Origin of the sequence: Pectobacterium colocasium (assembly GCF_020181655.1) — a bacterium.
GTDB lineage: Bacteria > Pseudomonadota > Gammaproteobacteria > Enterobacterales > Enterobacteriaceae > Pectobacterium > Pectobacterium colocasium.
Genome location: NZ_CP084032.1, coordinates 4,721,580 through 4,778,908, shown reverse-complemented (window position 1 = coordinate 4,778,908; position 57,329 = coordinate 4,721,580). Strand labels below are relative to the sequence as shown.

The window sequence follows — 57,329 nt, the reverse complement described above, 5'->3', positions numbered from 1 at the left end:
CTTTGGTTTCCGCCAGATTGTGAGCATAGCCACAGATATAGCCGCGCTGATAATCGTAGCAGTAAGGGTGGATGTCGTTGGTAGATTTTGGACTGGCGGCTTTCAGCCCGGCGAGGACGCCCTCTGTCAGGATAGTTGTCACCCCCATCGAAAATACTAATGACAAGATGGGAACAGAGCGTGAAACGAATTTCACCAGAACGTAAATCAGCCGCACTGGCTAAATTGCTACCGCCCTACAACATGACCGTCACCGCAGTTGCACAGATGGAAGGGATATCGGAAGCTACTCTCTATTACTGGCGTAACAAGGCGAAAGCAGAGGGAATACCGGTGCCGGGTGCAGACAGAACTACAGACCAATGGTCAGCCGAAGCCCGGCTGGCTGTGATTATCGAAACAGCCACACTCAGCGAAACAGAACTCGCGCAATACTGCCGTAAAAAAGGGCTTTACCCGGAACAGATTAGTCAGTGGAAACAAGGCTTTTTGCAGGTGTCTTCGCCCAATGACAAAGCAGCGCTCAAACAAAGCCAGAAAGAAGTTAAACAACTAAAACGCGAACTGGTTCGTAAGGAAAAGGCGCTGGCGGAGGCGGCAGCGATACTGGTGCTGCGAAAGCAGTTGCGGGATTTTTACGGGGAAACCGACGAGGACGACTGACGCCCGGAACAGAGCGGCAGGCACTTATCGGTTATGTGCGGGAAGCGATGGCGTCAGGAGCCCGGCTGTCAATAGCGCTGACGGAAGTGGGGTTAAGTGAACGGACGTGGCGACGCTGGCAAACGTCGTGGGAGGACAGGCGCGTCAGCGCGGCCAGACCCTCCCCGGCGAACCAGTTAAGTGAGCAGGAAGAGCAACAGATACTGGCAATGTGCCATCAGCCAGACTACGCCAGCCTTCCCCCGTCACAAATCGTACCGGCGTTGGCGGATAAGGGGATTTATCTGGCAAGCGAGTCAACCTTTTACCGGGTACTGCGTCGTCATGGAGAGGTGCATCGCCGGGGACGACAACGGGCGGCTCAGAAGGTCACCCCGGCTACGAGTTGGCAGGCCAGCGGGCCGAATGAGGTGTGGACATGGGACATTACATGGGTTCCGTCAACCGTAAAGGAGCGCTGGTTTTACCTGTATCTGGTGGAAGACCTCTACAGCCGAAAAATCGTGGGATATGAAGTGCATGAAACTGAAAGTGGTGAGCAGGCGGCAGCCCTGATACAACGCACGGTCCTCCGGGAAGGATGCTGGCAATCCCCGCCGGTACTGCATGCGGACAATGGTGCGGCGATGAAGTCACAGACGTTGCAAATGAAGCTACATGAGCTGGCAATAAGGCCATCTCACAGCCGCCCAGGAGTCAGTAACGACAACGCGTATGTGGAGTCGCTGTTCAGGACACTGAAATATATCCCGCAGTGGCCGTCATCGGGGTTCGATACATTGGATGAGGCACGTGAATGGGTAGAAGATTTTACGCAGTGGTATAACGAAACGCACAGACATAGCGGCATCAGGTATGTGACGCCGGGTCAGCGACATCGTGGAGAAGACGGTGTGTTGCTGAAAAATCGGGATGAGGTGTACAAAAAGGCAAAATCGCAACGGCCTGAACGCTGGTCTGGCAGAACACGGAACTGGCATCAGGTAGGGAAGGTAATGCTGAATCCAGAACGGGAAAAACAGGCAGCCTAAATCAACCGGGGGTGCCAACTATCTTGACACTTACCGGTGCGAAAATCGGGCAATCTGCGTTCATTAACCCTGGGATAGGGTTGTCTGGGTTAAGGACAAGTGCTCCGATTGAAGGTTTTACCGCTTTTTCCACCACCCCTCGTAACTAATCGACCTTCACTGGGATCATGGTCCCAGAGTCATCTAATTACAGGTCACTTGACGTAACCGTCAATCACGATAGAATAGATAATGTAACAGCTGACGCATGGAAAAACGCCGACGCCATGCAGACCACCATAAGGTGGACCGATGAGGAGAACGCTGAACATGGGATTTATTCACATTTAATTGTGGAGAGTCGTTCAGGGTGGCGTACCTCCGGCTGTTACAGCATCATTTTTTGATTGCTTTAATTTTGGCCTCAGTTGCGTGATACGCAGTTACTGGGGCCAAATCATTTTCAGAGACCTGCAAAATCGCCATCCCGAAGTATTTCTGAGCTGGTATCGTCGACAACCTCTCATTAGCGTTAAGAATTACGCCCTGCATATTCCGATCCTTATTCATCGCCACTTCACTACGAGTGCAGAATGACGCAGAAAGGATATCCGCCACTTGGATCCAGTTAAGTCCGTCTTTTGCTCGTGATGTGATTATATGTTTGATTTGTTGGGGATAAATCGTAATCCCCGGGCAAGTCTGGCGTGGCCAACCTTCCTTTTTACATATCACGTTGAGCTGATTCAACTGGCGCTTTGTCAGTATATAAGTGAAGAGAGGAGCACGCCATTCATCATTAGGCACTTGCTGAGCAGAACTGATGATACCATCCACCCACTGTGTGTAGAAACGGATCGCATCTCTTAGCGCATCATCACCAATTGCCATAAAAACCCTCGGAAAGAAATGAAGGGAATGTTTATCCCCGCATGTACCTAGCACAGGTAGTTCACCCAAGCGAAAGCAAGCATCCAACATGCTGGATGCTATAGGTCTCCCTTATGAGCTACTGTGTAGAAAGCCGCGTTATTGATATTTTTACCTTGAAAATCAATAACAAGATCCCCATTCTCGGCATCTGCCCAGTGCTTACGAACGGCAGAACGGAATCTTCGACCCAGAGATTTCCTGGTTGATGGACTTAATTTGGTCCACTGGGCACCAAATGTCTTTAAATACAACTCATTAACTTTGAAGTTCTGGCTAGGTTTTATATTTCCGAAAGCAAAATTCATCATGTCGGAGATGGCATTATTAACTTCAATATCACTTAACTCTATGATTTTCAGGTCTAAAAATTCTTTTCGTAGGGCGGATAAAATGACCTCATCTATCTCAGTGCCATGCTCATCAGCACGATCAAGAATCTCACGTAGGAGATTCTTTTCGAGGGATATTTTCGCAAATAACATGTTATTATCCTTTTGTTCTTTTTTTAAATTTGTCTTATATTTTCCATTCTTAATGATAAGATGTAAATTGTTTTTTTTGTGATAACATCAAAAAAGAATTGTCAGCCTCCAGCGTCTTCAAGTTTCAGGTAACGTGGTTTTTCGATCGAGTGAACTCCAAACCTCTATATACTATCGCCCTGCCTCCTGAATGGGCGAGGGGGCCGCGCCTGATGGGCACTCTGGGAATACGGAATGGTTAACAAGGAATAACAGCATGATGCACCCGCAAGACGCTTCTCCGGCAATTGGTATCGATCTGGGCACGACAAACAGCCTGATTAGCGTTTGGCAAAATGGCGAGGCACGCCTGATACCGAATGCGTTGAATGACAGCTTTACTCCCTCGGCCGTCAGCATTGATGACGACGGCAGTATTCTGGTCGGCAAACCTGCAATTTCCCGTTTGACGACGCACCCGCAGGTGTCGGCGTCGCTCTTTAAGCGCTACATGGGGAGCAAGAAAACCTTCCGGCTCGGGGATAAAACGTTCTCTCCCGCCGAACTGTCGGCCATGGTGTTGAAATCACTCAAAGCTGATGCGGAAAGTTACCTTGGGCACCCCATCAAGGACGTGGTGATCTCCGTGCCAGCCTATTTCAGCGATGAACAGCGTAAGCAGACGCGTTTTGCAGCGGAACTGGCAGAGCTGAATGCGGTTCGCTTAATCAATGAACCCACCGCAGCCTCGATGGCCTATGGCTTACACACGCAGGAACTGGGACGTACGCTGGTCTTCGACTTAGGCGGCGGCACTTTCGACGTCAGCGTGCTGGAATATGCGTTTCCGCTGATCGAGGTACATAGCTCGGCGGGCGACAACTATCTGGGTGGAGAAGATTTCACGCAGGCGATGGTGAAAACCTGTCTGAAAGCGTGGAAACTTGAGGATTCGGCGATTCCCGCAACGGATCTGGCACGCCTTTACAGTCATGCGGAAGCGCTGAAATGTCAGCCCGGTTTTCCTTCCTCGTCAAATGAACTCGTGTGGCACTGGCGTGAGGAAGACTGGCGCATTGTGCTGGATGATGAAGAAATCGAAGCGGCCTGGCTGCCGCTGATGAACCGCATTCGTGCGCCGATAGAGCAGGCGTTGCACGATGCTCGCTTGAAGCCTGAGCAGTTAGACCATGTGGTACTGGTCGGCGGCGCATCGAAGATGTCGATTATCCAGAAGCTGGTGGTCAGACTCTTTGGCAAATTGCCCTATCAGCATCTGGACGCAGATACCGTTGTCGCCAAAGGGGCGGCGGTGCAGGCCGCCTGTCGGCTACGCGAGCAGGATATTGACGAAGTGATCCTGACGGATGTTTGCCCGTACACCCTCGGGATTAAGACCGCCAACGATAAGCAAAATGGCCTGTTTTCCCCAATACTGGAGCGCAACACGGTGGTGCCGACCTCGCGGGTAGAGACGTTTTCCACGGGGTCACCCGGACAAGACAACATCTGCATCGCGATCTATCAGGGGGAAAGCCCTTACGTCGATAACAACGTGTTTATCGATGAATTCACTATGCCGATAAAAGCGAAATCGTATAAGCAATCTGTTGAGGTGCGTTTCAGCTATGACATCAATGGGCTGCTGGAAGTGGATGTTAACTTGCCGGACAGCGGCGATAATTTTACGAAAGTGATCGATCGCAGTCCGACGGGGTTGAGTGCCGAGCAACAGCAGAAAAGTCATCAGAAACTACAAGCGCTGAAGATTCACCCCAGAGATAATCTGGTGAACCGTAATCTGCTGGCTCGGCTGGAAAAAGCCTGGGCGCAGACGCGTCTGGAAGAGCGGGAGCAGATCGGCTTCTGGCTGCGCGATTTTGAACAGGTGCTGGCGGGGCAATATGCACCAGCCATTGACGAAACACGGCAGCGTATTGAGCAGTATCTGGATGAGGTCTCTCGTTGACGTTTAGGCGGCACGTGCTGTGCCGCCCAAATTATTTTCGTTAGGTTGATGTGCTCGTGGCGTCGGTTTTCTTACCCGTTGGTGGCGCGCCGAATTGGTTCCAGCGGTTAATGCTTGGTGCCAACAGGGGGAGCAACAGAAATATTGGTATCAGGATGCTAAAGACACTCATCACCCACGGCGTACTGGAACCGATATCGTTATAGCGTCGACGTGCCGCAATCAGCAGATTGAGCACGATGAGCACCATCAACAGCCCTTCAATATACGGCGGCGGCGACCCGATCCAGTCGCTCGCGCGATAGAGAAAATAACTTCCCAACCCGCCCTGCATTAGAAAACCGAGACGGCCAATGCGAGCGTTCGTGCGCCAGAACTGCCACCAGTAGCTCTTTTTAGCCTGTGATGCTTTGAACAGGCGTTCGCGCCGATCGGCGCATTGCAGCAGGATTTTTGCGACCAACCTCAGCGTGACGTCTTCGTGTGGGTAGGACACATGCTCGGCTAAAAAACCCTGATCGCTGTTATCGAACAAGAATGAGTCATCATTTGCACAGCTCTGAATCAGCTTGCCGATGAGGGTGACCCGTTTGTCATCGGAGAACTGTTTTAGCTGTTTTTCCAGTTCGTCCGACCCTTCGGTAAAGGCGGTGCGGATCGCGTCTTCCTGTTCCATTTCCACAGGAATCGCGGCCAACTGTTCAAGGTGCTGCTCAGCCTGCCCTTCTTCTCCCACAAGAGCGTAAAACGCGTGGAAAAAAATCTGGTAGATAATCGGCGATTTCGCCAGCTCCGCCTGCCAATGTTCATCGGTAAGATAAAAATGGCTCGCCGCAGACTCGCTGTAAATCTCACCGTTGCTGAGATACTCTTCGATAGAAACGGGGAAATTCATCCAGCAGTGATAGTGCAGTGGGTCGGTGAGATCGAGCTGTCTTTTAAAGGGGGTCACTGCATCGCCATTGCGGCATTCCGCCTTGCGGAAGAGTCGGGAGAGTGAGTGCGCAGGGTGGGTTAACGTCAGCTCTGGCAGCACTGACTGGCGCGGTAAACCCAGACAAGACGTTGGATCGGTCATCATTAAGGCGATCAGCATCGCCTGTCTCAGCTCGTCTCTGGCGCTGAGATCTTGCGGCTTCTCCACTCCTTGCGGCACCAGAGACGCATCGCACGCGTAGCGTGCGGACAGCTCGACCAGACAATCATTGATCGGGTCGATTTCCTCCGTATGTATGCCGCTATTATACAGCTTGTTCAACTGACTCAGTGACAGCGGACGCCATTGCCGCAGCCAGGTTTGCGCTTGCAGCCAGGCGGAGGATTTCTGGTTGGTGAACGCGCTGGGCAACGCCTCTTCTGACGGCGAATACAGCCACTCCGTGAAAGCATGAATCGCGCCGGAGGTTTCCAGCCAGGATAAACGCTGTGTCGCCTGAAACTGCAATCCTTGTAAGATCAACGCATACAGTGGCTCGTCAGGCAACGGCTGCGCCAGGATGTCCTGCAACAGGCGCTCATTCCCCACGGTTAACATGCTGGCGTGCCAATACAGCCGATCTTCAATCGTGTCCCCGCTATGCAGCAGCAGGTGCTGATAGAGGTTCTGGAGATCCTGTTTTCCCAGCTTCCACAGAGCGTAACTTTCCGCCATAGGCGACAGCGGCAGCTTAAGCGCTTCTCCCCAGCGTATCAGCATCTGGGTGTTGTGCTGCGACGTGAAGAAACGCTGACGTGGATCGTCTAGCGCTAATCCCGTTAAATCTGGCGCTGGCGTAGTGTTGAACGACTGAATCAATAAAGGAAGCGTATTCGGCTGATGTTGTTTACACCAGTCGATCAGCCATTGCTCCGCCTGTGCATGGTGCGTGTGCTGATAAAGCGTCAGCCATAGCGTGAAGGCTTGCTCGTCATTGCCGGTAAGTGAACACAGCGTGGCACTGAGCGCGAGCCATTCCGCATCGTGCGGGGCGGCGTCTAACTGTTGCAGGCAGTAATCACGCAGTATGGCGTTAGGGACGCCTGCGTGGCTGTGCCAGCGCGCGAGTTTTTGCATCAGTGCCGGGCTATCAGGCCAATAAATCGCGCTCGGATTGCGTAGTAACGTGCCCTGCATAAACGCCGGACGATTCCAGTACGTTCCGTTAGCCTGCTGGAAATAGAAGCTGGTTTCCAGCTGTGCGGGTAGACTCAGGTGCGACAACAGGGAAAAATCGAAGAGATCGTTGTAGTCGAGCGAGTCGAGGAAGTGACGAACATCGTCGACGCCATCGCCTGACAGTTCTCCCTGCCGTTGCTTCCAGCGCAGGCGTTCTGCCAGCGTGCGGACACAGCGGGTGGAGAGACAAGATTCGTGCATCAGGCGCTGAAGCAGCGGCCAGCGAATGCGATCGATCACCTCAAAAGCATGCTGATTCAGCAACTGAATGTAGCGTTCCCAATACAGGGGGACGAAGCGCTCGGCTGGATTGTTTAAGAGCCGATCAAATGCCGCGACCAGCGTATCTGCCTCGGGATCGGCATGCTCGGCGGCTGGAGAGGCGTCGTGTGATTCGGCGGTGGCACGTTCTTCATCACCCGACGGTATGGGATTCTTCGCCAGCTTGCAGGCGGTATCGTACGCCTCGCGTAGCTGCTTAAAGCCCTCAGGGTCGGTTTCCGGATGAAACTGCGGTATTTTTTGACGATAAGCCTGACGGATAACATCCAGATCCTGCGTCGGCTCAATGCCTAATCGCTGCCAGCATTGTGTGTCCATTATATTTCCGCTTCTGGTAAGGACTCGGGCTTATCCATTTCTATCGGATCAACATCCCAGTCGAGGTCATGAATCGGGCAGTCCGGGTGGGTATAGAGCGTGCCGATTTGGTCAATGTAGTCGGGATTCTGGCTAGCGTTGCTGAAAATGTAGCGCTGGCATTCCGGGTCTTCCTCATCCGAGGAAAGCCAGTAGGTGCGGCCGATTAAGAACGCGGCGTAATAATTCTCCCAACTGCGGTAATAGTAACGCGCCCTGTCGGCCAGCCGGGTGTGAATCCACAGGTTCTCTTTTTCGCTAATCCAGCCGTTGAGTAATCCGACGCGGCTCAGAAAACTCATGCGACCCAGATCCCAGGCACGGATCCCGCCTTCACCGCACAGTGCCGCCGTTTCTGCCACCAGCGCGAGCGAACCCTGCGCTTCTTCCGATTGATTGGCACAATGCTGCTGCCATTCGAATGCCGTCAGGTGGTGCCAAAGGTGATAGTCATTCGCCAGACGCTCGGCGTGGCCGCCGTCTGTCATATCGTTAATCATTGAGATCAGGCCTTCGCGGGAGGTGATGCCCCAGCTGTTGCTCAGACTGATGGGTTCACCGGGCTCATAAAAGGTCGGCTCGCAGAAGCGGGCACCGTACTTGATATTGAGTGCGACCATCGGGGCGGAAAGCGCCATCAGCCAGCGCTGATATTCAGGTTCCATCAGAATAACGTCCAATTCCATCATGGTTAGCGTGCGATCGTACTTTATGTGCCTGAATATCGGTAGCTTTCAATCGAATGAAAAACGGCCATGTTTCACAATTTACTGATTTAATAAGATAAAAATGGCGGGTTTGCGGGGCGGTTCGCAGGGGGAAGCGTTTGGTGGGATATTTTCCGCCGCAGGCGGTTATACTGTCAGCTAATCGACGTTATTTATGAAAACTTCACCGGAAAGCAAGCATGTTAAGTTACCGCCACAGTTTCCATGCCGGCAATCACGCCGACGTGCTGAAACACACCGTTCAGAGCCTGATCATCACTGCCCTGAAAGAGAAAGAGAAACCTTTCCTGTATCTGGATACCCACGCGGGTGCCGGTCGCTATCAACTTAGCGGTGAACATGCCGAGCGCACAGGCGAGTATCTGGATGGTATCGCGAAAATCTGGCAGCGTGACGATATTCCGGCTGAACTCGAACCTTACATGCAGGCCGTGCATACCTATAACCACAATGGCCAGTTGCGCTATTACCCCGGTTCCCCGCTGATTGCGCGCCAGCTGCTGCGCGAGCAGGACAAACTCCATTTGACCGAGCTGCACCCCAGCGATTTCCCGCTGCTGCGCAATGAGTTTCAGAAAGATTCGCGCGCCAAAGTGCTGCGTGACGATGGCTACCAGCAGTTGAAATCCCAGTTGCCGCCGCTTTCCCGCCGCGGTTTCATGCTGATCGACCCGCCGTATGAGTTGAAAACGGACTATCAGGCCGTGGTGAAAGGCATTCAGGAAGGGCATAAGCGTTTTGCTACCGGCGTGTTTGCGCTGTGGTATCCGGTGGTGCTGCGTCAGCACATCAAACGTATGCTGAAAGAGCTGGAAGCCACGGGTATTCGCAATATCCTGCAAATTGAGCTGGCGGTGCTGCCGGACAGCGATCGCTACGGTATGACGGCGTCGGGCATGATTGTGATTAACCCGCCGTGGAAGCTGGCAGCGCAGATGAAGAGCGTGCTGCCGTGGCTGCATAGCGTGCTGGTACCGGAAGGCACCGGACATACGCTGGTGGAGCAAATCGTACCGGAGTAATGCGCATGGCGGTGGTGGGAAACACGGTCAGTTTTTCCTATCGCAACCATAGGCATAACCTTTATGAGGCGTATGGCTCTGGCGTTACACTCTAGGCAAATTTTATTCACTTAAGCATGGATACACTGATGACCAAACACTATGACTACCTTGCTATTGGCGGCGGCAGCGGCGGTATTGCGTCTATCAACCGCGCGGCGATGTATGGACAAAAATGTGCGTTGATCGAAGCAAAATATCTGGGCGGCACCTGCGTCAACGTCGGCTGCGTGCCGAAGAAAGTGATGTGGCATGCGGCGCAGATTGCCGAAGCGATCCATCAGTACGGGCCGGATTACGGGTTTGACACCACGGTGAACCAGTTTAACTGGGGCACGTTGGTCAAGAACCGTAGCGCCTACATCGATCGCATCCACCAGTCTTACGACAACGTACTGGGTAAGAATAAGGTCGATGTCATCCACGGTTTTGCCCGCTTTGTCGATGCGCACACGGTGGAAGTGAATGGTGAAAAAATTACGGCTGACCATATCCTGATCGCGACGGGCGGTCGTCCGGTTCACCCTGACATTCCTGGCGCGGAGTACGGTATCGATTCCGACGGTTTCTTTGAGCTGGATGCGTTGCCGAAGCGTACTGCCATTGTTGGCGCAGGCTATATCGCGGTAGAGATTGCTGGCGTGCTGAACGGACTGGGTTCTGAAACCCACCTGTTTGTGCGTAAGCACGCGCCGCTGCGCAGCTTTGATCCGCTGATTGTCGATACGCTGGTGGAAGTGATGAACACAGAAGGACCGACGCTGCATACCGAATCGATCCCGAAAGCGATTGTGAAGAATGCGGATGGCAGCCTGACGCTGGAACTGGAAAACGGTCAGTCACACACCGTCGATTGCCTGATTTGGGCGATTGGTCGCGAACCCGCGACGGATAACCTGAACCTGAGCGTCACCGGTGTAGAGCTGAACGACAAAGGCTACATCAACGTCGATAAATTCCAGAACACCAACGTTCCTGGCATTTATGCCGTAGGTGATAACACCGGTGCCGTCGAGCTAACGCCGGTTGCTGTCGCCGCAGGGCGTCGTTTGTCCGAACGTCTGTTTAATAACAAGCCGGACGAGCATCTGGATTACAGCAATATCCCGACCGTCGTCTTCAGCCACCCGCCGATTGGCACGGTCGGGCTGACCGAACCGCAGGCGCGTGAGCAGTACGGCGACGATCAGGTGAAAGTGTATAAATCTGCCTTCACCGCGATGTACACCGCCGTTACGCAGCACCGCCAGCCGTGCCGCATGAAGCTGGTTTGTGTGGGTAAAGAGGAAAAAATCGTCGGCATCCACGGCATCGGTTTTGGTATGGACGAAATGCTGCAAGGTTTTGCGGTCGCCGTCAAAATGGGCGCGACCAAGAAAGACTTCGACAACACCGTCGCCATCCACCCAACGGCATCGGAAGAGTTTGTGACGATGCGGTGATGGTGTAGGAAAGTTAGCCTTACTGCTTTTCTGAAAAATGAAACATGCTGGTTGAATAGTGAGCTATTTGGCCAGCATTTTTTATGGCCAGTCTAATCCGGCTACCTCATCCGCTCACTTGCCAGATTATAGACGCCGCTGCGCTCACGTTTGCCTACTGCCACCACGGCGATAACCAATATGTCGTCAATGACTTCGTAAACCAAACGAAAGCCTGACGCCCGGAGCTTTATTTTGTAGCAGTCCTTCATTCCTCGTAACTTTGCCGAAGGAATATGGGGATTTTCGCAGCATTTTTTTAGTTTTTTGGCAAATTGCTGCTGGATGGTTTTACCGAGCTTGCACCATTCTTTTAGCGCATCTTCCCTGAATTTTACGCTATAGCTCATAGGAAACTATCCAAATCCACGTCAACCAGCGGCTGGTTTTTACGTTCACCGATTAGCTTAACCAATTCCTGATCGTCCAGCGCATCCAGCATTTTTTCGTAGAGATCCGCAGGAATGCAATAAAACGCAGGCTGATTGCGGTTCAAGATAGCGACAGGTAGGCCATCGCCAGCATTGACCGTCGCCATTGGGTTCTTTTTCAGTTCACTGACGCTGGCACTGGTATCACTCAATATAATATTTGGCATAATGGACCCTTTATGACCGATTAATAGGTCTTTAGATTAAAAAATAAAAGACCTATTAACAAGTCTTCTGGTGATTTTTTGTGCCAGCTCAATATGACCCTCTGCCCCATAATATGAAGAAATAGATAGTATGAAGACAATGCTGCTTTTATCACGGCATTCACCTGAATGGTGATAATGATTATCGTTAGTGTTTTGTTTATGATAAGTTGCGGTAATGGGTTTTATCCCGCGGACTGATTTTTCCTTACAAAACATACGGTTTTCTCATTATGTCTTTAGCTACCCGTACAACGTCTTCAGCCTATCGATTATTCAACTTACGCTTAGAGAGTAAGACGCTGCTCTCGCCTTCATTAGCTCGCTGTGTGTTCACTGGGGCGGAAGTGCGCCAGATGAAACTGGACGCGCCGGATCAGCGCATCAAACTGCTGTTCGCCAGTGAAAGCGGGGAGCTGACGCCGATGGCCGTGAGCGATACCTGGTATCAGGACTATCTGGCGCTACCGCGCGAGCGTCGTCCGATTTTACGTACCTATACGCTGCGCTCCGTCTCACGTGAATCACAGCAGGCGGCGATCGATTTTGTGCTGCATGGTGATACCGGGCCGGCCTCAAGCTGGGCGAATCATGCTAAGCCGGGTGATACGCTACAGATTGTCGCACCCAATGCAGAGGCCGATGGCGATAGCGGCGGCTATGAGTGGGCACCACACGAGGGCGTTGAGCAGGTGCTGCTGATTGCGGATGAAACGGCGCTGCCAGCGGCCATGGGGATTCTCGAACAGTTAGCGAGTCAGCCTTCTCCGCCGTCGGTGCAGGCTTTTTTTGAAGTGCCGAAAGCGGCTGACTGCGTGACGTCGGGTAATTTCCCGTTTGCTCAGATTCACTGGCTGCCGCGTGAGGAAACCGGTAGCACAGTATGGGGCGAACGCCTGCTGGCTGCGGTGCAACAGGACGTGAAGATTCCCACCAGCGCCTGTACCAAGCGTGAGGAAATCGCACAGGAGACGCCGGAAGACGAATTACTGTGGGAACGGGCAACGGCGCATCGTCCGTTTTACGCCTGGGCGGCAGGCGAGTCTTCTGCAATCAAACGGTTGCGTCGTTATCTGCTGGACGAACGCCACCTCGATAAAGAGACGATCAACTTTATGGCTTACTGGTCGCATCGCTAAAAGAAAACGTCAGGAGGGTAATCCCCTCCTGTGCTTATTTCCCCATCATCTCCGCCAACTGCTGTGCATCCGGCAGCCCGACGACCTGTTGTAATTCATTCTTATCATTCAGGTAATAGATGGCAGGCGTGACGTTGGCGCCGAGTTCATCCATCAGCCTCTGATTGTGCTGAATGTTATTCCAGATGTCGCGTGACGACTTCTCAGGGAGCGGGGGGATAGTTTTGCCGTTCGAGAGTTCATAATCATGCCAGGCTTTGGCCGGATCGCTGGCGGCAAGAATCGCGGCGGCATAACGTCCGCTTTCCGGTTTGATAACGCCAACCAGCAACGTTTGCAGCTGTACTTTTCCTGCTTTTACCCACGGTTGTGCCTGCTGCCAAAACTGTTTGCAGTAAGGGCAAAACGGGTCGGCAAAGACGACGATTTTACGCGGTGCATCCTTGTCCCCTTCGGTAATAAACGGCGCTTGCTGTAATTTCTGCCACATCTCCCGACCAGCAGGCACATACACTTCCTGCTGAATCAGCGCTTCGCTCAGATTATTGCCCTTCTCATCATACATATAGCCCGAAATGGCATGCTTACCATCCGGCGTTAAGTAGATGGTAACCCCCATTCCCTGATAGCTGCCCAGCCAGCCTTGCACGCCACCGGGTGCGGTGAACGGCTTGATGATCGTAATGCCCTGTTTTTCGATGTTCTTCACCGCATCAGGCAGAACATCTTGCGCTAGTGACGACGCGGAAAGCGTTAATAAGGTCAGTGTGAGGGATAAGCGTTTTATCATGGTGTTGCGCCTGTATCGTGGATCATGTCTGCCGGATAGCCTAGCGGAAGGTCTGCGCCACTGCATCGATATCCACAGTGATGCGATGAAAACGTTTGACTACGGCGCGCTAAATCCGTTCTGCATCAAGAATGCTTATAAGATTCAGGCGGTGTCGATAGCACCGCAGCGTCGTATCAATCGCCTCCGCAGGCATAAAGGAATCCCGATAGGTTGATTCAACGCATTCAGCTTCTTTGAGGAAGTCTGCCAGTAGCTTTTTGGTCAGGTTTTCACTCAGCCCGATACGCTGTCCGAACAGAATGAAATCCATACCAAGGTATTCTCCATACGCGGTTTCAAACCCTGGTGCGAGCGCTTCATCCCCCTCTTCTTGAATCAGCAGCGGTAGTGCCATGAAGCAGGAAGAAAAATAGGAGGGATAGGGGGCGACAGAAACGAAGTCATAAATCGGCGCTAGCATTAACTGGCCTGAGCGTGAGTGTATTAGCCCAAAATTACGCAGGTGCATGTCGTTGTTACCTAGCATGTAGGCGTAAGCGATGCGGCGGAACAGATCTATTTTGAAGACGATATTGTCATTAACGTGTTCGCTAAGGAATAAAGCTAACTGCTCATAACTGATGTACTGTTTACCATCGGTGTGTATTTTACCGAATTTTTCACCGATCCCCATCGCACCGTCCAACTGTTCCTGATGGATAGGGTGGCCCGTTTTTTCGTCGCGGTCGAAGCGCTTAATAACGAAAGCGAACTCAGGTTCGTCATCCGTCTGTTCCGGTTTAAAACGGAGCAATCCGTGTGGTGGGACGGCAAATCCCAGACGTGCCATTAGCGTCATTGTGGCATGTTCGTTTTCTGCCAAATGAGGAAATTCAATCGGAGAGGGTTTGAGGATGTACATGCCTTGATGATCAACGACGGTAAACGTCCTATCTTGTAACACCATCTGAATCTTGGGCTGATAGCCAGAAATACTCATGCCTTTCTGTATTTGTGGCAGGTCGTGCATGAATTGCTGGCGCGTGAAACGTAAGTCTGGGGAGGCATGCATTGATCCTGCCAGATGCTTCAACCCTTTGCGGCTATAACCTGTGGCAATCTCTTCTTCATGCGTCAGCGGTGTCAGCAAGATTCGACATGTTGTCATGCTTTATCCTCTGCAATCAGTTGTACGGCGCCGATCAGATTCTTACCGTTTTGAATGAGGATGCCAAACAGGTCTTTCTCATCCAGATGCTGTAGCTGGCTGTACTGGCGCCGGAGCCAGCCTTCGGGGGCTAACGAGGCAAAATAAGGCGGCAATGTTGTGCTGCGAAATGCTCCGGTCTGTATCGGTAGGCTCAATGATAATGACGGGCCGATGTAGGATTGTTTATATTCAAACAGATAGCCTTCATCGTCCTGACTTAACTGGCCGATGTGGACACCGTAAAGATAGACCTTTACTTGACGGCGCATAGCTTTATCCCTAACGCGGAACAGACGCTATACACCGTGGAAAACTTCACCTGAGCGGGATCTTTGAATAAACGTTTTAACGTGGATAGTGATACGCCAGTCTGTAGCTCTAGCGTAGCGAGTTCGATACCCAACGCTTTACGTCGCGTATTTAGCTGAACGCCAAAGGTATCCAGCGAGTGAATGTGGTCTTCCAGTACGACCTCTTTGCTGGAGGCATCGCTACGCGCGAATTCGTGCCGGAGTTCGTTGATTGCTTCGCTAATGGCGTCGAGCTTGAGCAATGTTGGCGCAGTGGAAAGGGTGTTCATAAATGGACTCTTTCTTTGAGTTTAACCCGTTAATGGGTTAAGTATAGTCCGTAAATTTTCTTAATGTCCATGTGTAATACTTCCTTGTTGGTTTTTACTTAATTTAGTTCATTTATGACACTAAAAATAAATAACATCAGGCGGCGCAGATATCGTGTCGCCTGATTTGCTATCGTGCAACGCTGGATTAATGCTCCGGCCAGAACGGTTCGCCCAGCGTTAGCATCAGTCGGTTTGCCCATGAGAAGAAGGCGGCTGACTGCACCACATCGACAATCTCCAGCGTATCTAACCCTTGCTCTTGCAGCTGTTTCAGGTCGTTGGCGTTGACCTGCGCGGGTGTGGCGGAAAGACGTGCCGAGAAATCGATAATCGCCTGCCAGCGCGGACTTTGCCCGATGCCTAAATCGCCGCCGGGAACGACATCCAGCAGCCGCTGCACATCGCTATCCTGTTTGGAAAGCTGGCTGGCTTTACGCGCGTGTACCGAGGCGCAGTAAATGCAGCCATTGACCTTGCTGGTGACGGCGGCGATCAGTTCGCGTTCTTTGCGTGGCAGGCCGCCAGCAGTATAGAAAATCCCTTTATCCGTCAGCGTGCGCTGTTCCAGTACCGGGAGATTGCGGCCTAGCAGACGAAAATAGTCGGAATCGGTGTGGCCGAAACGCGCCAGAATCGCCTGCTCATCTGCATTGAATTCGGCCAGCGGTTTGGGCGCGATCCACGGTTCCCATCCTAGCTCTGCCTGAGTAAACGCCTGCGGTGCCGATTTGCCGCTGTGTGTCTGCGGTTGGGTATGCCACTGACCCGCGACGGCGGCCTGCGAATGCGGCTGACCGACGCGATGACCGGCAATCAGGCGATAGCCGCGCAGCAGCCGGCTTTGAAAATTCACAAATGCGATGAGCTGAGACAGCGTCACAATATCGTTTACCGACCAGCCCGCCTGCTCCAGCGCGCTGACATGGGATGCTGAAGCCTGCACGGGCGTTTTCGTCAGGCGCTCGGCGTGATCCAACGCCAACTGTAGCGCGGGTGTCGGCGTGGGTTCCGGGAAGTCTGCCAGCCGCTCGGCGTAGAAATGTTGTAGCTGCTCATCCTGCTGCCAGCCACTAATCTTTGCGGCAAACCAGAAGCGCAGCGATAGCGGCAGTGTTGCATCGTCTGCGGTGTTGGCATTAAACAGCGCATCGTAGCTGCCTTGGGTGTGTCGGGTTGCTGCATCGCGGGTTTTTCTGGCGGCGGCGAGGGCGGAATCTGAGCCGATTTCGGCCAGTGCATCCAGTACGTCAGGGGTGTGTAATGTGTTAGCGTGCGTCATGCAATCTCCTGCCCGAGCGGGCTTTTCTGTTTCACGGCGGGTCTCCAGCCCAACGCGGGAGCCACCTGAGTGGCAATCAGTTCAAGCGAACGCAGAATCAGCGCATGCGGTGGATCGATGGAATGTACCTGGAATGTCACATCGGTCGCACGTTCTAGCGAGCTGTCTGCCCGAAGTGACGCGATGACATCCTGCGCGGTGCCGACATGGCTATCGAAGGAGGCGATCAGCGCCTCTACCGAGTTGTGAGGAATCGGGCGGAACGTGCCGGAACGGGCGGCGGAGCGATTAAGCCCTTTTTCTGCCAGACTCAGCGCCAACTGGCGATCGTCAGCCACGAAAACGCTACGCGAGCTGAGAATGCGCGGTGCGACGCCAGCAGGCAACGCGGCCAGATAGGCGTCGATCATCGGATTTTGCAGGTCAGCCAGTGTGGCGTCCGCGAAATGCTCTGGGCGTGGTTGAGTTCGAGAGAGCATCAGGCCATCGCCTGCTTTACCGGCTCGTTCTGCGCCTTCAATGGAGAAAGTGGCCTGCCAGACGCGCTTATCCAAATGCGGCGCAGCAGGGTAGAGCTGATTACCTTCCTCGCTCAAGGCTTCCCCCCGCCACGCAGCACGCAGTTTCTCAAGATAGCGCCCGAGGATCTGCCCGCGCTGTGCGCTGTCGTGACCGAAGGCGGCAAATGAGGACGGTGTACCGCCGGAACCTACGCCGATTTCCAGCCTGCCGTTGCTGAGTAAATCGAGCACGGCGGTATCTTCCGCTACGCGCAGCGGCTCTTCCATCGGCAGTGTAATCACGCCGGTGCCGAGTTGGATGCGGTGCGTGCGTGCGGCAACCAGCGCCAGAAACACCAGCGGCGAAGGTAGCCCGCCTTCATCGGCGTGAAAGTGGTGCTGCGCGACCCAGGCGCTGTCGAATCCGAGTTGTTCGGCTTTGACGATTTGTTCCGTCGCCAGCCGATAGCGCTGCTGAGCGGAAGCATCGTCCAGCAATCGCGTGAAAAATCCCAGCCGTTTCGTTGTCATTCTACAGTCCTTGGTTTAGTGCCATTTTTCAGAGCGCATGTGTTTCAGTGTGAACGTGAGGGTAATGTGAACGGGCAAAAACCGGATGTTGTTGTCCGGGAATGGCTGCAATGAGTTCACGGGTATAGTGATGTGCGGGCTGAGAGAAGATCTGCTCCACCGGGCCGGATTCAAGCTGCTTGCCGTGGTACAGCACGGAAACGGTGTCGGCGATCTGGCGTACCACCGCCAAATCGTGCGAGATGAACAGATACGTTAACCCGAGTGATTCCTGTAATTCGGTCAGCAAACGCAGAATCTGCGCCTGCACGGTGACATCCAGCGCCGAGACAGCCTCGTCTAACACCAATACCTGAGGTTCCAGCACCAGCGCCCGGGCGATAGCAACACGCTGGCGTTGGCCGCCAGACAGCTCACGCGGTTTGCGTGACAGCAACGCAATTGGCAGGGCGACACGCTCGAACATCTCATGAATTTTGCGTTCCCGCTGCGCGGTGGTATGGCGATTAAAATTGCGCAGTGGTTCTTCAACGATGTCGTACAACCGCTGTGACGGATCGAGCGAGCCAAAAGGATTTTGATAGACCAACTGGATTTTCTGCCGGAACTGCCGTAGCGCTTCACCTTTCAGGTGAGTGATATCGGTGCCGTCGATCAAAATGCGTCCGGCGTTGGGGTGATGGAAGCCGAGCAGGCTGCGCGCTGTGGTGGTTTTACCTGAGCCGGACTCGCCGACAATAGCGTGCGTTGTGCCGCGCGCCACGCTGAAGGAGACGTCATCTACCGCCCGAAAGTGTTCCCCTTTACGGCCTGACAAGGGGAAGCTCTGCACCAGATTTTCAACCGAGACAATAATGTCAGATTCCGATGTATTGGTACGCGGTGGACGCGGCGTTGGGTTTAGCGACGGGACGTTAGCCAGCAGCGTGCGTGCATAGTGGCTTGAGGGCGCGTTGAGTACCTCAAGCGTAGGGCCTTGCTCCTGAATGTAGCCGTTCTGAAAGACCAGAAGCCGATCGGCACGCTCGGCCGCTACACCCAGATCGTGGGTGACGAACAGCACCGCTGTGCCATTTTCGCGCCGTAGTTCATCAAGTAGATCGAGAATCCGTTTCTGCACCGTGACATCCAGCGCGCTGGTGGGTTCATCGGCAATAATCAGCGCGGGTTTCAAGGCAATAGCTATGGCTATCAGGACGCGCTGTTTCATACCGCCAGACAGTTCGTGCGGGTACTGCTTTGCGCGCAGTTCCGGCTGGTTGAGCCCCACGCGCTCCAGCAGCGCCAGCGTTTTCTGACGCGTGGTCTGGCGATCTTCCCGCTGATGAATGCGCAGAATCTCATCTACCTGCTCACCAATGGTCTGCACCGGATTCAGGGAACTGGTGGGATCCTGCGGGATCAGACTGATCTGCGCGCCGCGCACGCTGTCCAACCGCTTCTGTGACCAGCCGCTGATGTCCACGCCATTGAGCCGAATGGCACCGCGTGTTAACCGACCGTTTTCGGCCAGCAAACCGATAACCGCCTGCGCGGTGGTGGTCTTCCCTGAACCGGATTCTCCGACCAGCGCGACCACTTCTCCAGGCTGAATATGGAAAGAGACGCCTTCCACGACGGTCTGCTCGCGATCGTCACTGCGATAGGCAATCGTGACGTTCTCCAGAGCCAACACGGGCACCGCGGCGCTGGTTTGTAGGCTTGCTGACAGGCTCATCGTGCCGTTCTCCTGATTGACTGACTGATGCGGTTAGCGGATAGCACAACAAGTACCACCACCAGACCGGGGAAGGTGGTTAGCCACCACGCAGTAGCAATGTAGTTGCGGCCTTCGGCGATCAGCAGGCCCCATTCCGGCGTGGGCGGCGGCGCACCGTAGCCGAGGAAGCTGAGTGTGGAGATAGCCAGAATTGCGCTGCCGAATTGCAGCGCGGCAAAGGCGAAAACGGTGGTCAGTGAGTTCGGCAGAATATGCCGCCATAACACGCTGAGAAAGGTGCCGCCGCTACCGTAGGCGGCTTCGACGTAGTCGCTGTGGCGCACGCGCAGCACTTCTGAACGTACCAGTCGGGTAAAGCTGGCAACGGAAGTGACACCCACGGCAATCGCGGCGTTAACCGTGCCGAAACCCAACAGGATGATGACACTCAGCGCCAGTAGCAGGCCGGGGATGGCCAGCAATACATCAATGCTGCGCATCACGACGCTATCCAGCCAGCCGCCAACGGCACCCGCCAAGAGACCGAAGAAGCTGCCAAGTACCAGACCTAGCCCGACGGCGATGACCGCGCCGGAAAGTGAGTGTACCGCGCCATAAACGATACGTGCGTAGAGGTCACGCCCTAACTGATCGGTGCCGAGCCAGTAGTCTGCATCCGGTGCCAGCCGCTGTGCGCCCGCGATGCCTTCCGTCGGGCTATAGCTGGTAAACCAGCCTGGGAACAGCGCCCAGAGAGCGACGGTTAGCATAACCAGCCAGGCTAGCACTAGTCCCGGCTGAAAGGCGTAGCGACGCAGAAGCGGCCGCTTGCGCAGAAGAGGAAACGTGATTTTTTCCAGTTGTACGGTAGTCATAGCGTGGCTCCTGGCGTGTTTTTCAGGCGCGGATCGAGAAGGGGATAGAGCAGGTCGACGACCAAATTGACGACGACAAAGGCGGCGGCGGAAATCAGCACGATGGCCTGCAATACGCTGCTGTCCTGATAGTTCACGGCTTCCTGCGTCAACTGGCCGAGCCCGTTACGGCCAAATACGGTTTCGGTAATCAGCGCCCCCGCAATTAGCTCGCCCAACAGCAGGCCGGCGATGGTCAGCGTGGGCAGCATGGCGTTGCGGGCGATGTGTCGCCAGAGTACGCCGCTGCGGCTGGCGCCTTTGGCGCGGGCGACGGCAACAAACGGCTGGGTTTGCACCTGATCGATGCTGCGCATCAGCACCTGAGCCAGCGGGGCGGAGATCGGCAGCGCCAGCGTGAGAACCGGCAAAATCAGCCCTTCCCATTCGCCGGGGTTAATCACTGGAATCAGCCCCAAGCGGAAAGAGAAAATCTGAATCAGTACGATGCCGAGCCAGAAGGTCGGCACGGAAATAAACAGCGACGGCAGCGATTGCAATGCGGTTCGCAGCCATTGGAACGGCGTTAACGTCGATAAGAACGCGAGAGCAAACGCCAGCAGGCCAGCGGCGATGAAACCCAGCACCGCGAGCAGCAATGTAGGCGGTAGATTGGCTGCAATCAGCTCAGTGACCGGCACGCCAGCCTGAAGAGAGAGACCAAGATCACCACGCAGTATCTGGGCTAGCGCATGAAAATATTGCGTGAGTACCGGTGTATCTGCACCGTAGGATAAACGTAGCTGCGCGATCTGCTCGGCGCTCAGGCCGAGCTCTGGGTTTTGAAACTTGATCAGTACGGCATCACCCGGCATCGCCTGAAGCAGGATAAAAGACAGGGTGAATGCCGCCCACAGGACGAGCAGTGCCTGACCGATGCGCAGTGCCAGGTATCGGTTCATGATGATCTCCTCCCTCTTTCTTCTGTGTTACTTATCCAGCCAGGTGTTGTAAAAGCTGGGGCGACCTACGGCTTCAAACGCGATACCTTTGGTGGTGGGCGCGCCAGCAAACACCTGTGGTTCTTCAAAAATGGGAATGACGTAGGCCTGATCGATCAGGTAGTTCTGCACCTCTCCCACCAGCGCCAGTCGCTTGCTACGGTCGGTTTCTGCGGCGATGCTATCCAGCAGCGTATTCAGATGTGCATCCACAAAGGTATTCACCTTGTCGCTGGAACCGCCTTTTTGCAGCAGAACGTTACGCACTGTCGGGTAATACTGACTTTTCAGCACATCCGGGTCGGCACGGCCTACCATCGCCGGAGCCACGCCAGTTTTCAGCGGATCGAGGCTATCGACGGTTTTGCTGCCTGCATCACCCGCCAGCACGTTCAGCTTCACGCCGACTTTTGCCCATTGTTGAGAAACCAGTTGCAGGGTTTCTTTGTTCTGCGGCTGCGGCAGAGATTCATAAGCCGTCAGTTCCAGCGTTTTGCCGTTTTTTTGCCGCAATCCTTGCGAACCGGTTTTCCACCCCGCTTCATCTAACAGTTTGTTGGCCTGTGCGGGATCGAACGTGAGCTTGCTGGAGAGATCGACATAGCCGGCGGCGGTTTTAGCCAGTGGCGAGGTGGCCTGTGGGTAGTTGTCAGAGAACAGCGTAGCAATGATCTCTTTGGTGTTGGTGGCGTGCAGCAGTGCTTTACGCACGCGGATATCGGCGACCAGTGGGTTATCCGGGCGGAAAACCACGCTGTTATTGACGCCGCGCGTCGGCGGGGCATAAAGGTTGAAGCCCTGACTTTGCACCCGTTTTTCATCGTAGGCCTGGATCTGACGAATGAAATCCGCCTGACCAGATACCAACGCGCCAATACGCACGCTGTCTTCCGGGGTGACCAGATAGGTAATGCCGTCCAGATAGGCACGTCCCTGATGCTTTGATTTAACCGGTGCCCAGTTGTAATCCTTACGGGCGGTCAGCTTCAGTTCGCGCCCCAGCTTCTCGCTGCTTACCACGAATGGACCAGAGCCGATAATGTTTTTGGCATTGCCTAACTGATTGAAATTGCGCTCAAGCGTACTGAGCGAAACCAGCCCGGAACCGATGGCCGAGGTGCCTTGCAGGAAGCCTGGAGACGGCTTCTTAAAGTAAAACTTCACGGTGAGCGGATCGATAACTTCACTGCGCAGATAGTTATTGATGACCTCTGAAATTGGCTGGTTGAGCGCCGTATTTCCTAATCCGTAGGTATCGAAATTTTTCGCCACCGCGTTGGCATCCAGCGGCGTGCCGTCAGAGAAGGTAATACCGGGACGAATCTTGAATGTGTATTCGGTGTTATCTGCGTTGACGCTCCAGGATTCTGCAACCCACGGTTCGATTTCCAGCGTTTCAGGGTTTTGGTACGTCAGTTTATCGGTTACCTGATTGAGAATGCCGCCGTTTGGGTAAAACCCGCCCGCGGGCGTATAGAGATTGGTGTGCGCCTGCTGCTCCAGATAAATCAGCGTGCCGCCGATTTTTGGTGTGTCGTTCGCTGCCTGTGCGCTTAGCGCACCGCCCAGAAGGAGCAACGAGGCAAAAAGAGTGAGTTTCTGATGAGGATGCAAAAAAGTCGCCACGATGGTTGTTCCTACAGGTAATGGTTTTTATTAACGTTCTGTTTTATCAGGTGAATATGCAGATCGATTACGCCCCGAAATGGGGAAATACGGCGGGGGCGTTAACCGTTCGTTACAGCCGATACTTCCATAGGCGGTAGGAAACAGCAAAGAACAAAACCGGCATTGGTTATCCAGTTTTTAGGTAGGCAAAAGAGAGGTTTTTTGCGGGAAATCGCCGCGTTTCGCGTGTGATGGTGAACTTATTGAGTGTGCGTCGGTAGCGCTGCGAGCGTGTCGTCGCAGCGCTAAGGTTACCTGAAAGCTATTTCAAGACCTGTGGGTTCACGCAGTTTTCTTTTACCTGACCGCTCAGGGCGGCAATCAGATTGTCAACGGCGCAGGCAGCCATGCCATAACGTGTTTCGTGCGTGGCAGAACCGATATGCGGTAGCGCCACAACGTTAGGTAAATCCAGCAGCGGAGAATCGACGGGGAGCGGCTCTTTGACGAACACATCCAGACCCGCGCCTTGAATGGTTCCTTTCACCAGGGCTTCCGTCAGCGCGTCTTCATCTACGACGGCACCACGACCGATATTAATCAAAATGGCGCTGGGTTTCATTTTTGCCAACTGCTCGCGCCCAATCAGATGATGCGTTTCCGCCGTGAGCGGCAGCGTGATACAGAGGAAATCAGACTCGGCCAGGAGCGTATCGAGATCGCAGTGACGGGCATTAAAGCGCTGTTCCGCTTCGGCATGATGGCGGCGTGCGTTGTACAGCACCGGCATGCTGAAACCAAAGTGAGCGCGTTGTGCGACGGCTAGCCCGATGCGGCCCATCCCCAGAATGCCGATGGTTTTATGGTGAACGTCTGTACCAAACCAGTCGCTGTCAACGCCACCTTTCCATTCGCCTGCTTTAACGCGTTCGGCGACTTCCACGACCCGACGCGCGCTGGCGAGCATCAGTGCCAGAACCGTATCCGCCACGGTTTCCGTCAGCACGGTTGGGGTGTGCATGAGAATCACCCCTTTTTCATTCAGTGCGTCGACGTTAAAGGTGTCGTAACCGACAGAAATGGTGGAGGCTGCACGTAAATGCGGTGCGTGTTGCAGGAAGTCTTTATCGACTTTACCACCGGAACCAATGATGCCTTCGGCTTTTGCCAGAGCCGGGTGGTCGAGGGAGGGAAAGGCGTCAAGTTCAGTGACGGTGAAGTGTTGGTCTAAACGAGCGCGTAGATCGTCAGCAACTTTTTTGTACAGGATAACGCTAGGTTTCATCACAAACTCCAGCAGATTAAGGAAGTTAACGTAGAAATAGCTCATCGAATAATCGCGTAGCTGGCGGGAGACTGCAAGCGATACCGCCTTTCCGTCTGTGCGGATGAAAATGCATTATCTATGTAGAAGGAAGCCTTTTCACTGCAGTTCCTGAAACGGGGGGAATAGCACCTCGACCTTACAAAGAGAGAATAGCGAGGCTGCGTTTAACGCGCAGAAACAGCTCTATTCCGAATATAAGGCATCCTACGATGCGTTGGCATCCTCGGTCAGCGGCGATCGCCGTCGTGTTTGGCTTGGTCATTTCATGGTCTGTCATTCGACAAATCACCCGACCCATCATCACCAACCTGAAGCTGGCAGAGCGGATCATGCCGTACTTTCCTGATCACAAAAACAGCCCTGATGACAAAAACAGTCGGTGACATGGTCGTTGACCAATCCACCCGCCTGCATGAAGGCATAGCAGATGGTTGAGCCGATAAATTTGAAGCCGCGCTTCTTCAGGGCTTTTGACATGGCATCCGAAACGTCCGTTTTGGCAGGGACTTCTGCGAGTGACGCGGGGTGATTGAGACGCGGCTGGTGCTCGACAAAAGACCAAATGAAGTGCGAAAAGCTTTCCCCCTGACTTTCCATTGCCACCCACGCTTTTGCATTGGTGATAATCGCCTCGATTTTTCCACGGTGGCGGATAATGCCGCTTTCCTGCACCAGCCGATCTACGTCCTCTTGCGTCATCTGCGCCACTCGCTCAGGGTTAAACTGGTGGAAACAGCGGCGATAGTGTTCGCGTTTTTTCAGAACCGTGATCCAGGAAAGGCCTGCCTGCTGGCCCTCCAGGCACAGTAACTCAAACAGCTTCTGGCTGTCGGTGCAGGGCTTTCCCCACTCGTTATCGTGGTAATCCTGATATAAGGTGTCTTGTGTAACCCAGCCGCAGCGTTGCATGCCTTTCTCCCGATGATGGTGATGCCGTTGATTGTAAGGCGGTCTATCGCAATGTGGTGCGATGATGGCATTTATAATGCTGTATAAGCAACCAGTGTTTTGCGGGCGTGCTCGCAGATATGAAAGGTCGTTTACGGATGGAGCGGAAAGTCGTCGTGGAATCGTGAATAATGTTTTGCCAACAGCTCAGGATTATTCATTTCATGAGCTCAGGGCTATTTATTCGCTCAGGGCTGTTTATTAGTTCAACGCTGTTTAATCGATCATAAAAAAGCATAGACAGAGACAGGGGTACAGGGAATGGCAGTGGAGTGGATTGCAGCCTATCTGGCATTAGGCGCAGTGGTAGGTTTTATGGCGGGTTTATTGGGGATTGGCGGCGGTGGAATCATGGTGCCGGTGCTGACGGCGCTGTTTGCCGCACAGGGTGTGGATAATACACATCTGGTGCATCTGGCGTTGGGAACGTCAATGGCGGCCATCGTCGTCACCGCGATTTCTAGCCTGCGTACGCATCATCAACATCAGGCGGTGCTGTGGCCTGTGGTGATGCGGATTACGCCCGCTATCCTGATTGGGACATTCGCGGCCACCTGGCTGGCGACGCTGTTGCCGACGCGGGCGCTGGCGATCTTTTTCTCCTGTTTTATGGCCTACGTTTCGCTGCAAATGGTGCTGAATATCAAGCCAAAACCGCAGCGCCAGTTGCCCGGAACAGCTGGCGTTTCGCTGGCGGGGTTGGTGATTGGCAGCATTTCGGCGCTGGTGGCGATCGGCGGCGGGTCGCTCACGGTGCCGTTCCTGACGTGGTGCAACGTCCGTATTCAGCAGGCGATTGGTACATCCGCGGCGGTTGGGCTACCGATCGCTCTGTCTGGTGCGCTGGGCTACATGATCAATGGTTGGTCAGCGACGGGACTGCCCGACTACAGCGTTGGTTATGTTTCCCTGCCTGCCGTTCTCCTGATTTCCACTGTCAGCTTTTTCACCGCACCTATCGGGGCGCGCCTGGCGCACCGTTTGCCTGTCGCGACGCTGAAAAAAGCCTTTGCGGCGCTGCTGTTGCTGCTGAGCCTGAAGATGTTGCAGACCGTTTTTTCAGGCTGATCCTGAAATTTGAAAGATGATGACGGGGATTTGCACTTGTTACCGCATTCTGGCTGTATATCTTGCGGTCAGAGGGTATACTGGCGCATTCCTTATAAATCCACTTGTATCGTGCGCGAATCCAACATGCAAAAGTTTGATACCAAGACCTTCCAGGGCCTGATCCTGACATTACAGGATTATTGGGCGCGTCAGGGCTGCACCATTGTTCAACCATTGGACATGGAAGTCGGCGCAGGCACTTCACATCCTATGACTTGCCTGCGGGCACTGGGGCCGGAGCCCATGGCCGCTGCTTATGTGCAGCCTTCTCGCCGTCCGACCGATGGACGCTATGGCGAAAACCCGAACCGCTTACAGCACTATTACCAGTTTCAGGTCGTCATTAAGCCATCACCGGACAACATTCAGGAGCTGTATCTGGGTTCTCTGAAAGAGCTGGGTATGGATCCGACCATTCACGATATCCGCTTCGTGGAAGACAACTGGGAAAACCCGACGCTGGGTGCCTGGGGTCTGGGCTGGGAAGTCTGGCTGAACGGTATGGAAGTTACGCAGTTTACCTACTTCCAGCAGGTTGGCGGTTTGGAATGTAAGCCAGTGACGGGTGAGATCACCTACGGTCTGGAACGTCTGGCGATGTACATTCAGGGCGTTGATAGCGTTTACGATCTGGTCTGGAGCGATGGCCCGTTAGGTAAAACGACCTACGGTGACGTGTTCCATCAAAACGAAGTCGAGCAGTCGACCTACAATTTTGAACACGCTGATGTTGATTTCCTGTTCAGCTGTTTCGAGCAATACGAAAAAGAAGCGCAGCACCTGCTGGCGCTGGAAAAACCGCTGCCTTTACCGGCTTACGAACGCATTCTGAAAGCGGCGCACAGTTTTAACCTGCTGGACGCGCGTAAAGCGATCTCGGTTACCGAGCGCCAGCGCTACATTCTGCGTATTCGTACCCTGACCAAAGCGGTTGCGGAAGCCTACTATGCCTCTCGTGAGGCGCTGGGTTTCCCGATGTGCAATAAGAAAGAGAGCTAAGAGGCAGCCATGACTGACAAGACTTTTCTGGTGGAAATTGGCACGGAAGAGCTGCCGCCGAAGGCTCTCCGTAATCTGGCAGAATCCTTTGCCGCTAATTTCACGGCGGAGCTGGATGCCGCCAATCTGGCGCATGGTGAGGTGAGCTGGTTTGCTGCGCCGCGTCGTCTGGCGCTGAAAGTGGCACGCTTAAGCGCTTCCCAGCCCGATCGTGAAGTAGAAAAACGCGGCCCGGCGATTGCCCAGGCGTTTGATGCTGAAGGTAAACCAACCAAAGCGGCAGAAGGCTGGGCGCGTGGCTGTGGCATCACCGTTGAGCAGGCTGAGCGTTTGACGACCGACAAAGGTGAGTGGCTGCTGTATCGCGCCCATGCGAAAGGCGAACAGGCGCAGGCGCTGCTGGCTGGCATGGTAAGCACGGCATTGTCGAAGTTGCCGATTCCAAAGCTGATGCACTGGAGCGACAAAGAAACACAGTTTGTGCGTCCGGTACACACCGTAACCATGCTGCTGGGTGAAGAACTGATCCCCGGCCAGGTATTGGGTATCGACTCAGCCCGTACCCTTCGCGGCCACCGTTTTATGGGTGAAGCGGAATTTACGATCGATACTGCCGAGCAGTATCCACAGATTCTGCTGGAGCGCGGTAAAGTCGTCGCCGACTACGATGCGCGTAAAGCGAAAATCAAAGCCGATGCCGAAGAAGCCGCTCGCAAGATTGGTGGTAATGCCGATCTGAGCGACAGCCTGCTGGAAGAAGTCACCTCGCTGGTGGAATGGCCAGTGGTACTGACCGCGAAATTTGAAGAAAAATTCCTCGCTGTGCCGTCCGAAGCGCTGGTTTACACCATGAAAGGTGACCAGAAGTATTTCCCGGTTTACGACAACAGCGGCAATCTGCTGCCGAACTTCATCTTTGTTGCCAACATTGAATCCAAAGATCCACAGCAGATTATTTCCGGTAACGAAAAAGTGGTGCGTCCGCGTCTGGCTGATGCCGAGTTCTTCTTCAATACCGACCGTAAGAAGCGTCTGGAAGATCACCTGCCGCGTCTGGAAACCGTTTTATTCCAGCAGCAGTTGGGTACGTTGCGCGACAAAACCGACCGCATTCAGGCACTGGCAGGCTGGGTGGCTGGTCAGATTGGTGCTGATGTGAATCACGCGACGCGTGCGGGTTTGCTGTCCAAATGTGACCTGATGACTAACATGGTGTTTGAATTCACCGACACGCAGGGCGTGATGGGGATGCACTATGCGCGTCATGATGGCGAAGCGGAAGATGTTGCCGTTGCGCTGAACGAGCAGTACCAGCCGCGCTTTGCAGGTGATGAACTGCCGTCTTCCTCAGTGGCCTGTGCGCTGGCGATTGCCGATAAGATGGATACGCTGGCAGGGATTTTTGGCATTGGCCAACACCCGAAAGGCGACAAAGACCCGTTTGCACTGCGTCGTGCCGCCCTCGGTGTGCTGCGCATCATCGTCGAAAAACGTCTGCCGCTGGATTTGCAGACGCTGGCCGAAGAAGCGGTGCGTTTGTATGGTACCAAGCTGACTAACGCCAACGTTGTCGATGATGTGATTGAGTTTATGCTCGGCCGTTTCCGCGCCTGGTATCAGGAAGAAGGCCACAGCGTGGATACCATTCAGGCGGTATTGGCGCGTCGTCCAACTCGCCCGGCAGATTTCGATGCCCGCGTGAAAGCCGTCAGCCACTTCCGTTCGCTGGATGCCGCCGTGGCGTTGGCAGCGTCTAACAAGCGCGTTTCCAACATTCTGGCGAAGTCTACCGATACGCTGAATGAGAGCGTCAACGCTGCCGTATTGAAAGACGCGGCGGAAATTACGCTGGCAACGCACCTTGTTGTGCTGCGCGACAAGCTGACGCCGCTGTTTGCTGAAGGTCGCTATCAAGAAGCGCTGGTTGAGTTGGCTTCGCTGCGTGAACCTGTCGATGCATTCTTCGATCAGGTGATGGTAATGGCGGAAGATGAGCAGATGCGTGTGAACCGCCTGACGCTGCTGAGCCAACTGCGTGAGCTGTTCTTGCAGGTTGCGGATATTTCTGTGCTGCAATAACGACGATAGCGTTACGTAATCTTTCCCCGGGTTGCAAGCGGGCTCGGGGAAAGATCGTTTAGCTTGCAGCGAAGGCCATTTCACCTTTTATTTGAATGAATGATGTTAGTTGGGGACTATTTTTCATATGGCCGTGATTGTCTTGATTTGAATGACATTCAATGCAAAGTGCTTGTAAATTGTTTTTGTTATTATTATTTTTTTGTCCATCGCGGTGGTGGACATGTAAAAATTTATTTAAATCTTTACGTTCAAGAATTATTTTGCAAATTGCACATTGCCAATTAACTGACTCTCGATATTGTTTTGATATTATCTGGAAATCTTTGGAGTAATCATTAATCGGAGCAGTAACGTCATTATGCTCGACATTGTACGTCGTTGCTGAATTTGGATAAACGCTAAAAAACTCTCTTAGATCAAAAGTAGAAAAAATATTTTCTCTATCCTGATATTTTCTAGAGTAGTTTTTCCAATTTAATGTTTCGAGACAAAATTTACATACATCTAAACTTTCCTCTCTAGTGATCCACTCTGTTTTTTCAGTATTCTGTGATTTTATTGTAAAAATACCGTCACTGCGGGTGGCTGCAACGTATCTTCCACTTTTATTATTTTCCCACATTCTTTGTAATGTTTTACAGTTTGCCAAGTGATATTTTGGCAAACTCATACTCCCACCATAAGATGCAACATCTCTTATATGAAGAATAACGCGTTTATCTTTATAATTAATCGTGTTGTCACTATTAATTTCTATTTCTAATATATCAATGTCTTTTCCTGTTGTTGAAAGTATTTTATCAAGAACAAGTGCGTCCATTTTTATATTAGCAATTGGTGGGATAATCTCCGCTTTCATTTCCTTGCGTAGCTTATTGAAAATTGGCGATTCAAGAAAATCGGGAAGTTGAGAGACGAGAAACGAATCCATTATATTTTACTCCCTTTTTCTACAATATTGGCTACCTGGCGTTCAACATTCGTCCTGACACGAAATTCTACTCGTTGAGAACGCGCACTATCTTCAACCTGCTCTGGGGATGTGATCGTTTTCCCTTCTTTATCAATGGGCTTTGCTGAAGAAAACCCAATGGCGCGAACGTGATTTTTAAACCAACTTAAGGTACTTTTAGAGTCTGAAACAGCGGGCATATTCATAATATATGACAGAGTTGTCCGAGTTCTTGACTGAGACAGTTCCATGTTATGAAAATAAGCATCATTTTCACTTACACCAGTTCGCCACATCGTTGATGTATGTCCCTCAATGCGTATTTCCTCAATATTATTGATATATTTTTTATCAGTCATAATACTAAGGTAGCGAGGAATAAATTCATCTAAGATACTTTTAAATTCCGGCTTTAGCTCAGAGGAACTGGTCGTAAATAAAATATTTGGCTCTTGGAATCGCACTGTTAGATCTTCGTCGATTGTTGCGTGCCAGCGTTTTAGATCGTCCTGGAATTCGTGCTGTAAGGCTTGACCAAGCCCCTGTAAGGTATTTCTATATACAGATGGGATCTTAACCATCTCCTGTACTTTTATCATATAGACAACAGAAATAAGTAAAAAGATCATCATTAGAGAGGTCATTAAATCACTCAGACTGATCCAAAAATCCTCTTTATCTGCTTTTTGGCGAGTCAGTAATGGATTATTCATCTTCTATCCCCTATCCCCTTAAATTCTCTGATAGGCGTACGACGTCTCTTAGCTTTTCTGTTAGCGGATCGTAATCCTGTACAAATTTAGAAGACAGTGCCCCTAATTGTTGGCCGAGACTATCGAGAGATTTCTTCAACGCAGCCGCTAGAGCTGCATCTAATGTTTGAACCTGTTGCTCTGTTTTTTTATTCAGCTCGACAATATTATTCGTTACATCTTCATTGTGTCGCTGTATGTATTTAGTGAGATCTTGAGAAAGGCGTGTTATCTGCTCTTGTAGCTCTGTGCCTGTTTGTTGCACAGATTTTTGCATTTCCTGATTTTGGTTTCTTATAGCATCAAACATTGTTTTTGAACTATCTATCATCTGGTTGCTAAAATCGGCTGTCGATGATTCCAATGTTTGCGTTACAGTATAAACACTATTTTCAATGGCTGTGGCGGAGGCTGTAGCCCCGTTCCTCACATCCTCTATAATAGCCATGATTCCTTTTTCTATTTCGGGGATGCCTGTTTTTGATGATTCAATTAATTCAGCAAGTTGTTTCAGATTTTCTTCTATGCCTTTTTCTAAACTAGAGGCCGTACCAATCGTTTGATGAATGTCTTTTGCAACTTGAGTAAATGATTCCGATTGTGTCATTATTTCAGAAAAGGATTGGGTCGCTTGTTGCATATTTTCTGTTGTTTGAGTTTGTTGCTCAATCATCTCTCGTATTTGTAGGCTGTATTGCTGCTGCCACTCATTTATTTTACCGACAGCTTCATTTAACTGTTTGAAATTGTCGCCAAATTGTTCACCAATTTTTTCATTAAAATCATGAATAACTTCTTTTAATGCTTCAATTAATGCTTTTGAGTTGTTTTCAGTTTGATTTCTCGAGAATTCAATGAATGCATTATGGATATTGGTTAGCTTATCGTTTTGATCTCCACGCATTAATTTTAACTGTGTCAGCAAAGATGCGTCTTCATTTCCTGCGATAGCATAATGCAATCGTCCAATTGATTCTGTAGAAAGCTGCAGGTGTTGAACAATATCGTCAATTGTGGAGTCTGTTGGTGTTGGTTGGTTGTTTTTTGTTCTTACACCACGGAAAGCATAGCGCCATTTTATAATTAATGCGCAAGCGACACCCACAACAGAGGCCCAAAATGCGGTTTTTATGCCATTAATCAACTTAGGTAGGCTATTTTCTACATCATTCATATCGAATGATGCCAAGCCTAACGCAATGCCCAGAAAGGTTGCCAATATCCCTATAGTAATGAGGATTCCTGGTGATTCATGAGCTTTCTTCTCGGTAAAATTCTGATTGCTATAGATGAAGTAGGCAAGGATCACAGCAATAAAAAGCCATGTTTCAAGTGGTAATATATTAAGCATAGAGTAGTCAAATCGTCCGTTTGTTAAAAATAAGATAAAAATGAAGCTATAGTGCTAAAGGAGGCACTTTTTAGTTAAGGCAGTAAATTGCATTTTAATTAGCTTGATAATTATTAAATTATGTAATCATTTTTTCATACTATCGAGTAACCTCATCTTTTAGGTGTTCGTTATTATTAGGATGAAAAATGCGATATGAAACGCAATTTTAATAATATGTTTATGATTAAACAATAACCATATTGGTTTTTATTTCTTTTGAACGTCAGATCTGACCTTTCCTGCACAGCCAGACTGATTCGACTATGCTTATGTCGTAGAAAATCTTGTCATGGAAAATCCGTCGCTAAATAACTTTGCCAAATAGTAGATCACTTGAAGGGAACTCAGTCCGAGTTATGCGATCTGATCAATCGCCAAATCAAAACAAATCACCAACCGGACTGAGCGATGCCGATCATAGCAGCAATCCCTGATGAAGAACGACGACTAATGCGTAAAGAAGCCCAACAGACACATGATAAAAATTACTCCAGACGACTCATCGCCATACTGATGCTGCATCGGGGAATGACTGTCACCGACGTTGCCAGACTGCTTTGTGCGGCCCGCTCATCGGTTGGAAGATGGATAAATTGGTTTACTTTACATGGTGTTGAAGGTCTAAAGAGCCTCAAAGCCGGACGAGCACCGCGCTGGCCAGTCGCTGATATCCTGCATATGCTACCGCTTCTTATTAAACGCTCTCCTCAGGATTTTGGCTGGCTGCGCTCCCGCTGGAGTACCGAGTTGTTGGCACTTATCATTAACCGGCTTTTTAACGTGACGCTTCATCCTTCCACGTTACATCGCTATCTGAGACGAGCGGGTATTGTCTGGCGCAGAGCCGCGCCAACACTGAAAATCAAAGACCCGCATTATGAGGAAAAGCGACTCGCCATCGAACAGGCCGTCTCCCAGAAGCAGACGAACCATCCGGTATTTTATCAGGATGAAGTAGATATCGACCTGAACCCGAAAATCGGTGCAGACTGGATGCTCAAAGGGCAACAGAAACGTATTACTACGCCGGGACAGAACCAAAAGTATTATCTGGCAGGGGCACTGCATTCGGATACGGGACGAGTCCATTACGTTGGCGGCAGTAAAAAGTGTTCTGATTTATTTATCAAGCTGTTAGAGACATTACGGCGGACATATCGGCGAGCGAAAACCATTACGCTGGTCGTTGATAATTACATCATTCATAAAAGCCACAAGGTGAAAAAGTGGCTGGAAAAAAATACGAAGTTCCGGTTGTTGTTCCTGCCCACGTATTCGCCGTGGCTAAATCCAATCGAGTTGCTGTGGTTGTCGTTACACGAAACGATAACGCGTAACCATCAGTGCCGGTATATGTGGCAGTTACTGGAACAGGTAAAATTATTTATGAATGCCGCTTCACCGTTCCCCGGCAATCAGCATGGTCTGGCTAAAGTGGAGCGGTATTAGGCGAAGTCATTTAGCGTGTTTTTGTCCGAGTAAAGCACGGCTGGCGGGGCAGTAAGCATAACAGGAGTAGGGAATGAGAAGGCTGATGATGTACCGTTCACGCTGGCTGCTGCCGGTTCTGGTTATTCTGGCGGCATTGCAGCTGGCTGCCTGTGGTGACAGCGAGGCGGAGCAGCGGAAGGCATTCATTGCGTTCCTGCAAAGCGCGCAGTCGCAGCAGGGTGGGAAGCTGCCGACATTGACGGAAGAGCAAAAGAAGAATTTTGGCAATTTTGCCAACGATTACGCGATCTTAACCACCTTTTCTCAGCAGTTTAATCAGGCGATATCCGGCAGTTTGACGCCGATGCTGGGGCAAATTTCCCGTATCCGCGTCCCTAAAGACTATCTGACACAGCGCGATGGCCTTCGGCAATCTATCGGGGCAATGAACCTGCTGAGCCAGCATGTGCAGGCGGCGAAAGTACAGGCGGACAATGCCCACCGGATGCTAAAACAGCCTGAAGAGGTACAGATACCCTATGAGCGGCTGTATGCACGCACGGTAATACAGCCAACTAACGCGCTGTTACCCGCTATTCCGAATGCGATTGCTTTTGCACAGAGTCTGACTCAGATCGGCGATTTCCTTCAGGCTCAGGGCGATCAGGCCGTGTTCAATGGTGCGTCTGTGCAATTCCGTACGCCACAACAGGTGGCGCAATATAACGGCATGGTGGCGGCGTTACCCATGCAACAGCAGAATTTAATGAATGCGCTCAGAGGGGTAAATGGCGTGAATTCTCCCTAGCCGCGTCGTTTTCTCATGTTTTAGCGATGCGCTATTACGGATAGGGATTCTGGATAACAGGGCGATGAGAGGCGAGGGGGGTAAAAATAAATTGTGAGTGACATCACATAAATAAAACAAATACAGGTCTTTAAAGTGTGACTTATATCACATATAAAGGGCCGTGTTGGTCTGGGAATTGGTTTAGTTTTTCATTTTTAACGTTTTTTTGTGAAGTAAATCACCTATTTGTATCGTTGATGTAGGGTGGTTGTGTGATTTTTGTCACGTTACTGCCGTGGAGTTGCGGTATGAAAACAGCGTGTTAGAGTCCGCGCTGCATACAGTAATACTGACGGAAGCAATCGGTGTTTTGATAACCGATAGGCCTATAAGAGCCGGGGTTTTGGTCACTGCTGATATCTCGGTAAAAATAAGGCTGTCGGTCGTTGTTGCTAACCATCGCTGCAACTAACACATATTGCCACGCCGTCTCACGATAATTACCACGCGCTCTTATTGTCAGCGCGTTTCAATAGGGGTGTGTTTTTATGCTTTCACCAGATATTAAGATCAAAGTGCAAAACTTTGGTCGCTTCCTCAGCAATATGGTCATGCCCAATATTGGCGCCTTTATCGCCTGGGGTATTATTACCGCTCTGTTTATTCCTACCGGCTGGATTCCCAATGAAACATTGGCGAAGCTCGTCGGCCCGATGATTACGTATTTGCTGCCATTGCTGATTGGTTATACCGGCGGACGTCTGGTATTCGGTGAGCGTGGTGGCGTGGTGGGGGCAATTACGACGATGGGTGTGATCGTCGGGACCGATATCCCGATGTTCCTCGGCGCCATGATCGTCGGCCCATTGGGCGGCTGGGCGATCAAACGTTTTGACCGTATGGTCGACGGTAAAATCAAGAGCGGCTTTGAAATGCTGGTCAACAATTTCTCTGCCGGTATTATCGGTATGTTGTTGGCAATTCTGGCATTTTTGGCGATTGGTCCGCTGGTTGAAGTCTTCTCTCGGGTACTGGCTTCCGGCGTTAACCTGATGGTCCAGAACAACCTGCTGCCGTTTACGTCCATCTTCGTTGAACCGGCGAAAATTCTGTTCCTGAACAACGCGATCAACCACGGTATTTTCTCACCGCTTGGCATTCAGCAGGCAACGGAAACCGGCAAGTCTATTTTCTTCCTGATCGAAGCAAACCCAGGCCCAGGTATGGGCGTGTTGATGGCTTATATGTTCTTCGGTCGTGGTAATGCGAAAGAGTCTGCGCCAGGTGCGGCGATTATCCACTTCCTGGGCGGGATTCATGAAATTTACTTCCCGTATGTGCTGATGAATCCGCGTCTGATTATTGCGGTGATTCTGGGCGGGATGACTGGCGTATTTACGCTGAGCGTGCTGGGCGGCGGTTTGGTTTCTCCAGCGTCTCCAGGCTCCATTCTGGCGGTGTTGGCGATGACGCCAAAAGGCGCTTACTTCGCTAACCTCGCAGCCATTGCAGCGGCCTTTGCGGTATCTTTCATCGTGTCGGCGATTCTGCTGAAAAGCACCAAGCAAAAAGAAGAAGACCTGAGCGACGCAACGCGCCGCATGCAGGAAATGAAAGCGTCTTCTAAAGGCACGGCGACTAACGTTGGTGTCAGCGGCGATATGAGCACCGTGCGTAAAATCATCGTAGCCTGCGACGCCGGTATGGGTTCCAGCGCGATGGGTGCTGGCGTGCTGCGCAAGAAAGTGCAGGACGCTGGGCTGACCAACATTTCGGTGACTAACAGCGCGATCAATAGCCTGCCGGACGATGTTGATCTGGTGATTACGCACCGTGACCTGACCGAGCGCGCGATGCGTCATGCACCGCAGGCACAGCATATTTCGCTGACCAACTTCCTTGATAGCGGCCTGTATAGCGATCTGGCTGCTCGTCTGGTGGCTGCGCAGGGTGCCGCGAAGCCTGAAGCCGTGGCGACGCCTGCCCCTGCAACTGCCGATGCGCAGACGAACCTGTTCCAACTGGGTGCGGGCAATGTGTTCCTGAATCAGCATGCGACAGAGAAAGAGCAGGCAATTCGTTTCGCCGGTGAGCAATTGGTGAAAGGCGGCTACGTCGAGCCTGAGTATGTTGAAGCGATGCTGGAGCGCGAAAAGCTGACCTCTACTTATCTGGGCGAATCGATCGCGGTACCGCACGGTACGATTGAAGCGAAAGATCGCGTACTGAAAACGGGCGTGGTTTTCTGCCAATACCCTGAAGGGGTGCGCTTTGGCGATGAAGAAGATGAAGTTGCGCGTCTGGTTATCGGTATCGCTGCCCGTAACAACGAACATATCCAGGTCATCACCAGCCTGACCAATGCACTGGACGATGACGCCGTCATTGAGCGTCTGGCGCACACGCAGGATGTTCAGGAAGTACTCGACTTACTCTCCGGTAAAAAGAGTGCCTAATTGATGTGGCTAGTGCCGCCTTCGGGCGGCCTCTTTTTATGTTTTTTTAAGGTTATGTCTCATGAAAGCATTACATTTTGGCGCGGGTAATATTGGCCGTGGATTTATTGGGAAATTGTTGGCGGATGCCAACGTCGAACTGACATTCGCTGACGTCAATCAGCCGCTGCTGGATGCCTTGAACAGCCGTAAAAGCTATACGGTACGGATTGTTGGGGATAACACACGTCTTGATACCGTGAGCAACGTTAGCGCCGTTCACAGCGGTAGTCAGGATGCCGTCGCGCTGATTGCCGTGGCCGATCTGGTAACGACCGCGGTGGGGCCGCAGATTCTGGAAAAAATCGCCGGAACTATCGCTCAGGGGCTGGTTAAGCGTCATAACGACGGCAATTCCCGGCCGTTGAACATTATTGCCTGTGAAAATATGGTGCGCGGCACCAGCCAGTTAAAACAGCATGTGTTGAAACTGCTGCCCGAAGGCCATCAGGAATGGGTTGTCGAGCATGTGGGATTTGTCGATTCTGCCGTGGATCGCATCGTTCCCCCTTCCGAAGCGGGTAGTGATGATGTGCTGGCGGTGACAGTAGAAACCTTCAGTGAATGGATTGTCGATAAAACCCAGTTCTGCGGTGAGCCGCCAGCGATTCCCGGTATGGAATTGACTGACAACCTGATGGCATTTGTCGAGCGTAAGCTCTTCACACTGAACACGGGTCATGCAATTACGGCTTACCTCGGCCAGCAGGCGCGGCATCAAACGATTCGCGATGCGATTCTTGACCCGCAAGTCAGAGCCGTAGTCAAAGGCGCAATGGAAGAGAGCGGTGCGGTGCTTATCAAGCGCTACGATTTTGATACGGATAAGCATGCTGCCTATATCAATAAAATTCTCAGCCGCTTTGAAAACCCCCATCTGCATGATGATGTGGAGCGCGTTGGCCGCCAGCCGCTGCGTAAACTGAGCGCGGGCGACCGTCTGATCAAGCCGCTGCTGGGCACGCTGGAGTACCATTTGCCGCATGACAACCTGATTACCGGTATTGCCGCCGCGATGCATTATCGCAGCGAACAGGATCCGCAGGCGCTGGAACTGGCTGAGTTGCTCCGTGCACAGGGGCCGCAAGCGGCGCTGGCACAGATTTCTGGTCTGGATGCTAACAGCGAGGTTGTCGCGCAAGCAGTGAATGTGTATAACGCCATGCAGTAATCGGCGCGTCTCGTCACCAGGCTGGTGTGGTCTTTTCGACACAATGTCATGTATATGGGCGACGTCGGGAATGGGAGGTCGCCACACCTGCCGGTGTAAGCATGCTGCCGAGATGGGGTATGCGTGTGCGGGGTTAAAGAGTCGAGAAGTGACGATGGAAGAAACACAGGCGTTTGAAAACCGGGTTCTGGAAGCGCTGAACTCAGGGAAGACCGTGCGCGATTTTATGCTTTGTGCCGTTGAATTGCTGGCTGAAGCGGTCAGCATCCTGATGTTGCAGGTGTTCCGTAAAGACGACTATGCGGTGAAATACGCCGTTGAACCCTTGATGACGGGAACGGGCCCGTTGGGCGACCTTTCCGTGCGCCTGAAGCTGATTTATGGTCTGGGAATGATCAGCCGTAAAGAGTACGAAGATGCGGAACTGTTAATGGCTCTGGGTGAAGAACTGGCGCATGACGATGGGCATTACCGTTTTACCGACGATGAAATTCTGGGGCCTCTCGGCGAGCTGCATTGCGTTACGGCGCTGCCCGCACAACCCGCTTTGCCGCCGGGAGCCGACGCTGCCGACCCGCTTCTGGTGAACATGCAGCAGCAGCGCTATCAGCAGATGGTGCGTTCCACGCTGGTGTTATCCCTGACCACTCTGATTGCGCAAATCAGCCTGAAAAAGGCGTTTTAACGCGATTCTACCGTATCACGCCACTGCGTCAGCCAAGAGTATAGTGTATGCTGTGCTCCGCATTATTCTCCCGTTATACAGGTTATCTTTTATGAAAGAGCAGGAAAAAGCAGAGATTAAACGCCTTAGCGACCAATTGGATAAGCTGACGCGTAAGCAAGCCACGCTGCTGGCACAAGGTGATGCTGAAGCTATCGCCCTCAATATGGACGCGCGTGAGAAGCTGACGGCCGAAATTGAGCGCCTGCGTAACGTGAGAGAACAGAAACTCAGTAAAGAAGCGCAGAAGCTGGCGAAGCTGCCTTTCAGCCGTGCGATTACGAAAAAAGAGCAGGCTGATATGGGGACGTTGAAGAAAAGCGTGCGCGGTTTGGTGGTGGTACACCCGATGACCGCGCTGGGGCGCGAGATGGGCTTAACAGAGATGACGGGCTACGCGCCGAAACCGTTCTGAGGCGTGTTTCTCTGCGCAGACCGCTGGCGCTGGATACGTTAGCGTCATGGATGTATTGATGAAGCCCCTGTTTAACAGGGGCTTTGTCGTTTCTGGTTCGTGGCTGCTTTGGTATTAGCGCGGCGCGTGCAGGCGATGCGTTGGGTTGGTAAACGCGATGCCAGCCGGCGTGTCATCGTGCTGCGTGTTTGCCAGACGGAAGACGGAAACCGCTTGCTTCAGCAGTCGCGCTTGCTCTTCCAGCGAGTCGGCGGCGGCAGAGGATTGTTCAACCAGCGCGGCGTTCTGCTGCGTGGTGCTGTCCATCTCAACAATCGCCTGGCTGACCTGGCTAATCCCGCGGCTTTGCTCATCTGATGCGGTGGCAATTTCACCCATGATGTCATGCACCTGCGTGATCGAGGTGACGATATCATTCATCGTTTTGCCTGCACTGCCGACCAGCGTCGCACCGTGTGATACCTGATTAACCGATTCAGAGATCAGGCCTTCGATTTCCTTCGCGGCCTGAGAACTGCGCTGCGCCAGATTGCGGACTTCGCTGGCGACCACGGCAAAGCCACGGCCTTGTTCACCGGCGCGCGCGGCTTCCACCGCGGCGTTCAATGCCAGAATGTTGGTCTGGAAGGCGATGCTGTTAATGACGGACGTGATTTCCGCGATACGTTTAGAGCTGTTTTCAATCGCGGTCATGGTTTGCACCACGTTATTCACCTGCTCGCCACCCTGTTTGGCCGTTTGGGAAGCGCTGATTGCCAGTTTGTTGGCGTGGTGCGCGTTATCCGCGTTTTGCTTAACTGTCGCGGTGAGCTGTTCCATGCTGGCGGCGGTTTGCTCAACGGCGGCGGCCTGTTGCTCGGTACGTGATGACAGATCCGTATTGCCCGCGACTATCTCGCTGGAGGCGTTAGAAATCTGGCTGACGCCGACGCGAATGTTATCGATCATATTGTGCAGGTTGTCATTCATTTTCGACATTGCACTCATCAACTGACCCAGCTCATCCTTACGGGTTGTGTTAATGGACATGGTGAGATCGCCTGTCGCGATTTTTTCAGCCATGTTCAAGGTGTTGCCCAGCGGTGTGGTGATCTGGCGTGAAATGAACCATGAAATCAGCAGGCCAAGCAGCAGCGTAATCAATGCCGCAATGCTCATTTGCAGCGTGGCGCTATGAATATCTGCCTGCGAAGCAGCCAGTTGATCGCTAAGCAGGGATTTAACCACGCTGTTCAACTGGTCGGCGACAGCCTGCATTTGTGCTGCTTGTGCCATCTCTTCCTGATAGGCTGGCATGTAGGCCAGAACCTGCTCTTCATAGTTGTTCATGATTGTCAGAACGGGTGTCAGCGTTTCACGTTGTTCGGCAGACAGGCTCTGATACAGGAAGGTCAGTGACGTTTGTGCCGCATTAATGGCATCCGTCAGCTTTTCTTCGGATTCTTTATTGGGAGAAAGTAATAAACCACGGACGTGGTAGCGGACGGCAATCAGTTTTTGGTTCAGGTCAGAAAGTAATAATTGAAGCGTTGTGCTGTTGTTGTCTGTCTTTAATTGCTCGTTGAGCTGTTGTAGCGGTTTTTCCGTTGTTGAAATATTCCAGCTTTTTCTAACGGCATCCTTTTTGCTTACGGCATTAATATAATTATTTTGTTTTTCCTGATAGCTGGTAATTAATGTGGGGATGTTGGCTATTTTCTTGGCGTCATTTTCCGGCCAGTTAAATTCTTTTGCCTTTTCAGCGAGTTTACTGACATTGGCAATGTGTTCAACGTTCCTTTTTATATCATCAGGATTATAAGTGGTGCCGTATAGTGCACGGTAATATTTAGCTTGGTTAATTTCATCATTAATATTGTTGCTTAAATTAACTTTATCGATACTGTCTTTCAGCGAGCTAATATGCATAATGCCCGCGCCGGCAATTACCATGGTCATCAGCAGAATCAGGAAAAAGCCTAATCCTAATTTTTTACCGACTTTTAGATTGTCAAAATTCATAGCCATCACATCCCACCACTATATCGTATTGAGTCAAATTTACTATCCTGATGCACACTTGATTAGCGGTGCTAGCATCTCGGATTACCGCTTGCCAAGTTTATACCCGTCATACTTCAAGCCGCATGTGCGTTGGCTGCATTCAAATACTCGGCCCGTCGTGGGCTTCGCCCTAAAGGGCTAACGCTTCGCGTTGTTCAAAACGTTAACGTTTTGTCCTGCAACTCGAATTATTTAGGATATATAGCTACAAAACTACATGACAAAAACCCGCAGTAGATATCGGCATGTTACTCTGAAACTTTACGAGCCAGCCAGCGGCGGCCTGTCGGAGAGAAACGTAAAGATGAACCGGATACCAGCGTACAGGTGGCTTGAAATATAGCGGGGACAATAAAAAACTGGAATAACAGACTGTTATTCCAGTTTATATTCAAACGCAGAAGAAACCTGATGATATCAGGCACTCAGCGGTTTTATTTTTTCGCGCCAGCAAAACGTGCGGCTGCTTCGTCCCAGTTCACCACGTTCCAGAAGGCTTTAGCGTAATCTGGGCGACGGTTCTGGAATTTCAGGTAGTAAGCGTGTTCCCAGACGTCCAGGCCGATGATTGGGTAGCCAGAAGCGCCAGAAACGGCTTCGCCCATCAGTGGGCTGTCTTGGTTTGCAGTAGATACGACAGCCAGTTTGCCGTCGTCTTTCAGAACCAGCCAGGCCCAGCCAGAACCAAAGCGGGTTGCTGCTGCTTGCTCAAATTTCTCTTTAAACGCATCAACGCTGCCGAAATCGCGTTCGATGGCGGCTTTCAGGTCGCCAGTCAGCGTCGTGCCAACTTTCAGGCCTTTCCAGAACAGGCTGTGGTTAGCGTGGCCGCCAGCGTTGTTACGCAGTGCTGCTTTTTTCTCCGCAGGCACTTTATCCAGTTGGGCGATCAGCTCTTCAGCAGACAATTTAGCCAGCTCAGGCAGAGATTCCAGCGCGGCGTTAGCATTATTGACGTAAGCCTGATGGTGTTTGGAATGGTGAATTTCCATCGTTTCTTTGTCGAAATGCGGTTCCAGTGCGTCATAAGCATATGGCAGCGATGGCAGTGAATAACTCATGTTTAGCATCTCCATGGTAAAAAAAATGTTACGGCACTGTACTGTTAGTGCCGCGTAAGCAATACGTTCATTATAGTTAATTAAATGATATTGAAAATGATTATTCTCGCTCTGATATCATGAGCCATATTGCTTTACCTCATGATAACAAACGGTTATGTCATTATCGCACTATGTAGAAACAAATTAATCTATACCCGTCATACTTCAGGCTGCGCTGGCGCTGGTGGTGTTGTTTACTCGCTCAGACGCTGTGGATGCGTGTAGATAGTCGCATGTCCCGGTCGACAAAAACCGACCAGCGTCAGGTTGCAGCGCTGGGCGACCTCAACCGCCAGTGACGTTGCCGCCGAGACAGCAAACAGGATTTCCACGCCGCACATGGCGGACTTCTGAACCATTTCATAGCTGGCGCGGCTGGAGACCAGCGCGGCACCTTGCTGCCAGTCTTGTTTTGCTCGAGCGCCCAGCAGTTTATCCAGCGCGACATGGCGACCGACGTCTTCACTCCCCCCGGACAGCGTGCCGTCTGGTGCGACCCAACTTGCGGCATGGGTGCAACCCGTTACCTGACCGATCTTCTGCACATCGCGCAGCCGTACCAGTGCGCTTTCAAGTTTGCTGAGGGAAAAGGTCTGCGTAAAGGGCAGGGGGGACACCGGCTTGCCGATCTCCGCGAGTTGCTCCACGCCACATACGCCACAGCCTGTTCGGCCATCCATCGCCCGGCGTCGTTCTTTTAGCCCGGCAAAACGTCGGCTAGAAAGCTCAATCTGCACTTCGATGCCGTTACAGGCGGGCAGAACATCAATCCCGTAGATATCCGCTGGTGATTGAATAATGCCTTCAGATAAGGAAAATCCGAGGGCGAACTGTTCCAATTCTTTCGGCGAAGCCATCATGACGACATGTGATATGCCGTTGTAGACCAGCGCAACGGGCACTTCTTCCGCCAGCCAGTCAGACTGTGGTTGATGCAGCGAATCGGGATGATAGACCGAATGTTGCGTTGCGCCTTCAAGGGCGGCATCCGCGCGTAAATGAACCCCTTCCACCTGAAATACCTGCATGTTAGTAACCCTGGAAATTAAAAGTATTATTTCACCGCGTCTGAAGGGATGCGAATTTTTCTCGCAAGAAACTGTGCGTCAACTCGAAGAGTTGCCTTCTTCTCTGGCCGAATCCTGTCGCTAATTCCATACCCCGTATAGGCTTAATTTAACTGCTTACTGATTGCCTCTTTTTTCACTGCGGCATGGCCGCTTACCCAGAACTGAAAAGGAGACTGAAATGGCGCATGATAATTTTGAAGGCCGACGCGCATCTGACGAAGTCGGTTCTCTCAACCTGAAAAAACGCTATGACAATTTTATCGGCGGAGCCTGGGTTCCCCCTGATGCGGGTCAGTATTTTGTCAATTTGACGCCAGTAACGGGCCAGCCGATGTGTGAAGTGGCCAGTTCATCAACGCGAGATATTGACCACGCGCTGGATGCCGCCCACAAGGCAAAAGCGGAATGGGGCGGCATGTCGGTACAGGAGCGGGCGCTGGTGCTTAACCGCATTGCCGACCGAATGGAACAAAATCTTGAGCTGCTCGCGCAGGTGGAAACCTGGGATAACGGTAAACCGATACGCGAAACCAGCGGGGCGGACGTGCCGCTGGCGATTGACCATTTTCGCTATTTTGCGGCCTGTATCCGTGCGCAGGAAGGGGCGATCAGTGAAATTGACGGTGATACGGTGGCCTACCATTTTCATGAACCTCTCGGCGTTGTCGGACAAATCATTCCCTGGAATTTCCCGCTGCTGATGGCCTGTTGGAAAATGGCGCCAGCGCTGGCCGCTGGTAACTGTATTGTGTTGAAACCCGCCAAGCTGACGCCGATGTCGGTGCTGATTTTGATGGAGTTGATTCAGGATCTGCTGCCTGCGGGGGTCATTAATGTCGTCAACGGGTCGGGAAGTGAAATTGGCGAATACCTGGCGACGTCGAAACGCGTTGCGAAAGTCGCCTTCACCGGCTCGACCGAGGTGGGTCAGCAGATCATGAGCTATGCGGCGCAGAATGTGACGCCAGTCACGCTGGAACTGGGCGGCAAATCGCCGAACATTTTCTTTGCCGATGTGATGGATAAAGAAGACAGCTTTTTTGACAAAGTGCTCGAAGGCTTCACCTTGTTTGCTTTCAATCAGGGAGAGGTTTGCACCTGTCCGAGTCGTGCGCTGGTACAGGAATCTATCTACGATCGTTTTATGGAACGGGCAATCAAGCGCGTTGAGGCTATCCGCATCGGCAATCCGCTGGACAGCAAAACCATGATGGGCGCACAGGTGTCCGCAGGCCAGCTTGATACCATCCTTAACTATATTGATATCGGTAAGAAAGAGGGAGCACGGGTGCTCACGGGCGGCCAGCGTAAGGTGATGCCGGGCGGACTGGCGGAAGGCTACTATCTGGAGCCGACGATATTGTTCGGTAAAAACAGTATGCGCGTCTTTCAGGAAGAAATTTTCGGGCCGGTGCTGGCGGTCACGACATTCAAAACCATGGATGACGCATTGGAGATCGCCAACGATACGGAATACGGGCTGGGGGCTGGCGTGTGGAGCCGTAACGGTAACATCGCTTACCGGATGGGGCGCGGTATTCAGGCCGGACGCGTTTGGACCAACTGCTATCACGCCTATCCGGCGCATGCGGCGTTCGGCGGTTACAAGCAGTCCGGTATCGGGCGTGAAAACCATAAAATGATGCTGGAACACTACCAGCAAACCAAGTGCCTGTTGGTGAGTTACTCTGATAAGCCGATGGGACTGTTCTGATTCACTCACGCCATGCCGTGCCTGCCTTTTCTGGCGAGTATGCATGGCGTAACCCAATGTTTTCCCGTATTAATCTGTCTTTATCACTCAGATTTTCCCGATTGTTGAGTACAGACTTTTGATTGTGGGTTGTTGATCGTTGATTGTGCCAGCGCTCAACAACAGCTACGCTGTTTTGAATAGCGCTTTGCTTTCAAGAGGTTGTGCATGACGGATAAGATCGGCTGGATTGATAACCTGCGGGCGCTGGCCTGCATGATGGTCGTTCTGATTCATAGCACAACCTACTATATTACCGCAGGCGGCACGCCGGGCGATGGACACTGGGATGTGGCGAATATCCTGAACTCTGCTTCGCGCGTCTGTGTCCCGCTGTTTTTCATGATCTCGGGTTATTTATTCTTTGGTGAGCGTAGCGCGGGGAAGAAACATTTCCTGCGTATCGGTCTATGTCTGCTTTTTTATAGTACGGTCGCGCTGATCTATATTGCGACGCTCACGCCGATTAATGGCCTGAATTCACTGCACCATGCGTTGCAAAAACCGGTCTTTTATCACTTATGGTTTTTCTACGCCATTATCGTGATTTATCTGCTTTCCCCACTGATTACCATCAAGCCGGTATCGGGAAAATATTTAGCCGTCTTGATTATCCTGCTGGCTGTGGTCGCCAATCCCAATACGGGGCGGGTGGAATTTGCAGGGTTTAAATTACTGCCCGTGAATCTCTATATTTACGGCGATACGTTTTACTACGTGCTGTATGCCGCGCTGGGGCGTGCATTGGGGATGTTGGAAGTGCCAAAGAAAATCGCGCTAGCCGCTATCCCGTTCTTTATCGCGTGTGTCGCGCTAGTCGCGATGGGGACTAAGCACCACACATTACTGAACGATACATTTACCCAGACATTTTACATCTACTGTGGCCCGCTGGTGTTTCTGGCGGCGGTCAGCCTTGTGGTGGTGTTTAAACACTACTGTAGCCAGCGGATTTTGCCGGGATTTGCCATCATTTCGCGCCATTCGCTGGCGATTTACGGTTTCCACGCGTTGATCATTCACTATCTGCGTACGCATGACGTGGTACTGCCATCCCTCCCGGTTCTCGATATTTTGTATGTTTTCGCCATCTCGCTAGGAGCCAGCCTGCTGCTCTCGATGGCGCTACAGAAAATCGATGTGCGGCGCTGGGTGAGTTGACCTTTGTCTGGTTTACCGGACGTATGACATCACCGCAGAAGCGTCGTATCGTGGGTGTTGTTAGGTCGTTATTGAGGTTATTCATCACTCGGGAAGGCGCGGCGGGACGCGCCTTATATTAGGCAGATGAGCGGTTACGCCGGCACGCGCCAGTAATCGTAATCGATGTGCTCAACCTGGAAGTTGGCGTTTTCTTTGTCACCCGTCAGGCGGTTGGCGAGGGTAAAGGCAAAATCGAATGTCACGCCTAACCCTTTGCCGCTGATTAGATTGCCGTCTTCCACGACTTTCTCGTCAACATAAACGCCATCGGTCACGTCCTGCCATAAATTCCCGGAGCAAACGTAGCGGCGGCCTTTCAGCAGGTTGTTACCCCCCAGTACGCGTGCAGCCGCAGAGCACAGTGGGCAAATCAGTTTTCCCGCGTCATCGTGGCGACGGATAAACTCGACAACCATTGGGTTGGCAGCCAGGTTTACCGTACCCTGTGGGCCACCAGGAATGACCACGGCATCAAACAGCGTGTCCTGGTTTCTTTCCAGCAGAGAATCGGCAAACATGCGAATATTGTGATAACTGCGCAGTTCCAGTCTGTCATAGCATGACAGCATGGTGACTTCTATCTTCATGCGGTGCAGTACATCAATCACCATGATCGCTTCCGCTTCTTCAAACCCTGGGGCCAGCAGAATGGCGACTTTCTTAGACATAGCATCTCCAGCAATATGCAAGGGAAGGTGTTAACCGCAGGAGGATAGCAAAGAAATATCGATAAAATGAAACGATGTTTTATTAATGTCGGGTGGGTCGCGTAAACGATTTTTGCTGCTTAGCCTGAAGAGAAGATAGCGCTATACTTGCTAACTTGGTCGTGAGTCGGCCGCGAATTTTTTTACGCGAAAGCATGACTCTTCTCTTCCTGTCCCGCCAAAAAGATGTTTAAATTATCACTCACTTATTTTGCATAAATATGCATTTGTGAGTGTGTCGATTTTGATTATCGACCGGCCCGTTTGATGTAGCATGTGCACAGGGCCCGAACGCTCATGAATGCATGGCGTAACATAATGGTGTGGCGGCTAAGCTGATACCCTAGGGGTATATCACCATAGATCTTTCGAGCAGGGATTACATATATGACAACGATTCTCAAGCATCTTCCGGTTGGTCAGCGTATTGGTATTGCGTTCTCGGGTGGTCTGGATACCAGCGCCGCGCTGCTTTGGATGCGTCAAAAGGGCGCGGTTCCTTATGCGTATACCGCAAATCTGGGGCAGCCAGATGAGGATGACTACGATGAAATCCCTCGTCGGGCTATGGAATATGGCGCGGAAAATGCTCGCCTTATCGATTGCCGTAAGCAGCTGGTTGCTGAAGGTATCGCTGCGATTCAGTGTGGCGCATTCCACAACACGACAGCGGGCGTGACCTATTTCAACACCACGCCGCTGGGTCGCGCAGTGACCGGGACGATGCTGGTTGCGGCGATGAAAGAAGATGGCGTGAACATCTGGGGTGACGGCAGCACCTATAAAGGCAACGATATTGAGCGTTTCTATCGCTACGGCCTGCTGACCAACGCTGAACTGAAGATTTATAAGCCGTGGCTGGATACCGATTTTATTGATGAACTGGGCGGTCGTCAGGAGATGTCCGAGTTCATGGCGCAGGCAGGGTTCGGCTATAAAATGTCGGCCGAGAAAGCCTATTCCACCGATTCCAATATTTTGGGTGCGACGCACGAAGCGAAGGATCTGGAATTCCTGAATTCCAGCGTCAAAATCGTTAACCCGATTATGGGCGTGAAATTCTGGGACGAGAACGTCAAGGTTCCGGCAGAGGAAGTGACCATCCGTTTTGAACGTGGCCATCCGGTTGCGCTGAACGGCAAGACCTTTGCCGATGATGTTGAACTGATGCTGGAAGCGAACCGTATCGGCGGACGTCATGGTCTGGGGATGAGCGATCAGATCGAAAACCGTATCATTGAAGCAAAAAGCCGTGGCATCTATGAAGCGCCGGGAATGGCACTGCTGCACATTGCCTACGAGCGTCTGGTTACCGGTATCCACAACGAAGACACCATCGAGCAATACCACGCCAATGGTCGTCAGCTGGGTCGTTTCCTGTATCAGGGACGCTGGTTCGATTCTCAGGCACTGATGCTGCGTGATGCTTCTCAGCGTTGGATCGCTAGCGCTATTACTGGCGAAGTGACGCTGGAGCTGCGTCGCGGCAATGATTACTCCATCATGAATACCGTGTCTGACAATCTGACCTATAAACCAGAGCGTCTGACTATGGAGAAAGGCGACTCGGTCTTCTCGCCAGATGATCGTATCGGCCAGCTGACCATGCGCAATCTGGATATCACGGACACGCGTGAAAAACTGTTTAACTATGTTGAAACAGGCTTGCTCTCTTCCTCCGCCAGCACGGGTCTGCCGCAGGTAGGCCAATTGCAGGATAAAACAGAGAAATAACGCAGAGATTAAGTAAGATAAAAATCCGGAATCGTCTTGCGTTTCCGGATTTTTTTTATCTGTTTATCATAGGTTTATGTTTGGCCTTCTCGCGGTGTTTTTTCGTATATGAACTCTTGCTTACAGTGCAGGTTGCATCTGTACAACTATCGTGGAAAGGGACAGAATACCTATAAATAGTCGGCCTGAATAATAATCTGAAGGCGAAGGAACTGTGGGATGGCGTATCAGTTTTTTGAGGTTATGCATTAACTTTTCAATGGAGGAAAAATGTTAGAGATATTTGATGTAAATCACGCTTTGTTGTCAGAAACGAAATCAGAAGAGCTATTTACCCTCAGAAAAGAGACGTTTAAAGATCGACTGAATTGGGCGGTGCAATGTACTGATGGAATGGAGTTTGATCAGTATGATAATAATAATACGACCTATCTTTTTGGTATAAAAGATAACACGGTTATTTGTAGTCTGAGGTTTATCGAAACAAAATACCCTAACATGATTACTGGAACATTTTTCCCTTACTTTAAGGAGATAAATATTCCTGAAGGGAATTATCTGGAGTCTAGTCGGTTCTTTGTGGATAAATCGCGAGCGAAAGATATCCTCGGCAATGAATACCCCATTAGCTCGATGCTGTTTCTTTCGATGATTAATTACTCAAGGGATAAAGGCTATGATGGAATATATACCATAGTGAGTCACCCTATGCTGACGATATTAAAACGTTCTGGCTGGGGAATCAGCGTGGTTGAGCAAGGTTTATCAGAAAAGCAGGAAAGAGTGTATTTAGTTTTCCTTCCCGTTGATGATGAGAATCAGGAAGCGTTGGCTCGTCGTATTAACCGCAGTGGGACATTCATGAACAACGAACTGAAGCAGTGGCCTCTACGAGTACCTGCCACTATTGTACAGGCTTAATGAGTTGTAATTCAACGCCGAGCCTTATGGCATGCTTGGCATTCAGGACGCCCAGTTTTTTCACAACGTTGCCGATATGAAATTTTACCGTGCTGGTTTTGATTCCGAGAATAATAGCGACTTCCAGATAGGTTTTACCCATGCTGGCCCAGTAAAGAATTTCGTTTTCTCGTTGAGAGAATATTTCTTTATTGTTTGACGGTTTTTTGCTTTCAATCATCTCTCTGCAAAGAGAGATGATTTTTTCATATGCATCAATTAACAGCATCTGAAAGGTGTCTTTTTTCTCTTCAATGAATGTTTCAACATCATCTGGATATGAACTGTCCACGATAATAGATAACATCGCCAGGTTGTCGCCATGATCGTGAAGCACAAAAGTATATCCGTTAATAATATTATATTTTTTAGAGAGATCGAATATTTTGGCAAGCTGTAACCGGGTGTTAATAACGAGGCTTTTCTCCCATGAGAAAGGAGATATCTTGTTAAATGAGGCAAGAACAACAGGATCAATATGTTGATACTTGTTTTCTTTATAGAGGTTAACCCATTCATCGGGATAACTTGAAATGATGATCATTTGAGATGGATTCTTCTTATTGAGAACCATAAATGAGAATTTTACGCCGTCGTAGTGATCCAAGTTTTTATTGAAGTGCTTTTTAATTACTCTGCTTATTATTTCACTATCGGTAAACAATGGCGACATCTCATGACCTCAGTCTGAAGAATCAACATCCCTATAATGAAAAAGTATATACCTACACCTGTACCTAAGTCTAATTGTTATGTGTGAGTGAAAAAACATACAATCTTAAGATAATGTTAAGGGCGTAAAGCAAAAGAAATAAACACCGCTCAGGATAAGCGCGATGATTGGCTAACATCAGGGAATGCTAATTAAGCAAGATTTATCAATAGTATAATAAGAATAGTCTTCTCTAATGGCCTGTCATTCTACAGGCCCATGGAGTATGGGTTACTGGATTGTATCAGTGTCGTGTTTTCACAAGTCACATTTACCTTTCATATTATGCTCTCTTCCTGCGCGACCTATCACGCCTCATCGATATTGTTGTATTCCCACAGCCTATTGAAATGTCTATCGTCCAGATTGCGGGCTAAATCCCTATTACCCGTAAAAGGCCGTGCAGTGGTTGCCGCTGCTCCCCACGGTTGTTCTCTGTCATAGCTGGCGTCAATCGTGCTGTCGCGAATCACTAACTGACCGTTTGCCGTCTGACCCGGCAGGTATCCCGTTTGCCTTGCCCCCTGATCCCAGGCTCGGCCTAATCTGGCTTTTTTTCCTCTTCTGAAACCTTCATCACCCGTAAAGCGGCACTTCACCGCCAGAAAACCGTATTGCACCCACGGCATGCTGTCAGGCGCAAAGACATGGATATCTTTCGCTCCACGGCTTGCAACCGTATGAAAGTGGACGCGCTCGAATACCGCGGTTGCACGCCCAAAAACGTAATCGACATCGCCCTCAATGTAACTGTCTTTAATGTAGGCGCGGCTGTAGCGATCCGTGACGTACTCGTTGCGGAGGTTGCTGGTATTGACGAAAAAGGTATCCTGACGACCGATGAGGCGAACCCTTTCAAGTTGTACTTTGTCGCCGTCGGTGCGCAGCGCGACAGCCTGATGTGCGCGACCATCTACCGTATCCAGCAGGGTATTCACCACTGTCAGGTTCTTCAACTGGAAATGGTCGCTCTGCGACCACACTACGGCGGAACAAATGGTATCAATCGTCGCGTTCTGCTTCGACGCACAGAGATCGTACATATACCAGGCGGGATCGTCGGGTTGATATTCGCTGTGAGGATTCACTGTTTCCCGATAGGTTGCTGGTGAAAACATCGAATCCAGCGCGAGCTGAATCACCACGTCATCCGGTTGTTCTCCCGCCCCAAAAAGCGTGAGCGGTGGCGCATCGGCGGGAATGTAGACCGTGCCGGTATAGGTGCCCGGCAACAGTTTAATGGCAATACGCTCCTGATCTTGCTGTGCTCGGAGTGCGGCATTGACCGCCTGTTGAACATGAGCGTGGGTTGCCCCATTCACCCCCACCTGCGGCCCCACAACCCAGCACGTAGCCGGATCGACCATAATCGGCGCGGGTTGCCAAACGTCGGCGTCAGTATGGTTACCGTGTTCAGGCGGCGTAAAATAGTGCCGTAGCGTAAAGCGACTCGCTTCCTGCTCGGAAAGAATGGGGCGAGAAACCGTGCCGGGGGAGACCGTTTTATTCATGCTACTCTTCCTCCGTTAGCGGCAAGATCCTCTGAAATATCATGGGTTTTATGCCCGAAGCGCAACCGATAGGTTGAGGGGGTGAGATGTAATTGCTGGCGAAAATGGTGGCGCATTGAGGCTGCTGTACCAAACCCCACCGTTTCGGCGATTTTATCGATTGATAAGCGCGTGTTTTCCAGTAAATCGAGGCCGCCATCGGCAACAACGTGTATACCGCCTGTTGCTCGCATTGCCCCATTTTCTAAACCCGCGACCGCGAATTGATACCAATTTTCTCCCATTTCGGGGCGCGGTAGGCCGAACACCTCAACAGCAATACCAAACTCGAATGTACACAAGCCATCATAAGCAAGTACGACAACAAGCGGGTTGAACATCGATTCCTTCACCTCAATAACTTGTCATGATATCGACGATATATGGCAATAATGCCATCTGCCAGCCGTTATGTATCCGTTTTATAGTCAGGTTTCATGCCAATCTGTGAGGAAACCCCATGAGTTACGTGACTGACTATCCCTTTGCTGCTGCTGATATCGCCCTGTCCCATTTTTCACGGCGTTTATCCGTTGAAACCGACTGTGCCGATGTGGCGGCATCCCTCTCCGACATGCAGCAGGACTTTGTGTTACTGCATGTGGTGGGATCGCCGAAGCATTTTACCGCGCGCCATATACCGGGGGCGATTCACCTTCCACACCGTGAAATCACACCTGAGCGTATGGCTGAGTGGCCTGATGACACGCGGTTCGTCGTCTATTGCGCGGGACCACATTGCAATGGCGCAGATCAGGCGGCCTTAAAGCTGGCGCAATTAGGTCGCCCGGTAAAAATTATGATAGGGGGAATCACGGGATGGGAAGACGAAGGTTTTGCCTTCGCCTGATATCACTTACCTATGGCAGAGGGGCTGCCCCTTCTGCCGCACCTAATTCCCCTGATACCACGTCCAGATCTTGATCAGCACTGCCGCTGATACACTCCAGCATACGACGGCCGCGAGCAGCGCCTGTGGCAATTTCATCCACGCAGTAAAGTAATAAAGTGAGATGAGATAAACCAGATAAGGAATCACTGACCAGATGCCAAACAGGATGGTGGCGCGTAGCGCGTCCAGCCCACGCTCAGTGCCAACAATATAATGTGCGATCAGCGCGAATGTGGGGAATAGCGGCACCAGCCCGGCAATATAATAGTTTCGGCTTTTCGCCAGTACGCTGATGAGTAATACGATCAGCGCACCAATAACAGATTTAATAAACAATGACATAAGTATAACTTCTGGTGTAATTAAGCATCGTGAATGCACAGAGAATAGCGAAAAAGTATCGGGATGGAATAGTGCGATCATACAGCTTAAGATTTCAATTCGTGGTGATTTCGTTATTCTTAGCAACAGAATGAATAAATATCGCGCACGATAATCTCCTTTTTTATAAGGATATTGTTCGCCGGTAAAACGATAAGACTCTGGAAAGGATTGATATTGAATACTCAACATCATGCATTCACTAAGGGATTGGTTCCTCTAAAGATTATTGCTACCGGCTGCGCACTTCCCGCGCAACGGGTGACGTCGGCTGAATTAGATGTACGGCTCAATAAACCTGCCGGTTATGTCGAAAGCCGTTCCGGTATTCTCTATCGCCACCATGCGGATAATCAGGCTAGCCAGGCTGAACTCGGTGTGGCGGCGTTAAATGACGCGCTGGCGCGCGGCGTTATTCCGTCGGCTTCCATTGACCTGCTGCTGTTTGCTTCTGCGATTCCCATTCAGGCGCTGCCTTATAGCGCCAGCCATGTATTAAAAGCGTCGTCTTTGCCGAAAGGGACGGCCTGTTTTGATATTAACAGCAGCTGCGTCAGCTTTATTTCCGCTCTTCAGGTGGCGGCTGGGCTGTTAAATACGGGTGCCTATCGGCGCATTGCCATTGTCTCTACTGAACTCGCTTCGCGCGGTATTGACTGGGATGACGAAGAGTCGTCGCTGATTTTTGGCGACGGCGCCGCCTGTGCCATTGTCGAACGTGGCGATGGTCGTAGCGGTATTGCGGCGTGTCTGCTGGAAACCTATCCGAAGGGCAGCGAACTGTGCCAGATTCGCGCAGGCGGCACCTTACGTAACCCGCGAGCGGGGATGGAACTGCATGATTTTCTGTTCCATATGCAGGGAAAACGGCTATTCAGGCAGGCTTCTGCCCTGATCGAAGGCTATCTGCAACGGCTGCTGGAGGCCAGCGGCTATTCGCTGGCGCAGATGGCGGCAGTGGTTCCACATCAGGCCAGCCACTTGTCGCTGGAACACATGCGGAAGCGGCTGGCGATCCCGACGGAAAAGCTGATTGATATTTATCGCTACCACGGTAATCAGGTGGCGGCGTCGATTCCGACGGCGCTGCATCATGCCATCGTGACGCAACGTCTGCCAGAAGGGGAACCCGCGATGCTGGTCGGTACGGCCGCGGGGCTGACGCTGGGCGGCATGGTACTGATTCCATGAGAGTCTTCGTCACGGGCGCGACCAGCGGGCTGGGGCGTAACGCGGTGGAATGGCTGCTTCAGGCTGGGCATCAGGTGCTGGCCTGTGGGCGCGATCGCACGGTGGGGTTGCAGCTTGAAGCATTGGGCGCGCAGTTCGCCGGGATTGATTTGGTCGAAACCTCGGTCGAGCAGTATCGATTATTGATGACCGGCAGTGATGTCGTTTGGCACTGTGCCGCGAAATCCTCACCGTGGGGTCAATATACTGATTTTTATCAGAACAATACTGAGGTAACGGCACGACTGGCAGAGGCCGCCGGTCAGTTGGGGATCCCGCGCTTTGTGCACATCTCCACGCCTGCGATTTATTTTGATTATCAACACCACCGGAATATTGATGAAAGCTACCGCGCGGTGCGTTTTGCCAATCACTATGCGCAGACCAAATTTCTGGCGGAAGAACGGCTTCAGGCGCTGACGTCGCGCTACCCGCAAACGACCTACGTGATTCTGCGTCCGCGCGGCCTGTTTGGCCCACATGATCGCGTGATTCTGCCGCGAGTTCTGGAACAGATCGCGGTGGGTGGCGGCGTACTGCGGCTCCCGCGCGGGGGGAGCGCGTTGCTGGATCTGACGTTTGTCGGCAATGTGGTGGAGGCGATGGCACTTGCCAGCCAGCGTTCGGGGCTGGTTTCTGGTTCGGCGTACAACATCACCAATCATGAACCAGAACGCCTTGCGGATATGCTTGAGCAACTGCTGGTCGGTCAATTGGGGATGCATTATCGCGTTAAGGCCGTGCCGTATCCGCTGCTGCATGCGGTGGCTGGTGGCATGGAGCTGTTCTCGTGGTTTAGCCGGAAAGAGCCGCTGCTGACGCGCTACAGCGCGGGGGCGGTGAATTTTGATATGACGCTCAGCGCGGAAAAAGCGCAGCAAGAGCTGGGCTATCAGCCGCGTTTTTCCCTCCAACAGGGCATCGCGTTAACCGGTAGCTGGTTCAAAACACATTTTGCGCAGCGGAGCACTGACGGACATGGCTAATATTTCAACGTTTGAAGTCGGGTACTGCCTGCATCCGGGCTGTATGGCACTGCGTGGCGCAGGGTGGAAAGTGTGCCGTTTTCCAGCACGCGTCTGGATGCTGGAAAGTCAGGGCAAGCGCTGGCTGTGGGACACCGGTTATGCGCAGCATTTTACCGATGCCACGCGTTCTGGTCTGTTCCAGCTATACCGCAGGATGACGCCCGTACATTTCGAGACGAAAGACGCGCTGATTCACCAGCTACACGGCCAGGGCATTCAGCCTGCGGACATCGACGGCCTGATTATTTCCCATTTTCACGGCGACCATATTGCGGGGCTGCGGGATTTCCCAGACGTGCCGTTTATTTGTTCGGCGCTGGGATGGCAGCAGACGCGGAATCTGCGCGGTTTTGCGGCCCTGAAACGGGCGTTTGTGCCTGCGCTGATTCCTGAACATTTCGAGCAGGCGCTCCAGTTTGTCGAAAACTTCCCGCTTACCGATCTGCCAGCCGAGCTGGCGCCGTTTACGCAAGGTTATGCGTTGCCAGGTAGCGATAAAGAGATCGTGCTGGTGCCGCTGCCCGGTCATGCCGTCGGACATCTCGGTGCGTTTGTGCTGACTGAAAACGGCTGGGTGCTGCTGGCAAGCGATGCCGCCTGGTCGCCGCACAGCTATCGCGAAGGGCGCGGGCCGTCGCGGTTGGCGAATCTGGTGATGGACGATCCACAAGCCTATTACCACACGCTGGATCAATTGCACCAGTTGCACCTGAACGGGCAGGTCGAGATTCGGCTGTGTCATGAGGGTGACCTATGATTCCGCTGATGACGATCTGGCACTATTTCCGTGCCAGACGCCTCACCTTTGCCACCCGTCAGGCGCTTGAGCGCCATCAGCAGCGCCAGCTTGCTCGCTTTGCACGGCGGGTGCTGGCGCATAGCCCCTATTTTCGGCCTTATTGCCAACTGCCGATTAGCGCCTGGCCGATGATGGATAAAGCCGTGATGATGGCCGAATTCGATCGGATGAATACCGCCGGGCTGAAGCGGGATGAACTGCTCGCCTGCGCGCGCCGTAGTGAGGAGGATCGTGACTTCACACCGAATGTGAACGGGTTCAGCGTCGGGCTGTCGTCCGGCACCTCCGGGCAGCGTGGGCTGTTTGTCGTCAGCCCGCGCGAACAACAGGTGTGGGCGGGAGGCATGCTGGCGAAAATGCTGCCGGACGGTTTACGTGCCGGTGAGCGGGTGGCGCTGTTCCTACGGGCGGATAACAATCTGTACCACAGTGTGGATAACCGCTGGCTCAGCCTGTCGTTTTACGATCTGTTTGCGCCGTTTTCCGCACATGTTGCGCGGTTGGAAGCGTGGTCACCGTCGATTATCGTCGCACCTGCGCAGGTGCTGCGCGAACTGGCGCTGGCGGTACAGCGCGGTGAACTGCGCCTGTCGGTCAAAAAGGTGATTTCCGTGGCCGAGGTG

General features: G+C 51.9%; 53 protein-coding genes and 1 pseudogene (2 of these 54 cut by a window edge). 23 read left to right on the top strand and 31 right to left on the bottom strand.

The window, feature by feature from the left end:
* Nucleotides 1-148 carry the 5' portion of a DUF2623 family protein gene (locus LCF41_RS21595; RefSeq protein ID WP_225086285.1) on the bottom strand. The gene continues 152 nt to the left of window position 1, outside the view, so the window shows 148 of its 300 coding nt (coding positions 1-148); it begins with the start codon at nt 146-148; its stop codon lies beyond the left edge, outside the window.
* A gap of 32 nt (nt 149-180) precedes the next feature.
* Between LCF41_RS21595 and LCF41_RS21590 the strand changes: the two genes are divergently transcribed.
* Nucleotides 181-1,694 (top strand): IS3 family transposase gene (locus LCF41_RS21590; RefSeq protein WP_431191549.1). Its coding sequence is split into 2 segments (ribosomal slippage): nt 181-631 and nt 631-1,694, totalling 1,515 coding nucleotides; the frame shifts between segments, so codons are not numbered across the junction.
* Between the two features lie 375 nt (nt 1,695-2,069).
* Here the strand turns inward: LCF41_RS21590 and LCF41_RS21585 are convergent.
* Together LCF41_RS21585 and LCF41_RS21580 are read right to left on the bottom strand one after the other, a co-directional pair.
* Nucleotides 2,070-2,564, bottom strand: coding sequence for a hypothetical protein (locus LCF41_RS21585; RefSeq protein WP_225086283.1), 495 nt, complete (start codon nt 2,562-2,564; stop codon nt 2,070-2,072).
* Nucleotides 2,565-2,662: 98 nt separating this feature from the next.
* The gene (locus tag LCF41_RS21580) at nt 2,663-3,088 is read right to left on the bottom strand and encodes a hypothetical protein (RefSeq protein ID WP_225086282.1); all 426 of its coding nucleotides are present in this window, start codon (nt 3,086-3,088) and stop codon (nt 2,663-2,665) included.
* A gap of 256 nt (nt 3,089-3,344) precedes the next feature.
* On the opposite strand from LCF41_RS21580, the gene LCF41_RS21575 reads away from it, so the two are divergent.
* Nucleotides 3,345-5,036, top strand: coding sequence for a molecular chaperone HscC (locus tag LCF41_RS21575; RefSeq protein ID WP_225086281.1), 1,692 nt, complete (start codon nt 3,345-3,347; stop codon nt 5,034-5,036).
* A gap of 40 nt (nt 5,037-5,076) precedes the next feature.
* On the opposite strand, the gene LCF41_RS21570 is transcribed toward LCF41_RS21575, so the two are convergent.
* Nucleotides 5,077-7,791 carry a J domain-containing protein gene (locus LCF41_RS21570; protein ID WP_225086280.1) on the bottom strand — a complete coding sequence of 905 codons (2,715 nt, stop codon included), beginning with the start codon at nt 7,789-7,791 and terminating at the stop codon, nt 5,077-5,079.
* Nucleotides 7,791-8,495 carry a DUF1266 domain-containing protein gene (locus LCF41_RS21565; RefSeq protein WP_225086279.1) on the bottom strand — a complete coding sequence of 235 codons (705 nt, stop codon included), beginning with the start codon at nt 8,493-8,495 and terminating at the stop codon, nt 7,791-7,793. The genes LCF41_RS21570 and LCF41_RS21565 overlap by 1 nt, the downstream gene beginning before the upstream one ends.
* A gap of 242 nt (nt 8,496-8,737) precedes the next feature.
* Here LCF41_RS21565 and LCF41_RS21560 point away from each other — a divergent pair, with 242 nt between their 5' ends.
* Together LCF41_RS21560 and gorA are read left to right on the top strand one after the other, a co-directional pair.
* The gene (locus LCF41_RS21560) at nt 8,738-9,580 is read left to right on the top strand and encodes a 23S rRNA (adenine(2030)-N(6))-methyltransferase RlmJ (RefSeq protein WP_225086278.1); all 843 of its coding nucleotides are present in this window, start codon (nt 8,738-8,740) and stop codon (nt 9,578-9,580) included.
* A 128-nt stretch (nt 9,581-9,708) separates the two neighbouring features.
* On the top strand, nt 9,709-11,061 hold the full coding sequence (gene gorA, locus LCF41_RS21555) for a glutathione-disulfide reductase (protein WP_225086277.1): 1,353 nt from the start codon (nt 9,709-9,711) through the stop codon (nt 11,059-11,061).
* A 101-nt stretch (nt 11,062-11,162) separates the two neighbouring features.
* Here gorA and LCF41_RS21550 read toward each other — a convergent pair whose 3' ends face one another.
* Together LCF41_RS21550 and LCF41_RS21545 are read right to left on the bottom strand one after the other, a co-directional pair.
* A complete protein-coding gene (locus tag LCF41_RS21550; protein ID WP_225086276.1) occupies nt 11,163-11,450 on the bottom strand; it encodes a type II toxin-antitoxin system RelE family toxin in 288 nt (95 codons plus the stop codon).
* A complete protein-coding gene (locus LCF41_RS21545; RefSeq protein WP_010281712.1) occupies nt 11,447-11,698 on the bottom strand; it encodes a type II toxin-antitoxin system Phd/YefM family antitoxin in 252 nt (83 codons plus the stop codon). Before LCF41_RS21545 ends, LCF41_RS21550 begins: the two co-directional genes overlap by 4 nt.
* A gap of 272 nt (nt 11,699-11,970) precedes the next feature.
* On the opposite strand from LCF41_RS21545, the gene LCF41_RS21540 reads away from it, so the two are divergent.
* Entirely contained in the window at nt 11,971-12,876 is a 906-nt protein-coding gene (locus LCF41_RS21540) for a siderophore-interacting protein (protein ID WP_225086275.1), read from the top strand.
* A 34-nt stretch (nt 12,877-12,910) separates the two neighbouring features.
* Here the strand turns inward: LCF41_RS21540 and dsbG are convergent, their stop codons facing one another.
* The 12 genes from dsbG to LCF41_RS21480 form a co-directional block, all read right to left on the bottom strand.
* The gene (gene dsbG / locus LCF41_RS21535) at nt 12,911-13,666 is read right to left on the bottom strand and encodes a thiol:disulfide interchange protein DsbG (RefSeq protein ID WP_225086274.1); all 756 of its coding nucleotides are present in this window, start codon (nt 13,664-13,666) and stop codon (nt 12,911-12,913) included.
* 109 nt (nt 13,667-13,775) lie between these two features.
* Nucleotides 13,776-14,816: a type II toxin-antitoxin system HipA family toxin gene (locus LCF41_RS21530; RefSeq protein WP_225086273.1), complete on the bottom strand. Its 1,041-nt coding sequence runs from the start codon at nt 14,814-14,816 to the stop codon at nt 13,776-13,778.
* The gene (locus LCF41_RS21525) at nt 14,813-15,127 is read right to left on the bottom strand and encodes a HipA N-terminal domain-containing protein (RefSeq protein WP_225086272.1); all 315 of its coding nucleotides are present in this window, start codon (nt 15,125-15,127) and stop codon (nt 14,813-14,815) included. Before LCF41_RS21525 ends, LCF41_RS21530 begins: the two co-directional genes overlap by 4 nt.
* A complete protein-coding gene (locus LCF41_RS21520) occupies nt 15,112-15,438 on the bottom strand; it encodes a helix-turn-helix domain-containing protein (RefSeq protein WP_225086271.1) in 327 nt (108 codons plus the stop codon). Before LCF41_RS21520 ends, LCF41_RS21525 begins: the two co-directional genes overlap by 16 nt.
* A 187-nt stretch (nt 15,439-15,625) precedes the next feature.
* Nucleotides 15,626-16,759 (bottom strand): alkylhydroperoxidase domain protein, encoded by a 1,134-nt coding sequence (locus tag LCF41_RS21515; RefSeq protein WP_225086270.1) that lies wholly within the window; start codon nt 16,757-16,759, stop codon nt 15,626-15,628.
* Nucleotides 16,756-17,790, bottom strand: coding sequence for a putative FMN-dependent luciferase-like monooxygenase (locus LCF41_RS21510; RefSeq protein ID WP_225086269.1), 1,035 nt, complete (start codon nt 17,788-17,790; stop codon nt 16,756-16,758). The genes LCF41_RS21515 and LCF41_RS21510 overlap by 4 nt, the downstream gene beginning before the upstream one ends.
* A 28-nt stretch (nt 17,791-17,818) precedes the next feature.
* Entirely contained in the window at nt 17,819-19,507 is a 1,689-nt protein-coding gene (locus LCF41_RS21505; protein ID WP_225086268.1) for a dipeptide ABC transporter ATP-binding protein, read from the bottom strand.
* Nucleotides 19,504-20,364 carry an ABC transporter permease gene (locus LCF41_RS21500; RefSeq protein ID WP_225086267.1) on the bottom strand — a complete coding sequence of 287 codons (861 nt, stop codon included), beginning with the start codon at nt 20,362-20,364 and terminating at the stop codon, nt 19,504-19,506. Before LCF41_RS21500 ends, LCF41_RS21505 begins: the two co-directional genes overlap by 4 nt.
* A complete protein-coding gene (locus tag LCF41_RS21495) occupies nt 20,361-21,305 on the bottom strand; it encodes an ABC transporter permease (RefSeq protein ID WP_225086266.1) in 945 nt (314 codons plus the stop codon). Before LCF41_RS21495 ends, LCF41_RS21500 begins: the two co-directional genes overlap by 4 nt.
* 27 nt (nt 21,306-21,332) lie before the next feature.
* Complete coding sequence (locus LCF41_RS21490) at nt 21,333-22,970, bottom strand: TIGR04028 family ABC transporter substrate-binding protein (RefSeq protein WP_225086265.1); 1,638 nt, start codon at nt 22,968-22,970, stop codon at nt 21,333-21,335.
* A 304-nt stretch (nt 22,971-23,274) separates the two neighbouring features.
* Nucleotides 23,275-24,237: a glyoxylate/hydroxypyruvate reductase GhrB gene (ghrB, locus tag LCF41_RS21485; RefSeq protein ID WP_225088246.1), complete on the bottom strand. Its 963-nt coding sequence runs from the start codon at nt 24,235-24,237 to the stop codon at nt 23,275-23,277.
* 369 nt (nt 24,238-24,606) lie between these two features.
* Entirely contained in the window at nt 24,607-25,188 is a 582-nt protein-coding gene (locus LCF41_RS21480; protein WP_225086264.1) for a DNA-3-methyladenine glycosylase I, read from the bottom strand.
* Between the two features lie 300 nt (nt 25,189-25,488).
* Between LCF41_RS21480 and LCF41_RS21475 the strand changes: the two genes are divergently transcribed.
* The 3 genes from LCF41_RS21475 to glyS all read left to right on the top strand — a co-directional run bounded on the left by LCF41_RS21475 (nt 25,489) and on the right by glyS (nt 29,415).
* Nucleotides 25,489-26,295 carry a sulfite exporter TauE/SafE family protein gene (locus tag LCF41_RS21475; RefSeq protein WP_225086263.1) on the top strand — a complete coding sequence of 269 codons (807 nt, stop codon included), beginning with the start codon at nt 25,489-25,491 and terminating at the stop codon, nt 26,293-26,295.
* A gap of 126 nt (nt 26,296-26,421) precedes the next feature.
* Nucleotides 26,422-27,336: a glycine--tRNA ligase subunit alpha gene (glyQ, locus tag LCF41_RS21470; protein ID WP_010286428.1), complete on the top strand. Its 915-nt coding sequence runs from the start codon at nt 26,422-26,424 to the stop codon at nt 27,334-27,336.
* 9 nt (nt 27,337-27,345) lie between these two features.
* A complete protein-coding gene (gene glyS, locus LCF41_RS21465; RefSeq protein ID WP_225086262.1) occupies nt 27,346-29,415 on the top strand; it encodes a glycine--tRNA ligase subunit beta in 2,070 nt (689 codons plus the stop codon).
* A gap of 58 nt (nt 29,416-29,473) precedes the next feature.
* Here the strand turns inward: glyS and LCF41_RS21460 are convergent, their stop codons facing one another.
* The 3 genes from LCF41_RS21460 to LCF41_RS21450 are packed head-to-tail and all read right to left on the bottom strand — an operon-like array spanning nt 29,474 to nt 32,473.
* Nucleotides 29,474-30,349, bottom strand: a complete 876-nt coding sequence (locus LCF41_RS21460; RefSeq protein ID WP_205947280.1) for a hypothetical protein — start codon at nt 30,347-30,349, stop codon at nt 29,474-29,476.
* Complete coding sequence (locus LCF41_RS21455; protein ID WP_225086261.1) at nt 30,349-31,083, bottom strand: OmpA/MotB family protein; 735 nt, start codon at nt 31,081-31,083, stop codon at nt 30,349-30,351. The genes LCF41_RS21460 and LCF41_RS21455 overlap by 1 nt, the downstream gene beginning before the upstream one ends.
* Before the next feature lie 10 nt (nt 31,084-31,093).
* Nucleotides 31,094-32,473: a hypothetical protein gene (locus tag LCF41_RS21450; RefSeq protein ID WP_225086260.1), complete on the bottom strand. Its 1,380-nt coding sequence runs from the start codon at nt 32,471-32,473 to the stop codon at nt 31,094-31,096.
* Between the two features lie 450 nt (nt 32,474-32,923).
* On the opposite strand from LCF41_RS21450, the gene LCF41_RS21445 reads away from it, so the two are divergent.
* The 6 genes from LCF41_RS21445 (at nt 32,924) to LCF41_RS21420 (ending at nt 39,541) form a co-directional block, all read left to right on the top strand.
* Nucleotides 32,924-33,964: an IS630 family transposase gene (locus tag LCF41_RS21445; RefSeq protein ID WP_225086259.1), complete on the top strand. Its 1,041-nt coding sequence runs from the start codon at nt 32,924-32,926 to the stop codon at nt 33,962-33,964.
* 73 nt (nt 33,965-34,037) lie between these two features.
* Nucleotides 34,038-34,754 (top strand): DUF3053 domain-containing protein, encoded by a 717-nt coding sequence (locus LCF41_RS21440; RefSeq protein WP_225086258.1) that lies wholly within the window; start codon nt 34,038-34,040, stop codon nt 34,752-34,754.
* Nucleotides 34,755-35,284: 530 nt separating this feature from the next.
* Nucleotides 35,285-37,192 carry a PTS mannitol transporter subunit IICBA gene (locus tag LCF41_RS21435; RefSeq protein ID WP_225086257.1) on the top strand — a complete coding sequence of 636 codons (1,908 nt, stop codon included), beginning with the start codon at nt 35,285-35,287 and terminating at the stop codon, nt 37,190-37,192.
* Nucleotides 37,193-37,253: 61 nt separating this feature from the next.
* Nucleotides 37,254-38,402 carry a mannitol-1-phosphate 5-dehydrogenase gene (locus LCF41_RS21430; RefSeq protein WP_225086256.1) on the top strand — a complete coding sequence of 383 codons (1,149 nt, stop codon included), beginning with the start codon at nt 37,254-37,256 and terminating at the stop codon, nt 38,400-38,402.
* Nucleotides 38,403-38,514: 112 nt separating this feature from the next.
* Nucleotides 38,515-39,087, top strand: coding sequence for an MltR family transcriptional regulator (locus LCF41_RS21425; RefSeq protein WP_225088245.1), 573 nt, complete (start codon nt 38,515-38,517; stop codon nt 39,085-39,087).
* A gap of 91 nt (nt 39,088-39,178) precedes the next feature.
* A complete protein-coding gene (locus tag LCF41_RS21420) occupies nt 39,179-39,541 on the top strand; it encodes a YibL family ribosome-associated protein (RefSeq protein WP_225086255.1) in 363 nt (120 codons plus the stop codon).
* Nucleotides 39,542-39,655: 114 nt separating this feature from the next.
* On the opposite strand, the gene LCF41_RS21415 is transcribed toward LCF41_RS21420, so the two are convergent.
* The 3 genes from LCF41_RS21415 to fdhD all read right to left on the bottom strand — a co-directional run bounded on the left by LCF41_RS21415 (nt 39,656) and on the right by fdhD (nt 43,715).
* Nucleotides 39,656-41,548, bottom strand: coding sequence for a methyl-accepting chemotaxis protein (locus tag LCF41_RS21415; RefSeq protein ID WP_225086254.1), 1,893 nt, complete (start codon nt 41,546-41,548; stop codon nt 39,656-39,658).
* A 470-nt stretch (nt 41,549-42,018) separates the two neighbouring features.
* The gene (gene sodA, locus LCF41_RS21410; protein WP_225086253.1) at nt 42,019-42,645 is read right to left on the bottom strand and encodes a superoxide dismutase [Mn]; all 627 of its coding nucleotides are present in this window, start codon (nt 42,643-42,645) and stop codon (nt 42,019-42,021) included.
* 236 nt (nt 42,646-42,881) lie between these two features.
* Complete coding sequence (gene fdhD / locus LCF41_RS21405) at nt 42,882-43,715, bottom strand: formate dehydrogenase accessory sulfurtransferase FdhD (RefSeq protein ID WP_225086252.1); 834 nt, start codon at nt 43,713-43,715, stop codon at nt 42,882-42,884.
* Between the two features lie 220 nt (nt 43,716-43,935).
* On the opposite strand from fdhD, the gene exaC reads away from it, so the two are divergent.
* Both exaC and LCF41_RS21395 read left to right on the top strand, forming a co-directional pair.
* A complete protein-coding gene (gene exaC, locus LCF41_RS21400; RefSeq protein ID WP_225086251.1) occupies nt 43,936-45,471 on the top strand; it encodes an acetaldehyde dehydrogenase ExaC in 1,536 nt (511 codons plus the stop codon).
* Nucleotides 45,472-45,678: 207 nt separating this feature from the next.
* Complete coding sequence (locus tag LCF41_RS21395) at nt 45,679-46,671, top strand: acyltransferase (RefSeq protein WP_225086250.1); 993 nt, start codon at nt 45,679-45,681, stop codon at nt 46,669-46,671.
* Between the two features lie 134 nt (nt 46,672-46,805).
* Here the strand turns inward: LCF41_RS21395 and LCF41_RS21390 are convergent, their stop codons facing one another.
* Complete coding sequence (locus LCF41_RS21390) at nt 46,806-47,381, bottom strand: DJ-1/PfpI family protein (RefSeq protein ID WP_225086249.1); 576 nt, start codon at nt 47,379-47,381, stop codon at nt 46,806-46,808.
* Between the two features lie 426 nt (nt 47,382-47,807).
* On the opposite strand from LCF41_RS21390, the gene argG reads away from it, so the two are divergent.
* On the top strand, nt 47,808-49,154 hold the full coding sequence (gene argG, locus LCF41_RS21385; protein ID WP_225086248.1) for an argininosuccinate synthase: 1,347 nt from the start codon (nt 47,808-47,810) through the stop codon (nt 49,152-49,154).
* Nucleotides 49,155-49,424: 270 nt separating this feature from the next.
* Nucleotides 49,425-50,075, top strand: a complete 651-nt coding sequence (carI, locus tag LCF41_RS21380) for an acyl-homoserine-lactone synthase CarI (RefSeq protein WP_225086247.1) — start codon at nt 49,425-49,427, stop codon at nt 50,073-50,075.
* On the opposite strand, the gene LCF41_RS21375 is transcribed toward carI, so the two are convergent.
* The 4 genes and pseudogenes from LCF41_RS21375 to ftrA form a co-directional block, all read right to left on the bottom strand.
* Nucleotides 50,059-50,787, bottom strand: coding sequence for a helix-turn-helix transcriptional regulator (locus LCF41_RS21375; RefSeq protein WP_225086246.1), 729 nt, complete (start codon nt 50,785-50,787; stop codon nt 50,059-50,061). The two genes, carI and LCF41_RS21375, sit on opposite strands and share 17 nt — an antisense overlap.
* Nucleotides 50,788-51,134: 347 nt before the next feature.
* The gene (gene pemB / locus LCF41_RS21370) at nt 51,135-52,337 is read right to left on the bottom strand and encodes a pectinesterase PemB (protein ID WP_225086245.1); all 1,203 of its coding nucleotides are present in this window, start codon (nt 52,335-52,337) and stop codon (nt 51,135-51,137) included.
* Nucleotides 52,334-52,477, bottom strand: a complete 144-nt coding sequence (locus tag LCF41_RS22220) for a hypothetical protein (protein WP_250160563.1) — start codon at nt 52,475-52,477, stop codon at nt 52,334-52,336. Before LCF41_RS22220 ends, pemB begins: the two co-directional genes overlap by 4 nt.
* A gap of 18 nt (nt 52,478-52,495) precedes the next feature.
* Nucleotides 52,496-52,717 (bottom strand): annotated as a pseudogene (ftrA, locus tag LCF41_RS22215) (transcriptional regulator FtrA); the annotation flags it as partial.
* A 119-nt stretch (nt 52,718-52,836) separates the two neighbouring features.
* On the opposite strand from ftrA, the gene LCF41_RS21360 reads away from it, so the two are divergent.
* Nucleotides 52,837-53,226 (top strand): rhodanese-like domain-containing protein, encoded by a 390-nt coding sequence (locus LCF41_RS21360; protein ID WP_225086243.1) that lies wholly within the window; start codon nt 52,837-52,839, stop codon nt 53,224-53,226.
* Nucleotides 53,227-53,268: 42 nt separating this feature from the next.
* On the opposite strand, the gene LCF41_RS21355 is transcribed toward LCF41_RS21360, so the two are convergent.
* Nucleotides 53,269-53,610: a GlpM family protein gene (locus tag LCF41_RS21355; RefSeq protein ID WP_225086242.1), complete on the bottom strand. Its 342-nt coding sequence runs from the start codon at nt 53,608-53,610 to the stop codon at nt 53,269-53,271.
* 216 nt (nt 53,611-53,826) lie between these two features.
* Here LCF41_RS21355 and LCF41_RS21350 point away from each other — a divergent pair, with 216 nt between their 5' ends.
* The 4 genes in view from LCF41_RS21350 to LCF41_RS21335 are tightly spaced (each overlapping or abutting the next) and all read left to right on the top strand, a layout consistent with a single transcriptional unit that may run on beyond the window.
* Nucleotides 53,827-54,840 (top strand): 3-oxoacyl-[acyl-carrier-protein] synthase III C-terminal domain-containing protein, encoded by a 1,014-nt coding sequence (locus LCF41_RS21350; RefSeq protein WP_225086241.1) that lies wholly within the window; start codon nt 53,827-53,829, stop codon nt 54,838-54,840.
* Nucleotides 54,837-55,865: an NAD-dependent epimerase/dehydratase family protein gene (locus LCF41_RS21345; protein WP_225086240.1), complete on the top strand. Its 1,029-nt coding sequence runs from the start codon at nt 54,837-54,839 to the stop codon at nt 55,863-55,865. Before LCF41_RS21350 ends, LCF41_RS21345 begins: the two co-directional genes overlap by 4 nt.
* Nucleotides 55,858-56,664, top strand: a complete 807-nt coding sequence (locus LCF41_RS21340) for an MBL fold metallo-hydrolase (protein WP_225086239.1) — start codon at nt 55,858-55,860, stop codon at nt 56,662-56,664. Before LCF41_RS21345 ends, LCF41_RS21340 begins: the two co-directional genes overlap by 8 nt.
* Nucleotides 56,661-57,329, top strand: the 5' portion of a protein-coding gene (locus LCF41_RS21335) for a F390 synthetase-related protein (RefSeq protein WP_225086238.1). It continues 618 nt past the right edge of the window; only the first 669 of its 1,287 coding nucleotides appear in the window; it begins with the start codon at nt 56,661-56,663; its stop codon lies off the right edge, out of view. The genes LCF41_RS21340 and LCF41_RS21335 overlap by 4 nt, the downstream gene beginning before the upstream one ends.

Coding starts and splice junctions, on each gene's coding strand:
- LCF41_RS21585 (WP_225086283.1), bottom strand. CDS start 2,564: ATGGCAATTGGTGATGATGCGCTAAGAGATGCGATCCGTTTCTACACA.
- LCF41_RS21580 (WP_225086282.1), bottom strand. CDS start 3,088: ATGTTATTTGCGAAAATATCCCTCGAAAAGAATCTCCTACGTGAGATT.
- LCF41_RS21575 (WP_225086281.1), top strand. CDS start 3,345: ATGATGCACCCGCAAGACGCTTCTCCGGCAATTGGTATCGATCTGGGC.
- LCF41_RS21570 (WP_225086280.1), bottom strand. CDS start 7,791: ATGGACACACAATGCTGGCAGCGATTAGGCATTGAGCCGACGCAGGAT.
- LCF41_RS21565 (WP_225086279.1), bottom strand. CDS start 8,495: ATGGAACCTGAATATCAGCGCTGGCTGATGGCGCTTTCCGCCCCGATG.
- LCF41_RS21560 (WP_225086278.1), top strand. CDS start 8,738: ATGTTAAGTTACCGCCACAGTTTCCATGCCGGCAATCACGCCGACGTG.
- gorA (WP_225086277.1), top strand. CDS start 9,709: ATGACCAAACACTATGACTACCTTGCTATTGGCGGCGGCAGCGGCGGT.
- LCF41_RS21550 (WP_225086276.1), bottom strand. CDS start 11,450: ATGAGCTATAGCGTAAAATTCAGGGAAGATGCGCTAAAAGAATGGTGC.
- LCF41_RS21545 (WP_010281712.1), bottom strand. CDS start 11,698: ATGCCAAATATTATATTGAGTGATACCAGTGCCAGCGTCAGTGAACTG.
- LCF41_RS21540 (WP_225086275.1), top strand. CDS start 11,971: ATGTCTTTAGCTACCCGTACAACGTCTTCAGCCTATCGATTATTCAAC.
- dsbG (WP_225086274.1), bottom strand. CDS start 13,666: ATGATAAAACGCTTATCCCTCACACTGACCTTATTAACGCTTTCCGCG.
- LCF41_RS21530 (WP_225086273.1), bottom strand. CDS start 14,816: ATGACAACATGTCGAATCTTGCTGACACCGCTGACGCATGAAGAAGAG.
- LCF41_RS21525 (WP_225086272.1), bottom strand. CDS start 15,127: ATGCGCCGTCAAGTAAAGGTCTATCTTTACGGTGTCCACATCGGCCAG.
- LCF41_RS21520 (WP_225086271.1), bottom strand. CDS start 15,438: ATGAACACCCTTTCCACTGCGCCAACATTGCTCAAGCTCGACGCCATT.
- LCF41_RS21515 (WP_225086270.1), bottom strand. CDS start 16,759: ATGACGCACGCTAACACATTACACACCCCTGACGTACTGGATGCACTG.
- LCF41_RS21510 (WP_225086269.1), bottom strand. CDS start 17,790: ATGACAACGAAACGGCTGGGATTTTTCACGCGATTGCTGGACGATGCT.
- LCF41_RS21505 (WP_225086268.1), bottom strand. CDS start 19,507: ATGAGCCTGTCAGCAAGCCTACAAACCAGCGCCGCGGTGCCCGTGTTG.
- LCF41_RS21500 (WP_225086267.1), bottom strand. CDS start 20,364: ATGACTACCGTACAACTGGAAAAAATCACGTTTCCTCTTCTGCGCAAG.
- LCF41_RS21495 (WP_225086266.1), bottom strand. CDS start 21,305: ATGAACCGATACCTGGCACTGCGCATCGGTCAGGCACTGCTCGTCCTG.
- ghrB (WP_225088246.1), bottom strand. CDS start 24,237: ATGAAACCTAGCGTTATCCTGTACAAAAAAGTTGCTGACGATCTACGC.
- LCF41_RS21480 (WP_225086264.1), bottom strand. CDS start 25,188: ATGCAACGCTGCGGCTGGGTTACACAAGACACCTTATATCAGGATTAC.
- LCF41_RS21475 (WP_225086263.1), top strand. CDS start 25,489: ATGGCAGTGGAGTGGATTGCAGCCTATCTGGCATTAGGCGCAGTGGTA.
- glyQ (WP_010286428.1), top strand. CDS start 26,422: ATGCAAAAGTTTGATACCAAGACCTTCCAGGGCCTGATCCTGACATTA.
- glyS (WP_225086262.1), top strand. CDS start 27,346: ATGACTGACAAGACTTTTCTGGTGGAAATTGGCACGGAAGAGCTGCCG.
- LCF41_RS21460 (WP_205947280.1), bottom strand. CDS start 30,349: ATGGATTCGTTTCTCGTCTCTCAACTTCCCGATTTTCTTGAATCGCCA.
- LCF41_RS21455 (WP_225086261.1), bottom strand. CDS start 31,083: ATGAATAATCCATTACTGACTCGCCAAAAAGCAGATAAAGAGGATTTT.
- LCF41_RS21450 (WP_225086260.1), bottom strand. CDS start 32,473: ATGCTTAATATATTACCACTTGAAACATGGCTTTTTATTGCTGTGATC.
- LCF41_RS21445 (WP_225086259.1), top strand. CDS start 32,924: ATGCCGATCATAGCAGCAATCCCTGATGAAGAACGACGACTAATGCGT.
- LCF41_RS21440 (WP_225086258.1), top strand. CDS start 34,038: ATGAGAAGGCTGATGATGTACCGTTCACGCTGGCTGCTGCCGGTTCTG.
- LCF41_RS21435 (WP_225086257.1), top strand. CDS start 35,285: ATGCTTTCACCAGATATTAAGATCAAAGTGCAAAACTTTGGTCGCTTC.
- LCF41_RS21430 (WP_225086256.1), top strand. CDS start 37,254: ATGAAAGCATTACATTTTGGCGCGGGTAATATTGGCCGTGGATTTATT.
- LCF41_RS21425 (WP_225088245.1), top strand. CDS start 38,515: ATGGGGTATGCGTGTGCGGGGTTAAAGAGTCGAGAAGTGACGATGGAA.
- LCF41_RS21420 (WP_225086255.1), top strand. CDS start 39,179: ATGAAAGAGCAGGAAAAAGCAGAGATTAAACGCCTTAGCGACCAATTG.
- LCF41_RS21415 (WP_225086254.1), bottom strand. CDS start 41,548: ATGGCTATGAATTTTGACAATCTAAAAGTCGGTAAAAAATTAGGATTA.
- sodA (WP_225086253.1), bottom strand. CDS start 42,645: ATGAGTTATTCACTGCCATCGCTGCCATATGCTTATGACGCACTGGAA.
- fdhD (WP_225086252.1), bottom strand. CDS start 43,715: ATGCAGGTATTTCAGGTGGAAGGGGTTCATTTACGCGCGGATGCCGCC.
- exaC (WP_225086251.1), top strand. CDS start 43,936: ATGGCGCATGATAATTTTGAAGGCCGACGCGCATCTGACGAAGTCGGT.
- LCF41_RS21395 (WP_225086250.1), top strand. CDS start 45,679: ATGACGGATAAGATCGGCTGGATTGATAACCTGCGGGCGCTGGCCTGC.
- LCF41_RS21390 (WP_225086249.1), bottom strand. CDS start 47,381: ATGTCTAAGAAAGTCGCCATTCTGCTGGCCCCAGGGTTTGAAGAAGCG.
- argG (WP_225086248.1), top strand. CDS start 47,808: ATGACAACGATTCTCAAGCATCTTCCGGTTGGTCAGCGTATTGGTATT.
- carI (WP_225086247.1), top strand. CDS start 49,425: ATGTTAGAGATATTTGATGTAAATCACGCTTTGTTGTCAGAAACGAAA.
- LCF41_RS21375 (WP_225086246.1), bottom strand. CDS start 50,787: ATGTCGCCATTGTTTACCGATAGTGAAATAATAAGCAGAGTAATTAAA.
- pemB (WP_225086245.1), bottom strand. CDS start 52,337: ATGAATAAAACGGTCTCCCCCGGCACGGTTTCTCGCCCCATTCTTTCC.
- LCF41_RS21360 (WP_225086243.1), top strand. CDS start 52,837: ATGAGTTACGTGACTGACTATCCCTTTGCTGCTGCTGATATCGCCCTG.
- LCF41_RS21355 (WP_225086242.1), bottom strand. CDS start 53,610: ATGTCATTGTTTATTAAATCTGTTATTGGTGCGCTGATCGTATTACTC.
- LCF41_RS21345 (WP_225086240.1), top strand. CDS start 54,837: ATGAGAGTCTTCGTCACGGGCGCGACCAGCGGGCTGGGGCGTAACGCG.
- LCF41_RS21340 (WP_225086239.1), top strand. CDS start 55,858: ATGGCTAATATTTCAACGTTTGAAGTCGGGTACTGCCTGCATCCGGGC.